The organism is Pseudolabrys sp. (assembly GCF_035943735.1).
In the GTDB taxonomy this organism is placed as follows: Bacteria; Pseudomonadota; Alphaproteobacteria; order Rhizobiales; family Xanthobacteraceae; genus Pseudolabrys.
This window is the reverse complement of the sequence record NZ_DASZBV010000003.1, coordinates 111,688-154,227: the sequence shown is the minus strand read 5'-3', so window position 1 is coordinate 154,227 and position 42,540 is coordinate 111,688. Positions and strand designations below refer to the sequence as shown.

55 protein-coding genes and 2 pseudogenes (1 of these 57 only partly in view) are annotated in these 42,540 nt (G+C 65.2%); 30 read left to right on the top strand and 27 right to left on the bottom strand.

The features are described from left to right. Together VGV41_RS01815 and VGV41_RS01810 are read right to left on the bottom strand one after the other, a co-directional pair. Positions 1-159: pseudogene (locus VGV41_RS01815) on the bottom strand (biotin synthase); the annotation flags it as partial. Between the two features lie 196 nt (positions 160-355). Next, a complete protein-coding gene (locus tag VGV41_RS01810; RefSeq protein ID WP_326861937.1) occupies positions 356-877 on the bottom strand; it encodes a MarR family transcriptional regulator in 522 nt (173 codons plus the stop codon). Positions 878-1,023: 146 nt separating this feature from the next. Between VGV41_RS01810 and VGV41_RS01805 the strand changes: the two genes are divergently transcribed. From VGV41_RS01805 to VGV41_RS01785, 5 genes are all read left to right on the top strand, one after another. After that, on the top strand, positions 1,024-1,413 hold the full coding sequence (locus VGV41_RS01805; protein WP_326861936.1) for a RidA family protein: 390 nt from the start codon (positions 1,024-1,026) through the stop codon (positions 1,411-1,413). A gap of 65 nt (positions 1,414-1,478) precedes the next feature. After that, positions 1,479-2,279 carry an ABC transporter ATP-binding protein gene (locus tag VGV41_RS01800; protein WP_326861935.1) on the top strand — a complete coding sequence of 267 codons (801 nt, stop codon included), beginning with the start codon at positions 1,479-1,481 and terminating at the stop codon, positions 2,277-2,279. Positions 2,280-2,281: 2 nt separating this feature from the next. Beyond that, positions 2,282-3,079: an ABC transporter permease gene (locus tag VGV41_RS01795; protein WP_326861934.1), complete on the top strand. Its 798-nt coding sequence runs from the start codon at positions 2,282-2,284 to the stop codon at positions 3,077-3,079. A gap of 24 nt (positions 3,080-3,103) precedes the next feature. Beyond that, entirely contained in the window at positions 3,104-4,153 is a 1,050-nt protein-coding gene (locus VGV41_RS01790; protein ID WP_326861933.1) for an ABC transporter substrate-binding protein, read from the top strand. Positions 4,154-4,408: 255 nt separating this feature from the next. Further along, positions 4,409-4,672, top strand: coding sequence for a hypothetical protein (locus VGV41_RS01785; protein ID WP_326861932.1), 264 nt, complete (start codon positions 4,409-4,411; stop codon positions 4,670-4,672). A 28-nt stretch (positions 4,673-4,700) separates the two neighbouring features. Here VGV41_RS01785 and VGV41_RS01780 read toward each other — a convergent pair whose 3' ends face one another. Continuing rightward, complete coding sequence (locus VGV41_RS01780) at positions 4,701-5,018, bottom strand: ribbon-helix-helix domain-containing protein (RefSeq protein ID WP_326861940.1); 318 nt, start codon at positions 5,016-5,018, stop codon at positions 4,701-4,703. A gap of 505 nt (positions 5,019-5,523) precedes the next feature. Between VGV41_RS01780 and VGV41_RS01775 the strand changes: the two genes are divergently transcribed. From VGV41_RS01775 to VGV41_RS01745, 7 genes are all read left to right on the top strand, one after another. After that, the gene (locus VGV41_RS01775) at positions 5,524-6,564 is read left to right on the top strand and encodes a GAF domain-containing protein (RefSeq protein ID WP_326861931.1); all 1,041 of its coding nucleotides are present in this window, start codon (positions 5,524-5,526) and stop codon (positions 6,562-6,564) included. Positions 6,565-6,874: 310 nt separating this feature from the next. Further along, entirely contained in the window at positions 6,875-7,069 is a 195-nt protein-coding gene (locus VGV41_RS01770; RefSeq protein ID WP_326861930.1) for a hypothetical protein, read from the top strand. A gap of 84 nt (positions 7,070-7,153) precedes the next feature. Continuing rightward, complete coding sequence (locus VGV41_RS01765; RefSeq protein ID WP_326861929.1) at positions 7,154-7,597, top strand: CHRD domain-containing protein; 444 nt, start codon at positions 7,154-7,156, stop codon at positions 7,595-7,597. A 169-nt stretch (positions 7,598-7,766) separates the two neighbouring features. Continuing rightward, positions 7,767-8,939: a 3-hydroxybenzoate 6-monooxygenase gene (locus VGV41_RS01760; protein ID WP_326861928.1), complete on the top strand. Its 1,173-nt coding sequence runs from the start codon at positions 7,767-7,769 to the stop codon at positions 8,937-8,939. Positions 8,940-9,008: 69 nt separating this feature from the next. Then, on the top strand, positions 9,009-9,206 hold the full coding sequence (locus VGV41_RS01755) for a hypothetical protein (RefSeq protein WP_326861927.1): 198 nt from the start codon (positions 9,009-9,011) through the stop codon (positions 9,204-9,206). A 187-nt stretch (positions 9,207-9,393) separates the two neighbouring features. Next, entirely contained in the window at positions 9,394-9,672 is a 279-nt protein-coding gene (locus VGV41_RS01750; RefSeq protein ID WP_326861926.1) for a DUF4242 domain-containing protein, read from the top strand. Then, positions 9,669-9,857: a hypothetical protein gene (locus VGV41_RS01745; RefSeq protein ID WP_326861925.1), complete on the top strand. Its 189-nt coding sequence runs from the start codon at positions 9,669-9,671 to the stop codon at positions 9,855-9,857. Before VGV41_RS01750 ends, VGV41_RS01745 begins: the two co-directional genes overlap by 4 nt. A 7-nt stretch (positions 9,858-9,864) precedes the next feature. Here the strand turns inward: VGV41_RS01745 and VGV41_RS01740 are convergent, their stop codons facing one another. The 9 genes from VGV41_RS01740 to coaD form a co-directional block, all read right to left on the bottom strand. Further along, positions 9,865-11,022, bottom strand: a complete 1,158-nt coding sequence (locus VGV41_RS01740; protein WP_326861924.1) for an alpha-hydroxy acid oxidase — start codon at positions 11,020-11,022, stop codon at positions 9,865-9,867. A 112-nt stretch (positions 11,023-11,134) separates the two neighbouring features. Then, positions 11,135-12,115 carry a tripartite tricarboxylate transporter substrate binding protein gene (locus VGV41_RS01735; RefSeq protein WP_326861923.1) on the bottom strand — a complete coding sequence of 327 codons (981 nt, stop codon included), beginning with the start codon at positions 12,113-12,115 and terminating at the stop codon, positions 11,135-11,137. A gap of 181 nt (positions 12,116-12,296) precedes the next feature. Then, on the bottom strand, positions 12,297-13,298 hold the full coding sequence (locus tag VGV41_RS01730) for a tripartite tricarboxylate transporter substrate binding protein (protein ID WP_326861922.1): 1,002 nt from the start codon (positions 13,296-13,298) through the stop codon (positions 12,297-12,299). Positions 13,299-13,329: 31 nt separating this feature from the next. Then, complete coding sequence (locus tag VGV41_RS01725; protein WP_326861921.1) at positions 13,330-14,187, bottom strand: amidohydrolase family protein; 858 nt, start codon at positions 14,185-14,187, stop codon at positions 13,330-13,332. A 61-nt stretch (positions 14,188-14,248) separates the two neighbouring features. Continuing rightward, on the bottom strand, positions 14,249-15,385 hold the full coding sequence (tgt, locus tag VGV41_RS01720) for a tRNA guanosine(34) transglycosylase Tgt (RefSeq protein WP_326861939.1): 1,137 nt from the start codon (positions 15,383-15,385) through the stop codon (positions 14,249-14,251). A 117-nt stretch (positions 15,386-15,502) separates the two neighbouring features. Beyond that, on the bottom strand, positions 15,503-16,630 hold the full coding sequence (queA, locus tag VGV41_RS01715) for a tRNA preQ1(34) S-adenosylmethionine ribosyltransferase-isomerase QueA (protein WP_326861920.1): 1,128 nt from the start codon (positions 16,628-16,630) through the stop codon (positions 15,503-15,505). 176 nt (positions 16,631-16,806) lie between these two features. After that, positions 16,807-17,262 (bottom strand): peptidylprolyl isomerase, encoded by a 456-nt coding sequence (locus tag VGV41_RS01710; RefSeq protein ID WP_326861919.1) that lies wholly within the window; start codon positions 17,260-17,262, stop codon positions 16,807-16,809. Positions 17,263-17,428: 166 nt separating this feature from the next. Beyond that, a complete protein-coding gene (locus VGV41_RS01705; protein WP_326861918.1) occupies positions 17,429-18,079 on the bottom strand; it encodes a peptidylprolyl isomerase in 651 nt (216 codons plus the stop codon). 28 nt (positions 18,080-18,107) lie between these two features. After that, positions 18,108-18,617, bottom strand: coding sequence for a pantetheine-phosphate adenylyltransferase (gene coaD / locus VGV41_RS01700; protein WP_326861917.1), 510 nt, complete (start codon positions 18,615-18,617; stop codon positions 18,108-18,110). Positions 18,618-18,774: 157 nt separating this feature from the next. Here coaD and VGV41_RS01695 point away from each other — a divergent pair, with 157 nt between their 5' ends. Together VGV41_RS01695 and VGV41_RS01690 are read left to right on the top strand one after the other, a co-directional pair. After that, complete coding sequence (locus VGV41_RS01695) at positions 18,775-19,011, top strand: hypothetical protein (protein WP_326861916.1); 237 nt, start codon at positions 18,775-18,777, stop codon at positions 19,009-19,011. Positions 19,012-19,101: 90 nt separating this feature from the next. Further along, the gene (locus VGV41_RS01690; protein ID WP_326861915.1) at positions 19,102-20,061 is read left to right on the top strand and encodes a tripartite tricarboxylate transporter substrate binding protein; all 960 of its coding nucleotides are present in this window, start codon (positions 19,102-19,104) and stop codon (positions 20,059-20,061) included. Between the two features lie 6 nt (positions 20,062-20,067). On the opposite strand, the gene VGV41_RS01685 is transcribed toward VGV41_RS01690, so the two are convergent. Beyond that, complete coding sequence (locus tag VGV41_RS01685; RefSeq protein ID WP_326861914.1) at positions 20,068-20,682, bottom strand: LysE family translocator; 615 nt, start codon at positions 20,680-20,682, stop codon at positions 20,068-20,070. A 134-nt stretch (positions 20,683-20,816) separates the two neighbouring features. On the opposite strand from VGV41_RS01685, the gene VGV41_RS01680 reads away from it, so the two are divergent. Beyond that, positions 20,817-21,638 carry a class I SAM-dependent methyltransferase gene (locus tag VGV41_RS01680; RefSeq protein WP_326861913.1) on the top strand — a complete coding sequence of 274 codons (822 nt, stop codon included), beginning with the start codon at positions 20,817-20,819 and terminating at the stop codon, positions 21,636-21,638. Positions 21,639-21,641: 3 nt separating this feature from the next. Here VGV41_RS01680 and gyrA read toward each other — a convergent pair whose 3' ends face one another. Then, entirely contained in the window at positions 21,642-24,365 is a 2,724-nt protein-coding gene (gene gyrA / locus VGV41_RS01675; RefSeq protein WP_326861912.1) for a DNA gyrase subunit A, read from the bottom strand. Positions 24,366-24,568: 203 nt separating this feature from the next. Further along, complete coding sequence (locus VGV41_RS01670) at positions 24,569-25,252, bottom strand: hypothetical protein (protein WP_326861911.1); 684 nt, start codon at positions 25,250-25,252, stop codon at positions 24,569-24,571. Positions 25,253-25,355: 103 nt separating this feature from the next. Between VGV41_RS01670 and VGV41_RS01665 the strand changes: the two genes are divergently transcribed. Both VGV41_RS01665 and VGV41_RS01660 read left to right on the top strand, forming a co-directional pair. After that, a complete protein-coding gene (locus tag VGV41_RS01665; RefSeq protein ID WP_326861910.1) occupies positions 25,356-25,982 on the top strand; it encodes a MarC family protein in 627 nt (208 codons plus the stop codon). 62 nt (positions 25,983-26,044) lie between these two features. Continuing rightward, positions 26,045-26,212, top strand: coding sequence for a hypothetical protein (locus VGV41_RS01660; RefSeq protein ID WP_326861909.1), 168 nt, complete (start codon positions 26,045-26,047; stop codon positions 26,210-26,212). 12 nt (positions 26,213-26,224) lie between these two features. Here the strand turns inward: VGV41_RS01660 and VGV41_RS01655 are convergent, their stop codons facing one another. Next, positions 26,225-26,845, bottom strand: coding sequence for a hypothetical protein (locus tag VGV41_RS01655; protein WP_326861908.1), 621 nt, complete (start codon positions 26,843-26,845; stop codon positions 26,225-26,227). 213 nt (positions 26,846-27,058) lie between these two features. Continuing rightward, positions 27,059-27,553 (bottom strand): single-stranded DNA-binding protein, encoded by a 495-nt coding sequence (locus VGV41_RS01650; protein WP_326861907.1) that lies wholly within the window; start codon positions 27,551-27,553, stop codon positions 27,059-27,061. Between the two features lie 360 nt (positions 27,554-27,913). Between VGV41_RS01650 and VGV41_RS01645 the strand changes: the two genes are divergently transcribed. The 5 genes from VGV41_RS01645 (at position 27,914) to VGV41_RS01625 (ending at position 33,358) form a co-directional block, all read left to right on the top strand. Next, the gene (locus tag VGV41_RS01645) at positions 27,914-28,612 is read left to right on the top strand and encodes an outer membrane protein (RefSeq protein WP_326861906.1); all 699 of its coding nucleotides are present in this window, start codon (positions 27,914-27,916) and stop codon (positions 28,610-28,612) included. A 210-nt stretch (positions 28,613-28,822) separates the two neighbouring features. Next, positions 28,823-31,768 (top strand): excinuclease ABC subunit UvrA, encoded by a 2,946-nt coding sequence (gene uvrA, locus VGV41_RS01640; RefSeq protein ID WP_326861905.1) that lies wholly within the window; start codon positions 28,823-28,825, stop codon positions 31,766-31,768. Positions 31,769-31,781: 13 nt separating this feature from the next. Then, complete coding sequence (locus VGV41_RS01635) at positions 31,782-32,504, top strand: hypothetical protein (protein WP_326861904.1); 723 nt, start codon at positions 31,782-31,784, stop codon at positions 32,502-32,504. Next, the gene (locus VGV41_RS01630) at positions 32,501-33,127 is read left to right on the top strand and encodes a hypothetical protein (protein WP_326861903.1); all 627 of its coding nucleotides are present in this window, start codon (positions 32,501-32,503) and stop codon (positions 33,125-33,127) included. Before VGV41_RS01635 ends, VGV41_RS01630 begins: the two co-directional genes overlap by 4 nt. Before the next feature lie 18 nt (positions 33,128-33,145). Continuing rightward, entirely contained in the window at positions 33,146-33,358 is a 213-nt protein-coding gene (locus tag VGV41_RS01625; protein WP_326861902.1) for a hypothetical protein, read from the top strand. Between the two features lie 97 nt (positions 33,359-33,455). Here the strand turns inward: VGV41_RS01625 and VGV41_RS01620 are convergent, their stop codons facing one another. Continuing rightward, entirely contained in the window at positions 33,456-33,746 is a 291-nt protein-coding gene (locus VGV41_RS01620) for a HigA family addiction module antitoxin (protein WP_326861901.1), read from the bottom strand. Between the two features lie 137 nt (positions 33,747-33,883). On the opposite strand from VGV41_RS01620, the gene VGV41_RS01615 reads away from it, so the two are divergent. Genes VGV41_RS01615 through VGV41_RS01605 form a run of 3 tightly spaced genes read left to right on the top strand, consistent with a single transcriptional unit; the run spans position 33,884 to position 34,502 of the window. Then, complete coding sequence (locus tag VGV41_RS01615; RefSeq protein WP_326861900.1) at positions 33,884-34,054, top strand: type II toxin-antitoxin system HicB family antitoxin; 171 nt, start codon at positions 33,884-33,886, stop codon at positions 34,052-34,054. Then, entirely contained in the window at positions 34,051-34,248 is a 198-nt protein-coding gene (locus VGV41_RS01610) for a hypothetical protein (RefSeq protein WP_326861899.1), read from the top strand. The genes VGV41_RS01615 and VGV41_RS01610 overlap by 4 nt, the downstream gene beginning before the upstream one ends. Next, positions 34,245-34,502 (top strand): hypothetical protein, encoded by a 258-nt coding sequence (locus tag VGV41_RS01605; protein WP_326861898.1) that lies wholly within the window; start codon positions 34,245-34,247, stop codon positions 34,500-34,502. The genes VGV41_RS01610 and VGV41_RS01605 overlap by 4 nt, the downstream gene beginning before the upstream one ends. Positions 34,503-34,638: 136 nt before the next feature. Here VGV41_RS01605 and VGV41_RS01600 read toward each other — a convergent pair whose 3' ends face one another. Continuing rightward, positions 34,639-35,004 carry a hypothetical protein gene (locus tag VGV41_RS01600; protein WP_326861897.1) on the bottom strand — a complete coding sequence of 122 codons (366 nt, stop codon included), beginning with the start codon at positions 35,002-35,004 and terminating at the stop codon, positions 34,639-34,641. Positions 35,005-35,600: 596 nt separating this feature from the next. Between VGV41_RS01600 and VGV41_RS01595 the strand changes: the two genes are divergently transcribed. Next, on the top strand, positions 35,601-35,951 hold the full coding sequence (locus VGV41_RS01595) for a hypothetical protein (RefSeq protein WP_326861896.1): 351 nt from the start codon (positions 35,601-35,603) through the stop codon (positions 35,949-35,951). Positions 35,952-36,024: 73 nt separating this feature from the next. Here VGV41_RS01595 and VGV41_RS01590 read toward each other — a convergent pair whose 3' ends face one another. Further along, positions 36,025-36,369 carry a hypothetical protein gene (locus tag VGV41_RS01590; RefSeq protein WP_326861895.1) on the bottom strand — a complete coding sequence of 115 codons (345 nt, stop codon included), beginning with the start codon at positions 36,367-36,369 and terminating at the stop codon, positions 36,025-36,027. Positions 36,370-36,648: 279 nt separating this feature from the next. Here VGV41_RS01590 and VGV41_RS01585 point away from each other — a divergent pair, with 279 nt between their 5' ends. Then, positions 36,649-36,915 carry a hypothetical protein gene (locus tag VGV41_RS01585; RefSeq protein ID WP_326861894.1) on the top strand — a complete coding sequence of 89 codons (267 nt, stop codon included), beginning with the start codon at positions 36,649-36,651 and terminating at the stop codon, positions 36,913-36,915. Between the two features lie 24 nt (positions 36,916-36,939). Here VGV41_RS01585 and VGV41_RS01580 read toward each other — a convergent pair whose 3' ends face one another. Continuing rightward, positions 36,940-37,140 carry a hypothetical protein gene (locus VGV41_RS01580; protein ID WP_326861893.1) on the bottom strand — a complete coding sequence of 67 codons (201 nt, stop codon included), beginning with the start codon at positions 37,138-37,140 and terminating at the stop codon, positions 36,940-36,942. 154 nt (positions 37,141-37,294) lie between these two features. After that, positions 37,295-37,912: a glutathione S-transferase gene (locus VGV41_RS01575; protein ID WP_326861892.1), complete on the bottom strand. Its 618-nt coding sequence runs from the start codon at positions 37,910-37,912 to the stop codon at positions 37,295-37,297. Positions 37,913-37,989: 77 nt separating this feature from the next. On the opposite strand from VGV41_RS01575, the gene VGV41_RS01570 reads away from it, so the two are divergent. Together VGV41_RS01570 and VGV41_RS01565 are read left to right on the top strand one after the other, a co-directional pair. Beyond that, entirely contained in the window at positions 37,990-38,259 is a 270-nt protein-coding gene (locus VGV41_RS01570; RefSeq protein WP_326861891.1) for a GNAT family N-acetyltransferase, read from the top strand. Positions 38,260-38,661: 402 nt separating this feature from the next. After that, positions 38,662-39,147, top strand: a pseudogene (locus VGV41_RS01565) (sterol desaturase family protein); the annotation flags it as partial. A gap of 126 nt (positions 39,148-39,273) precedes the next feature. On the opposite strand, the gene VGV41_RS01560 reads toward VGV41_RS01565, so the two are convergent. The 4 genes from VGV41_RS01560 to VGV41_RS01545 all read right to left on the bottom strand — a co-directional run bounded on the left by VGV41_RS01560 (position 39,274) and on the right by VGV41_RS01545 (position 41,686). Further along, positions 39,274-39,846: an NAD(P)H-dependent oxidoreductase gene (locus VGV41_RS01560; RefSeq protein WP_326861890.1), complete on the bottom strand. Its 573-nt coding sequence runs from the start codon at positions 39,844-39,846 to the stop codon at positions 39,274-39,276. Positions 39,847-39,887: 41 nt separating this feature from the next. Beyond that, positions 39,888-40,778: a protein-methionine-sulfoxide reductase heme-binding subunit MsrQ gene (locus VGV41_RS01555; protein WP_326861889.1), complete on the bottom strand. Its 891-nt coding sequence runs from the start codon at positions 40,776-40,778 to the stop codon at positions 39,888-39,890. 103 nt (positions 40,779-40,881) lie between these two features. Continuing rightward, positions 40,882-41,115, bottom strand: a complete 234-nt coding sequence (locus VGV41_RS01550; protein ID WP_326861888.1) for a hypothetical protein — start codon at positions 41,113-41,115, stop codon at positions 40,882-40,884. Between the two features lie 112 nt (positions 41,116-41,227). Next, positions 41,228-41,686 carry a MaoC family dehydratase gene (locus VGV41_RS01545; RefSeq protein WP_326861887.1) on the bottom strand — a complete coding sequence of 153 codons (459 nt, stop codon included), beginning with the start codon at positions 41,684-41,686 and terminating at the stop codon, positions 41,228-41,230. A gap of 134 nt (positions 41,687-41,820) precedes the next feature. Between VGV41_RS01545 and VGV41_RS01540 the strand changes: the two genes are divergently transcribed. Then, positions 41,821-41,949, top strand: a complete 129-nt coding sequence (locus VGV41_RS01540) for a hypothetical protein (protein ID WP_326861886.1) — start codon at positions 41,821-41,823, stop codon at positions 41,947-41,949. On the opposite strand, the gene VGV41_RS01535 is transcribed toward VGV41_RS01540, so the two are convergent. Next, positions 41,927-42,540: the 3' portion of an MFS transporter gene (locus tag VGV41_RS01535; protein WP_326861885.1), read on the bottom strand. 592 nt of this gene lie beyond the right edge of the window; the window shows 614 of its 1,206 coding nt (coding positions 593-1,206); the start codon falls outside the window, past its right edge — the gene reads right to left on this strand; it ends in the stop codon at positions 41,927-41,929. The two genes, VGV41_RS01540 and VGV41_RS01535, sit on opposite strands and share 23 nt — an antisense overlap.

Sequence of the window (42,540 nt, the reverse complement as noted above, 5' to 3'; positions counted from 1 at the left end):
CGAGGTCGGCATGGTGATGCGCGCCACCGCGATCGTGCGCACGAAGTCGAAGGCGTCGAGCTTCGCCGCACCCGACAGCGGCGTGCCTTCGACCTGCACCAGCATGTTGATCGGTACGCTCTCCGGGTGCACCGGCAGCGCGGCGAGCGTCGCGATCATGCCGGAGTCGTGGCGTGGCCGTGCGTTGATCCGTGCCTCGTGCGACGAAATCGGCGGCAATATTGCTGCCGATTTCGTCGGCAAGTCCGCCCCCGACGGCTACACCCTGCTCGTCAGTTTCAGCAGCCACATCATCAACGTCTCGCGCTCTACCCTGCCATACGATCCGTCGTACGCCCCCGCCGCAACGTCGCCCTCAAAGCTTCTGGCGCGTCCGCGACGGCGTTTCCCGGCCCTCTACGCTTCGCAACAGGTTGGCAAGCAGTGCCGCGAGTCGCGCCCGGTCCGCGGCAGTCGTCGCGGAGAGACAGTCGGCCAATCGTCGAAAATGGACCTCGATTGCTTTATCGGCGAGCTTTCGTCCTTTCGGCGTGAGCCGCACGATGGTTCCCCGGCGGTCCTCCGGATCGGGAAGCCGCTTCACGAGCCCGAGCGCTTCAACCCGGTCGATCCGGTTCGTGATCGCTCCGGAGGATATGAGGGACTCACGATAGAGCGCAGTCGGGTTGAGTTCGTATGGCGGTCCCGATCGGCGCAGCGTGACGATCAGGCTGAATGATTCGAAATTGAGCCCGAGCGGCGCCAACCAACCGGCACTCTCGTTTGACAGATTGGCACTCAACCGCCAGATCCGCCCAAAGATCGCGAAGGGTGCCGGATCGAGGTCGGGACGCGCGCGCCGCCATTCATCGAGCAGAATCGAAATAGAGTCCGTCACCGGCTCTGCCTCTCGCGGCGATTGCCGCACCGTCGCCTTCCGCCCGCGTGGATGTCTTGACATTAAGATACTCGATGTCATGATTTCTTGTACCAGACCGCTGTGCCCGGTGAAACCGGTTTGCCGGCCTGCCGGAGAGCGAGACCGTGGAAAAGACCTACGTTCGGGGAACCTGGCAGAAGCAGCGGGCGTTTTCGCCGGCCGTCATTATCAGCGGTCCGGCCAAGACCATCTACGTCGCAGGACATACCGGCCAAAAGGCGGACGACGGCCAAATCCTCGCCGGGGATTTCGAGGCCCAGTGCCGGCAGACTTTCCGCAATATCGAGAAAACATTGGCCGAAGCCGGTGCCACGCTGGCCGACCTCGTGACCATGACGGTTTTCTTGATCGATACACGGCACACCACCCGAATGACGGAAATTCGTACCGAGATCTTCCGCAAGGATTTCCCCGCCAGCGCGGCGATCACGGTCGCCGGCTTTGCGGACCCTTCAATCATGATCGAAATCCAGGGGATTGCGGTCATCGCATGATCTCCTTCCCCTCACCGCGCGCGGCCTCTCTTCGACTCCGACGATTTCCGGCGTAAGGTGCGGCCATGGAGATCGTCGTTGAAAACCTCGTACAGGCCTTCGGCGACGCTCCTAACACGATCCTTGCTCTCGACCGCGTCACGCACCGCTTCCCTGCCGAGCGCGTAAGCTGCATCCTCGGTCCGAGCGGCTGCGGCAAAAGCACGATGATCCAGATCATCGGCGGGATCGAACCCTGGACCAGCGGAAACGTGAGGATTGCCGACGGCATCGGCGGCGCCAACCGGCCGCTGGGCTCGCAATCCGTGATGGTCTGGCAGAGCCTGAACCTCTTCCCCTGGCGTACGGTCGTAGACAACGTCGCATTCGGGCTTGAAATGCGCGGCGTCGCGCGAAAGGAGCGTCACGAGAGAGCCCGGGCGATCATTGCCTCCGTCGGGCTCAGGGGGTTCGAACAGCATCGGCCGATGCAACTGTCCGGCGGCATGCGCCAGCGTGTCGCTCTGGCGCGCGCCCTGATTATGGAGCGTCCCATCATGCTCATGGACGAGCCCTTCGCCGCACTGGATGCGCAGACGAAGATCGTCATGCAGGAGGAGCTCATCCGGATCTACGAGCGTTCGAAGAAGACGATCCTTTTCGTCACGCACGCGATCGACGAGGCGATCCTCCTCGGTGACGAAATCGTGGTTATGACGGCGAGGCCGGGGCGCATCAAAGACGTCATCCCAGTCGATCTTCCGCGACCTCGCACCCAGGAGATGGTGAACACACCGGAATTCGGCCGCCTTTACGACCGTGCGCTTCATCTCATACGTGAGGAAGTCCTGCGGGCTATGCGCGACCAAGAACGCGCGGCGAGCTAGCAATGCAGCTTCGAGCCAAGAAGCGAAGTCGTTCTGCTGCGCTGGTGTACGCTACGCTTCCGTACCTGATTATCGTCGTCGTGCTGGTTGCCTGGGAGCTGCTCGTCCGGCTGAACGGCATTCAACCTATCTTTCTCCCCGCGCCGAGTTCCATACTTCGCTATCTCGTGGCCATGCTGCTGGACGGGTCGCTGATCTATCACCTCTCGGTGACCTTCATGCGCATCCTGGGCGGGTTCGTCGTCGCTGCGGTGAGCGGGATATTGGTCGGCGTGGCGATGGGCATGTCGCCGCTGGCGGCGCGCATCATCGATCCGTGGATTGCCGCGCTCTATCCGCTGCCGAAGATCTCGCTCATTCCGCTGCTGATTATCTGGCTCGGCACCGGCGAGACCTACAAGATCGTCATCAGCGCGGTGACGGCCTTCTTTCCGGTCGCCATCAGCACCTTCGCCGCCATCCGGCAGGTCGATCCCGGCCTCATCAAGACGGCCAAGGATCTCGGCGCCACGCCGCACCAGCGGCAGATCAAGGTCGTCATTCCGGCCTCGCTGCCCGGCATCTTTTCTGGCCTGCATCTCGGAATGGGCGTGACGATCATCATGGTCGTTGCGGCGGAGATGATTGGCGGCTCCAGCGACAGCGGCATGGGCTATGTGCTGGTGCATGCCGGCCAGGTGATGGAAACCGAGAAGGTGTTCGCGGCCCTGATCGCGCTTGCGGTATTCGGCGCAGTGATCACTAATCTTCAAAAGTGGCTGGATCGGCTCGTCGCGCCATGGTCCGATACCAAGCAATGAACCGGCGTTTTAGGAGGTGATGTGATGATATTGCGGAACGGCCTGGTCGCGCTGTGTGCGGCCTCCATGCTGGCAGCCACATCTCTTGCGGCACAGGCCGCCGATCTGGTCCGCCTCGGCGAGGGACCATTCATCACCGGCGGCGGCTATTACATCGCCGAGGCGAAGGGATACTTCAAGAAACTCGGCATTGAGGTGCAGCCCAAGATGTACATCGACGGCGCGATGGCCGTGCCATCGTTGATCTCGGGCGAACTCGATGTGTCGTTCATGGCGCCGAATGCAGGCCTGTTCAACAGCATCGCGAAAGGTGCACCGATCGTCCTCATCCTCGATCGAGGTAACAACAAACGTGGATTTGGCTATACCGCCATCAACGTGACCCAGGACCTTCACAACGCCGGGGTAAAATCACTGGCCGATTTCGCCAAACTGAAGGGCAAGCGGATTGGCCTCGGCGCAACCGGCAGCATCAACCAGTATCTTTTCGCTCGCGGACTGCAAAAGGCGGGACTGGATCCGCGCAAGGACGTGCAATGGATCACCAACATTCCGCAACCCGATCTGATGAAGATGCTCGGGCAGAAACAGGTCGACGCGACCGACCTCGCCTACCAGTTCGGCTATTTCGCGCAGAAGAACAATTGGGGCCCGATGGTCGCCGTCGACGACGAGATCGACCCGGACGGCGCGGTTGCTGTCTATGCTACCCGCAAGCAGTTCGTCCAACAGCATCGTGACGTGCTCGTGCGATTTGCCATGGCTTACCTGCAAGGAGTCAAGGAGTTCGACGCTGCAGTCGTGGCGCCCGACAAGCACCCCGATATCGTCGATATCCTCGCTAAGCGCACGGCTTTGCAGAAGCCGGAACTCGTCAGGGCCATCGCTCCTCATTGGTCCTACACCAACGAAGACGGCATCCCGAATGTCAAATCGGTCATGGCCCAGCAAGACTACTGGGCCGACTATTTCCATTTGGTGGAGAAGAAGGTGCCGGAGTCCGCTCTGTTCGATCTCAGCATCGCCCATGAAGCAAAGGCGCGCCTCGATCGCGAAAAGCCGTTCGGCCAGTAGCCGCCGTCCTTCGAACGCGGCCGACGATCGGCGACATCTCGCCGGTCGTGACGGTTGCGGCAGTCCTCGCCGGACGCGACGATCAGGTGCAGCGGGTTCGCTGCGCCTATTGTTCTGCCATCATGGAACTTTTACGATCCTCGGCTTCATCTTTCCGTTGAAAAACAGTGCCCGCTCCTCGCTATCCCGTTTGCGAATCCGCTCGTGCGCGTGGATGATCGGCACGGTCGAAACGCTCGCATGATCGGACTGCCGATGCGCCTTGCATCCCTCGCCGCCCTCGCGTTCCTCATCTCGGCCGCGCTGCCGGCGCACGCCTATACGGCGGCCGACGCCAAGAACTGCATGCAATTCGCCTTCAAGCTCTGCCGCGCGGCGATCCCGCACGTCGACAAGGTCGCGCGCTGCATGCAGGAGAACCGCGGCCGGCTCAGCCCGGCCTGCGCCGAGGCGGTCGACCGCTTCTTCTCAACCGGGTTGGCGGCGAAACGGGGCAAGCCGGTCGTCTACAAGGAATAGCGGTGATCTGCCGACCAGGCTGCCCGGCCTAATGAATCGGCATATGCCGCTTGGCGCCGCTGAGCACGGCCTGCGCCCCCGGACTCATGGGCTCACCGTTGCCGTTGTGGCTGCGAAACTCGAACACGAACAGCCGGATCGCCGATGACAGGTTGCTGTGCTGGCGCTCGGCGTCGATGCTGCCGACCAGCTGCGACAGGTGGATGCCGAGATTGTGCGCGATTGAGCGCAGCTCGACCCAGAAGGTTTCTTCGAGGCTGACACTGGTCTTGTGGCCGCCGACGACGAGCGAGCGCTTGACCACCTGCGAGCGAAGGTGACCGCCCGAGGCCGCCGGCGCGGACACATTCGGTGCTTCCGCCCGGTCGAAAGGTTTGCGCCGATTGCTGAGCTTCGGGTCCTTGATGGTCATGGACTGCCCCGACGATGGCCCACCACGTCCTGTCCAAACGCTTCACATGTCACGCTTTTGACGCGAGCGCGTCGATAATACTACTACTTGCTGCGTTGTTTCGGCCAATGAAATATGCCGCTTTGAATATGACAAATGACAATTTGATGTGTCGGCCAAGTGAATGTGCAGACTAAAAAAACAGGTGTGAGAATACCGTGCCAAAGCAAGTAGTATCATAACGACACCTACCGGCGATCCGCCCTTTTGTACAGCGTATAAACCCTTCCGTACTTCTCTCTATTCCTTCGCCGTCATGTTTATTTGAGCGTCACGCGCGACAATTGCGCTCGATCAAGCCTCCCATTCTGCGATTGCGCCACAAATCAACCGCGCCCACACTCCGGTGAGATTTCGGCGGGAGCCATCACTCCCGCCTCACCCGACGGCGCGCACGAGCATGCGCAAACCGCGGTCGGCACAAGCCCGTCTCACGCACAAGCCGCCTCGCATCGCGGCCGCGCGCACGCGCGCGCAGGCCGAACCGATCCGCCGCGCCGTCACCGCCAGCGCCACCGAGCTGTTGCGCGCGCTCGCCCCCGACGAGTCGATCCCGAAAGTCCTCGAGCGCATCGGGCGCTCGGCCGACGTGAGCCGCGTCGTCGTCTTCAGGAATTCGCCCGCCGCCAACGGCGGCGTCGCCGCGGAGCTCTGCTACGAATGGGACGCCGCGCGCGTCCGCCCGCGTAAGGCCGGCGCGTCAAGCCCGCAACAGATGCCGCTGTGGGATCCGGAGGAGCTGATCCCGCTGCTGACAAAAGGCGAGCCCATCCGTCTCGTCGCCAGACAGGTGCGCAAGCCGCTGCGCGCGATGATGCAATCGGCCGGCGTCAAATCGGCGCTGCTCGTGCCGATCTTCGTCGATACCAAATGGTGGGGGCACATCTGCTTCGACGATTGCCGCCGCGAGCGCCAATGGACCGCGGCCGAGGCCGACACGCTGCGCACCTTGGCCGAGATGATCGGCGCCGCGATTGCTCGAGCGCGCGACCTGCAGCATCTCGCCGACGCCAGCCGCGTCGTCGAGAACAGCCCGGTGATCCTGTTCCGGATCGCGGCGCAGTCGCCTTATCCCTTGCTTTATCTGTCGCAGAACGTCAGCCGCTTCGGGTACAGGGCGGCCGAGCTGATGGCCTCGCCGTGCCGCTATCTCGACCTCTTCCATCCCGACGACGCGCCGGCAATGTCCGCCGACATCCGCCGCATCGTCAACGGCGACGTGCCGGACGTGACGCAGGAACGCCGGCTGCGCCGCGCCGACGGCCGCTACGCCTGGGTCGAAGCGCGCGCACGCCTACTCACCGGCCCGCAACACGAGGCCGAGATCGAAGGCATTCTCATCGATATCGACCTGCGCTGGGTGAATGGGGTCATGGCGTTTCTCGCCGCGGCCAACTTCGTCGTCTCGGCGATTCACACCGTCTTGCTGTTCGGCGGCTGAGCGCGCCCCCGCCCTTACGCACCCCTGCCCCGATCCTGCCTTGATCGATCTTGCTGCCTGCATCGCCAGCCGCGGCGATTTCGCGGCGCAAGCACCTACCTAAGACGATGAAATGACCCGGCGAATGCAGTGCGCACCATGCGTGCTGCACCGCACGCGTTCGGGCGTAGTGTTATCAAACTTTAATGCAGCAGCCATCAAGGTTTCATCGGACGGTCTCGGCCTCGCCAAATTGCCCGGTTACTCATTCGCTCCATCGCAGGAACGAAGCCAGTGACGCGTTGAATCTGCGACGACAAGAGGAGGCCGAATGATGCAGTTCGCTTTCGAGACCGCCAGACTTGCCGCCATCCGCGCGTTCGCCGCGCCGGCCCGCTGTCCCCATTGCGACGACTGGATGGTCGCGCCGGTGTCCTCCGAGTTCGTCGAGGGCGGCGAGATCCGCCATTACTGGGAATGCGAATCCTGCGGCGAGACCTCCTGCACCACCATCGAGCTCGGCTGACGCGCCCTTCGGAATATCGTCCGGACAGCGGTGTTAGCCGGTGGTAAGGTGGAGATGTCCGCTTATTTTCAGGAGGAGCACCCAATGAACACGTCGTTTCTTCGGCCGGCGCTGGCGGCGATCGCCTGCGCGGCCGCTTTCTCGTTTGTCACACCGTCCTTCGCCGAAGTCGTCAACTTCAAGGCGCACATGGACGCGAAGGACGAAGTGCCGCCGAACCAGAGCAAGGGCAAGGGCGATGTCACCGCGACCTATGACACCGCCTCCAAGAAGCTCAGCTACAAGGGCACCTATTCCGACCTGAGTGGCCCGGCGACCGCCGCCCACTTCCACGGGCCCGCCTCGGCCGGCAAGAACGCCGGCGTCGTGATCCCGATCTTCGCCGGCGCCGCCGCCAAGAGCCCGTTCGAGGGTTCGGCCACGCTCACCGATGCTCAGGCGAAGCAGTTGCTGGCCGGCCAGTGGTACGTGAACGTCCACACGGCCGCCAACAAAGGCGGCGAGATCCGCGGCCAGGTAACCAAGTAACCCGACCTGACGGCCCCCCGGCGGGGCCACACCGTCAGCGCGTTCGATCGAGGCCCGCCACCCCACGTGGCGGGCCTTATCGATTCCAGGCCTCCCGCTTTGCCTCGTGCCGCCGAGGCTTTATAGTTGCCCTTGCAACCAACCGAGAAACGGCAAGGGACGAACACCCATGGCGCGCACCGAACCCATCCTCATCTCCGGCGGCGGCATTGGCGGCCTGATCACCGCCTATTGCCTCGCGCACCATGGCTTCCCGGTGCGGCTGTTCGAGCAGTCGGCGGAGTTCAAGGAGGTTGGCGCCGGCATCCAGCTCGGCCCCAATATTTTCCGGGCGCTGGAGAAGGTCGGACTGAAGGACGCCGTGCTCGCCGACGCGCACGTGCCGCCGGCGCAGGAGATGCGCGACGCGCTGACCGGCAAGCTCATCACCCGCATTCCGCTCGGCGACGAGTTCAAGGCGCGCTTCGGCCAGCCTTATGCGGTGACGCACCGCGCCGACATCCACGCCACGTTCCTGAAAGCCTGCGCGAGCAGCAACCTCGTTCAGCTCGAGACCAGCCGCCGCGTCGACGACTTCGCCGACCACGGCGATCACGTCACCGTCACCCTCAACAACGGCGAAAGCGTGCGCGGCCGCGCGTTGATCGCCTGCGACGGCATGTGGTCGAACATCCGCGAGCGCATCGTCGGCGACGGCCAGCCGCGCGTGTCCGGGCACATCGCCTATCGCGGCGTGCTCCAGAAGGCGGACGTGCCGGAGGACCTGTGGCGTCCCGACGTCGTCCTCTGGGCCGGGCCGCGCACGCACTTCGTGCATTATCCGCTGCGTCGCGGCGAGCTCTACAACCTCGTCGCCGTCTTCCACTCCGACCATTACGAGGAAGGCTGGAACGCGGAAGGCTCGAAAGAGGTGATGTGGCAGCACTTCAAGATGCAGGTGCCGCAGGTGCTGCGCATGCTCGAGCGTATCGAGACCTGGCGCATGTGGGTTCTGTGCGACCGCGAACCGGTCAAGGACTGGACCCGCGGCAACGTCACGCTGCTCGGCGACGCCGCGCATCCGATGCTGCAATATCTGGCGCAGGGGGCCTGCATGGCGACGGAGGACGCCGTCGTCCTCGCCGACCAGGTGGCGGCGCAGCCCGACGACCTGCCGGCCGCGTTCAAGGCCTACCAACAGGCGCGCTACCTGCGCACCGGCCGCACGCAGATCATGGCCCGCCTCTACGGCGAGGTCTACCACGCGCGCGGGGTCGCCGCGGAACTGCGCGAGCTGTCGCTGTCCGGCCGCACGCCGCAGCAGAGTTACGACGGCATTTCCTGGCTTTACGGGGAGACGTGAGCCCCGCCCCTTGAGTTTATAAATTCCGGTGCCATGCTTGCCTCCGAAATCAACGCTTGGGGGCCAAACGTGACGGGACTTGGAAGACGCGACATCATCAAGGCGGGCGTGGCATTAGGCGCCGGCGACGCGAACCTGAAGCAGAATTTCGACAAGGGTTCGCTCGAGGCGATCGGCGGCAGCCCCGAGCAGCTCGGCAAGCTGGCGCGTTCGGACTCCGAGAAATACCAGCGGCTCGTCAAGGAGCTGAACATCAGCGCCGGCTAAGGCGATCGCGTACCCGATGATGCACGACCGCGCCCCTTGGGCGCGATCGTTTGCATTTCGGCAATCGGCGCGCGTCGCCGAAGAGCTCCGGCTGCGCTTAGCGCCTAGTCGCGCTGCACGCAGGCCCAAGCCTTTCCGGCGGCGCCCCTCTAGATGAGCGGCCGAACGCATCGGACAGAGGCACGCCATGAAACGCTACGTCATCGAACGCGACATCCCGAACATCGGCCAATTCGACCGCATCCAATTCTGCCAGGCGGCGCTGACGTCGAACGCCGCGCTCGCCCAGCTCGATGGCCAGGTGCAATGGGTCCACTCCTACGTCGCGGCCAACAAGACGTTCTGCGTCTACCTTTCTCCCAGCGAAGCGCTGGTGCACGAGCACGCGCGCCTCTCGGGCTTTCCGGTGACACGGATCACCGAGGCAACGGCGGTGATCGACCCGACCACCGCGAACCGGCCATGACCGCCGCCATAGCGGGCGTACAGGCCCTTTGCTTCGTCGACACCGGCCCGCGTGATGACGACGGCGGCCGCATGCGCTGCCCGATCACCGGCGAAGCCTGCACGGGGGTTCTCGCTTACCTGTGCGAAGACTATGGCTGCGCCCGCAAAGGCGGTCTCTCGCCGCATCCAGACGAGAACCTGTGAGCGGGATTCAGGCGGTGCGCGGGCGGAAGCGCAGGTTCTTGCGCGACAACTGGCCGACATTGGTGCAGCCCATGAGCCGCATGTCGCGTTCAAGCTCGGTGCGCATGAGCAGCAGCGCGCGCTCGACCCCCGCCTCACCGGCTGCTGCGAGCGGAAACAGGTAATAGCGGCCGACGCCGACCGCCTTGGCGCCGAGCGACAGTGCCTTGAGCACGTGCGAGCCGCGCTGCACGCCGCCGTCCATCAGCACGTCGATCCGGTCGCCGACCGCATCGACGATCTCCGCCAACTGGTCGAACGCGCTGCGCGAGCCGTCGAGCTGGCGGCCGCCGTGGTTGGAGACGACGATGCCGGTGCAGCCGATGTCGATGGCGCGCCGCGCATCCTCGACGCTCATCACGCCCTTGAGGCAGAACTGGCCGCCCCACTGCTTCACCATCTCGGCGACGTCGGTCCATGTCATCGACGGGTCGAGCATCTTGGTGAAGTAATCGCCGATCGACATGGCGCCGCCGCCCATGTCGACATGCTCCTCGAGTTGCGGCAGGCGGAAGCGCTCATGCGTAAAATACTCGATCGCCCAGCGCGGCTTGATCGCGAACTGCGCCATGCCGCCGAGTGTCAGCTTGAGCGGGATGGAGAAGCCGGTGCGTAGATCGCGTTCGCGGTTGCCGCCGGTAATGGAATCGACGGTCAGCATCATGATCGGCACGCCGGCCTCTTTGGCACGCTGCATCATCGCGCGGTTCAGGCCGCGGTCCTTGTGGAAATAGAACTGGTAGGCCTGCGGGAACGAAAAATTCTTCGCCAGATCCTCGAGGCTGACCGTGCCGAGCGAGGAGACGCCGAACATGGTGCCGAACTTCTCGACCGCGCGCGCCACTGCACGCTCGCCCTCATAATGGAACAGCCGCTGCAGCGCAGTCGGCGAGCAATAGAACGGCAGCGACAGCCTCTGCCCCATCACCGTGACCGACAGGTCGACGTCGGCGACGCCGGCGAGCACGCTCGGCACGAGGTCGCAGTCCTCGAAGGCTTGCGTGTTGCGCCGGTACGTCGTCTCGTCGTCGGCGGCGCCGTCGATGTAGTTAAAGATCGGCCCCGGCAGGCGCTGGCGCGCCAGCGCCCGGAAGTCGTGGAAATTGAAGCAGCGGTCCAGGCGCATCGTGTCTCTCATACGGCGAACGGGCTGCGCCCGCCGGCCGGCCGCAGTCCGATGCCAGTCATTGCAATGGCGCCGCCCGCCCTCGCCGCGCGTGAGCGAACGGCGGCGCGCGTCACTTCTTCGGGATGCCGGCCTTGTCGATCACCGCCGTCCACTTGGTGATGTCCGATTTCAGGCGCGCCATCAGCTCGTCCGGCGTGCTCGCCTGCGCGATGACGCCGACCTTGGCATAGGCTGCCTTCACGTCCGGCATCGCCACGACCTCGCGGATCGCCGCGTTCATCGCGTCGACGACCGCCTTCGGCGTGCCCTTGGGCGCGAAGATGCCGTTCCACGACGTCACCTCGAAGCCGGGCACGCCGGACTCGGCGACGGTCGGGATGTTCGGCTCGAGCGGCGAGCGCTTGGCGGACGAGATCGCCAGGACGCGCAGCTTGCCGTCCTTCACCTGGCCGGCGACGGCGGGTGGGAATTCGACCAGGATCTGCGCGTCGTTGCGCAGCACCGAGACGACAACGTCCGGCGAGTTCTTGTACGGCACGATCACGACATTGAGGTTTGCCGACGACTTGAACAGCTCGCCGCCGAGGTTCTGCGTGCCGCCGACGCTGATCGTGGCGATGTTGAGCTTGCCGGGGCTGGCCTTGGCCGCGTCGATGAAGTCCTTCAGCGACTTGTAGGGCGAGTCACCCTTCACCGCGAAGACGAGGTCGAACAGGCCGATGGTCGACACCATCTGGAACTGGGTCGGATCGAACGGCAGATGATTGAAGGCGGCGACGCTGATGGCGGTGCCGTTCGTCACGAGACCCATCGTGTAGCCATCCGGCGGCGCCTGCACGACCGCGCGCGCGGCGTTGATGCCACCCGGGCCCGGCATGTTCTCGATCACAACCTGCTGGCCGAATTTCTTGCTCAGCCGGTCGGCGAGGATGCGCGCGGTGACGTCGGCGACGCCGCCGGGGCCGAAGGGCAGCACGATCCTGACCGGCTTCTCCGGCCATTTGGCCTGCGCCGATGACGGCGCGAGCGTCAGCGACAGGAGTGCCGCGCAGGCTGCGCCAGCGAGCGTCCGCACCCATTTCGACGTCATGGAAATCCTGGAAATCACGGTGGAATCCTCCCTACATCCCGATTTGGGCTTGTTCGCTTCAGGCTTGTTATGGCGGGCGGAGCATAGAGGGTCGCGGCCCTACCTGCCAACCGCGCGCCTCACGAAAACGGGGCCGGCGATGTCGCACCGGCCCCGTCCCGCAGGCAGCGTCAAGCGCCACTTATTTCTTCGGGATGCCCGCCTTTTTGATGACGGCGTCCCACTTCGTGATGTCCGCCTTCATGCGGGCCATCAGCTCATCCGGCGTGCTCGCCTCGGCGACGACGCCGAGCGTGGCGAACTTCGCCTTCACATCCGGCATCGCCACGACGTCGGCGATCGCCTTGTTGAGCGTGTCGATCACGTCCTTCGGCGTGCCCGTCGGAGCGAAGATGCCGTTCCACGAGCTCACGTCGTAGCCGGACACGCCGGATTCGGCCACGGTCGGGACGTCCTTGAGGAATGGCGAGCGCTTGAGGCCGGAGCTTGCGAGGATGCGCAGCTTGCCATCCTTCACCTGCCCCTGCACCGCCGGGGTGAATTCCAGCGTCGCATCGACGTCGCCGCGCAGCAGCGCCACGACGATGTCCGGCGAGTTCTTGTACGGCACGATCACCATGTTCGCACCCGACATCGACTTGAACAGCTCGGCGCCGAGGTTCTGCGTCGAGCCGACGGCGATGGTGCCGAGGTTGAGCTTGCCCGGATTGGCTTTGGCCGCGGCAATCAGGTCCTGCAGCGTCTTGTATTTCGACTGCCCGCTGACGGCGACGACGAGATCAAACGAGCCGATCTCGGAGACCATGGCGAACTGCTTCACCGGGTCGAACGGCAGATGCTCGAACATGTCGACGCTGATGGCGGTGCCGTTCGACACGAGGCCGAGCGTGTAGCCGTCGGCCGGCGCGCGCACCACGGTGCGGGCGGCGTTGATGCCGCCGGGGCCGGGCATATTCTCGATCACCACCTGCTCGCCGAGCTTCTGGCTCAGCTTGTCGGCGACGATGCGGGCGGTGACGTCGGCGACGCCGCCGGGACCGAACGGCAGGATCAGCCGGATCGGCTTGTCGGGATATTTGGCCTGTGCCGCCGCGAGCGGCGACAGCGCGAGCAGTGCGGCGGGAAAAAGCATCAGCGCGGCGCGGCGCGCGATGCGCACCGCCCCGAAATCACGGTCACTCATTACAGATGTCCTTGCTTGTCAGTCCCAGAGCTCAGGCGAAGCCGTAGAGCCGCGCCGGATTGTCGACCAGCAGCGCCTGCTGGCGCTTGGGGTCGGGCGCGAACTGCGGCACGAGATCGACCAGGTCGGCCTCGTCGGCTGCGTGTGTCGGATTCGGATGCGGGAAGTCGGTGCCCCACAGCACACGGTCGGGCGCGGTTTCGATGACCGCGTGCGCAATCGGCACGGCCTTGTCGTAGGGCGGCATGTCGATGCGCTCGGAACCGCACACCTTGATCCAGGCATTGTCACGCCTGGCGATCTCGAGCAGGCGCTTGAACGGCGCCTGTTCGACGCCGTCCTTGGCCGGCACGCGGCCCATATGGTCGATGACGAAAGGCAGCGGCAGCGCCTTGATCAGGTCCGACAGCGGCTCGATCGAGCCGGCGTCGAGGTGCAGCACGACGTGCCAGCCGCGGCCCTTGATGCGGTCCATGACGCGGTTGAACACACCCATGTCCGGCGCGCCGCCGAGATGGCGCACGAAATTGAAGCGCACGCCGCGCACGCCGCCCGCGTGAAGCTTGTCGTACTGCTTGTCGCCGAAGCTGTCGTCGACGATTGCGACACCGCGATAGCGCTTCGGATCGGAGGCGAGGCAGTCCATCATCGCGCGGTTGTCGATGCCGTGGCAGCTCGCCTGCACGATCACGGCGCGCGAGACACCGAGATGGTCGTGCAGCGCGCGCAGCATTTCTTTTGGAGCATCGTCCGGCGTGTACTTGCGGTTCGGGGCGTACGGGAACACCGCGCCCGGGCCGAACACGTGGCAGTGTGCGTCGGTGGCGCCGGCCGGCAGATTGAATGTCGGTTTGCGGCGATGCTGAAGGAACTCGGGGCGGACGTTCATCGGCGGGGCCTTTCGTTTGCCGCTGCTTAGCCAAGCCGCCCGCACGGCACAACCCCGCCGTCTACACAGCAGGAATGTCGCCTTGCGCCCAGCCCGCCAGCGTCGCGGCGCGGAAATCGGCGAAGCGCCCCTCTTCGATCGCCGTGCGCATGCCGGCCATCAGCGCCTGGTAATAGGCGATGTTGATCGTCGACAAGAGCACCGCGCCGAGGATCTCGTTGGCCTTCACGAGATGATGCAGGTAGGCGCGCGAATAGGTCCGCGCCGCCGGATGCGGGCTCGCCTCGTCGAGCGGGCGCGGATCGTCCGCGTGGCGCGCGTTTGACAGGTTGATCTGGCCGAACCGCGTGAAGGCCATGCCGTGGCGGCCGTTGCGCGTCGGCATGACGCAGTCGAACATGTCGATGCCGCGCGCCACCGCCTCGATGAGATCGTGCGGCGTGCCGACGCCCATCAGGTAACGCGGCCGGTCCGCCGGCAGCCGCGGCGTCGTCTCCTCGACCACCTTGAGCATCACCTCCTGCGGCTCGCCGACGGCGAGACCGCCGATGGCGTAGCCCTCGAAGCCGATGTTCACGAGCTCGCGCGCACTCTCTTGCCTGAGCGGAATGTCGTCGCCACCCTGCACAATGCCGAACAACGCGTAGCCCGCGCGGATGCGGCTTTCGAAAGCGCGGCGCGAGCGCTCGGCCCAGCGCAGCGACAAGGCCATCGCGCGCTCGATCTCCTCGCGCCTGGCCGGCAGCTTCAGGCATTCGTCGAGCTGCATCGAGATGTCGGCGCCGAGCAGCGCCTGGATCTCGATCGCGCGTTCGGGCGACAGCTCGAACATGGTGCCGTCGAGATGCGAGCGGAACGTCACGGCCTGCTCGGTCAGCTTGCGCAACGACGACAGCGACATGACCTGGAAGCCGCCGCTGTCGGTCAGGATCGGCAGCGGCCAGTTCATGAAGCTGTGCAGGCCGCCAAGCGCGGCGACCCGCTCCGGACCCGGGCGGAGCATCAGATGGTAGGTGTTGCCGAGCACGATCTCCGCGCCCGTTTCCGCCACGTCCTCCGGGTGCAGGCCCTTCACCGTCGCGGCCGTGCCGACCGGCATGAAAGCCGGCGTCTGCACACGCCCGTGCGGCGTGACGAAGTCGCCGCGCCGCGCCATGCCGTCGGTCTTGTGCAGGGTGAAGGTGAAGGGGGTGGTCATCGTTTTGTCGTCAGGCACGGCCTCGTGTCCCGGGCGCGGCGCAGCACGCAGTGATGCGACGCAGACCCGGGACCCCGGCTTCTTCTAAAGCAAGCTGGGCCCAGGATCTGCGGTGCATCACGTCGCCTTCGGCGCGTGCTGCACCGCGTCCGGGGCGCGAAGCTGCGGATGCAGCAAACACGCATCGCCGTACGAATAGAACCGATACCCCGCCTCGATCGCGTGCTTGTACGCCCGCTGCATCGTCTCGAGGCCGGAAAAGGCCGCGACCAGCATGAACAAGGTCGAGCGCGGCAGATGGAAATTGGTCAGCATCAGGTCGATGGCCTTGAAGCGGTAGCCGGGCGTAATGAAGATGTCGGTCTCGCCCGCAAACGGCTTGAGCGCGCCGTCCTCACCCGCCGCGCTCTCCAGCGTGCGCAGCGCTGTCGAGCCGACGGCGACGATACGGCCGCCTTTGGCGCGCGCGGCGTTAAGCGCCGCGGCGGTCTCCGCCGTTAGGATGGCGAACTCGGAATGCATCTTGTGGCCGGACGTATCGTCGGCCTTCACCGGCAGGAAAGTGCCGGGGCCGACGTGCAGCGTCACCTTGTGCAGGGCGACGCCGCGGGCCGCGAGCCGCTCCAAGAGTTCCGGGGTGAAGTGCAGGCCGGCGGTCGGCGCCGCGACCGAGCCCTCGTCATGGGCGAAGACGGTCTGGTAGTCGGCCTTGTCCTGCTCGTCGGGCGCGCGTTTCGAGGCGATATAGGGCGGCAGCGGCGCCTCGCCGCGCTCGGCAATGGCGTCGTCGAGCACGGCCCCGTGGAAGGAAAACGAGAGCGTTACCTCGCCGCCTTCATCTTTATGTGAAACTTGAGCGTCGAGCTGGCCGAGGAAGCAGACCTTGCCCTCGTCGCCGAAGCGCAGCATGTCGCCGACCTGCACCTTCTTGGCGCCGAGAATGAAGGCTTTCCAGGTCGAGCCGTCGACCCGCTTGATCAGCGTCGCCTCGATCGACGGCTCGCTCTCGCCCCGCCCGATCCGCCGCCCCTTCAGCCGCGCCGCGATCACCTTGGAGTCGTTGACCACCAGGCAGTCGCCGGGCACGAGCAGGTCCGGCAGATCACGGATCGCCTTGTCCGCCAGCACATCCCCGTTCTGCGCGCCGGGCTTGACCACCAGCAGCCGCGCGGCGTCGCGCGGCGAAACCGGCCGCAAGGCGATGCGGTCCGCCGGCAGGTCAAAATCGAAGAGGTCGGTGCGCATGGTTTTCTCTCACCTCTCCCCGCTTGCGGGGAGAGGTCGACGTCCGAGCGCAAGCGAGGACGTCGGGTGAGGGGGCGTCAACGTCGGCATTTGGCGGAGAGGCCCCCTCACCCGGCTCGCATGTCGCGGCGCTCAATGCTCGCCACCCTCTCCCCGGGCAGCGGGGAGAGCGAAACTTACGCCCCCATCGTCGCCTTGACGATCTTGTCCGGGTTCTGCACCGGCTCGCCGCGCTTGATCTTGTCGACGTTCTCCATGCCGGAACTCACCTTGCCCCAGACCGTGTACTGCTTGTCGAGGAAGCGGGCGTCGTCAAAGCAGATGAAGAACTGGCTGTCGCCGGAATCCGGGTTGGCGGCGCGCGCCATCGACACGGTGCCGCGCACGTGCGGCTCGGCGTTGAACTCGGCCTTCAGCTTCTTGCCGGAGCCGCCGGTGCCGGTGCCCTGCGGGCAGCCGGTCTGCGCCATGAAGCCGTCGATGACGCGATGGAAGACGATGCCGTCATAGAAGCCGTCCTTCACCAGTTCCTTGATGCGGGCGACGTGGCCGGGCGCGAGCTCCGGACGCATCTCGATCACCACCGGCCCCTGCGTGGTCTCGAGCGTCAGTGTGTCTTCCGGCTTGGCCATTTGAAATCTCCTTTGAATTTAAAACCTATCTGTTGTCATGGCCGGGCCTGACCCGGCCATCTCGCCCAGGGAGGCACGGTGCCCGCCTGATCGGGGCCACCGGAACATAGGCGTCTCGAAGAGACGCCGTTCTTTCGAACGGCTATGCCCGGTGACGACACGATTGTCATTTCTCGATCGTCGCCTTCTTCACGTAATCGAGCTTGGGGAAGCTCTTGGTCAGATAGGCATTGCCCTCGAGCTGGATGCGGCCCTGGTCGGGACCGGCGCCGTTGGGCGCGCCCTCGCCATAGCCGGAATAGAGCTTGTCGACGACATCCATGCCCGAGACGACGCGGCCGAACGGAGCGAAGCCCATGCTGTTCAGATTGCTGTTGTCGCCGAAGTTGATGAACACCTGCGTCGTGCGCGCGTTCGGCCCGGAGGTCGCGAAGGTGATCATGCCGCGCGTATTGCTCTGCGCAACCTTGTCGTCGGGGATCCGGGCGACGCGCCACTTGGCGTTCACCGCTGGATCGCCGTTGAGGCCGAACTGCACCATGAAGCCGGCGATGTCGCGGAAGAAGCGGCCGTTGTCGAAAAAGCCGTTCTTGACGAGATTGTAGAAGCGGTCGGCGCCGACCGGGGCCCAGGCGCGCGTCACCTGGATGACAAACGCGCCCTTGCTGGTGTCGAACTTCACCTTGTAGGTGGCCGGCGCCTGCTCGGTCAGCGCGGCCGGGTTCATCAGCTTCGACGATTGCGCCAGCGCCGGCGAGACGAGGCCGGCGGCAAGCAGGCTCGCGGCGAGCGACAGGACAAAGCGGCGCGTGGTCATGAGGGCTCCCGGAACGGTCGAGTGATGGTCAGGCGCCGGCGCGGCCGGCGAACTTGGTCTTCAGCCGCGCCGCGACCGCGGCCGGCACGAAAGCGGAGACGTCGCCGCCCATGCCGGCGATCTGGCGGACCAATGTGGCGGTGATCGGGCGCACCATCGGCGAGGCCGGCAGGAACACGGTCTGCACCTCCGGCGCCATGGCGCCGTTCATGCCCGCCATCTGCATTTCGTAATCGAGGTCGGTGCCGTCGCGCAGGCCGCGGATCAGCATCGTCGCCTTCTCGCGCTTGGCGCACTGGATGACCAGATCGGCGAAGGTGACGCATGAGATCTCGCAGCCGATCTCGCGCGCGAGCGGCGCGAAGGTCTCGTCCAGCATCTTCAGCCGCTCGTCGGCGGCGAACAGCGGCGCCTTGCCCGGGTGCACGCCGATCGCCAGCACCAGCCGGTCGGCCAGACGCAGCGCCTGGCGCACGACATCGACATGTCCATTGGTGACGGGGTCGAACGACCCCGCGTAGAGAGCGATCCGCGGCATAGCTTGGGTCTAGCCCGCCGATACCGCCGCCGCAAGGCGGGGCCTCTGGTCAAGCGCCTATCACGGTCGCGTCAGCAGGAGAACTTTCCCCGCCTGCGCACGTTGAACCGCCGTCCCGGTCGACGCGACCAAAGAAGAGAGATTGGGGGAGGTCGTCATGCTCAAGCCTGTCGTCAAGCCGGTCCTGATGGTCCTGTCCGCCGCGGCCATCGCCGCCGTGGCGACCTTCGCATCGCTTGGCGCGAGTGGCGGCGTATCGGCCGGCCCGCTCGCGGCGCCGCAGGCGACAGCGATCAAGGCCTGCGCCGACCGGCCGTGGCCGTACCTCGACTGCGTCGGTACACGCTTCGGCAACCCGCACATCCGTCTCGTCACCACCGACCGCCTCCGATAAAGCCGACACATGCATTTACGCGCGCTGCCCGCGCGCGATAACATCCGACTCGACGGGACAGTCAGATCCCGCTCTTCGGGGAGGATGACAATGCGTCGCTTCATCGCCGCGGCCGTGGCCGCTTTTGCGCTGACGGTCTCCGCGCAGGCTGCCGATTATCCGACCCGCCCCGTCCGCGTGATCGTACCGACGCCCCCCGGCGGCCCGGTCGACACGATGGCGCGGCTGCTGACCAACAGCCTGTCCCCGATCCTCGGGCAGAACGTCTACATCGAGAACAAGCCCGGCGCCGGCAACATCATCGGCTCGAAGATCGCGGCCGAGGCCGCACCCGACGGCTACACGCTGCACATTACGGCGGCCAGCGGCCTCATTATGAGCCCGATGATCCACAAGGACGCCGGCTACAGCGCCGCCAATTTCGCGCCGATCGCGCTCATCGCCGAGACGCCGCAGGTGCTGGTGGTCAATCCCAAGCTGCCGATCAAGTCGGTCGCCGACCTCGTCGCCTACGCCAAGGCAAACCCGGGCAAGCTCAACTACTCGACCGGCGGCATCGGCACGCTGCCGCATCTGACCGCCGAGCTGTTCAAGAAGCTCTCCGGCACCAACATCGTGCACGTGCCCTACAAAGGCGGCGGCCTGGCGCTGAGCGCGGTGATGACCGGCGAGACGCAGCTGACTTTCGATGTCATCGGCACGTCGCTGCCGCTGATCAAGGCCGGCAAAGTGCGCGCCATCGCCGTCGGCTCGTCCAAGCGCGCTGCGGCGTTGCCTGACGTGCCGACCATGGTGGAGGCGGGCTTCCCGCAGCTCACCACCGGCGCGTGGACGGCGATCCTGGCGCCGCGCGGCACGCCGGCGGACATCATCGCCAAGGTCAATGCCGCCACCAACAAGGCGGTGACCAGCGACCCGATGAAAGCGACGCTTGCCAAGTTGGGCGCCGAGCCGCGCGGCGGCACGCCGCAGCAACTCGGCGACTTCATCAAATCCGAAACGGCGAAGTGGCAGCCGATCGTGCAGGAACTGAACCTGGCGCAGAAGTAGCGGCCGTCAGCCCGGCCGCCGCGCCAGCGACAACCACACGCCGCCGCCGATCAGTGCCAGCGCCGACAGCCGGCCGAGCAGCCGGTTGTGCTGCGGCTTGACGAAGACGCTGCGCCCGTAGCCGGCGGCGACCGCCCAGCCGCAATCGAGAATGCTGCCGAGCGTCACCGAGCAGATGCACATCACCACGAGTTGGTGCGCGACCGGCAGCGTCGGATCGATGAACTGCGGCAGGAAGGCGGTGAAGAAGGCGATGGTCTTCGGGTTGGTCATGGCGACGACGAAGCCGCGTCGCGCGTGAACGTGCGCCGCCGGCGGCGCCAGCGCGCTCGCCCTCCCCGCGCTGCGCCAGGCCTGGATGCCGAGCCAGATCAGGTAGGCGGCCCCAAGCCAGCGCATCACCTCGAACACCTGCGCCGAGGTCTTCAGGATCCAGCCGAGCCCGAGTGCGATCAGCGCCAGCAGCACCGCGTTGCCGGTCGAGGCGCCGGCGACCGTGACCAGCGCCGCGCGCGTGCCGCTGCGCGCCGCCGTGGCGATGATCAGCGTCACGATCGGCCCCGGCGTGAGGAAGAGCACGACCGTGATCAGCAGGAAGGCGGAGAACAGATGCCAGTTCATCGCGGGCTACTCGCTGCATTGACGGCGCAGCAATAATCTCTCTCTCGGCGGCGATGTCCAGTGTCGCCGATCCTGCATATTGCCGCGACAGCGCGCGTAATTGACTCGTCACCCCAGCGAACTACAGTTTGGTCATGCCGGACACGACCCCCGCGCCTTCCTCCACCTTCATCGCCGCCGACGGCGACGGCTACGAACTGTCGATGGGCCGCTGGAGCCGCCGGCTGGCCACGCTGTTCCTCGATTTTGCCGGCCACGCCAACGACGAAAAGGTGCTCGACGTCGGCTGCGGCACCGGCAGCCTAGCCTTCACGCTCGCCGCCCGCGCGCCGGAAAGCCGGATCACCGGCATCGATTTTTCGCAGGCCTATGTCGATTTCGCCAGGCGCCGGAGCACGCAGGCGCGGGTCACGTTCGAGACCGGCGACGCCTGCGCCATGCCCTATGCCGACAATGCGTTCGACCGCGTGCTGTCGCTTCTGGTGCTGCATTACGTGCGTGAGCCGAAGAAGGCGATCGCCGAGATGCGCCGCGTGGCGCGGCCGGGCGCGACCGTCGCCGCGACCGTGTGGGACGCGCGCGGCGGCTACGTCGGCAACCGCATCTTCTTCGACACGGCGGCGGCGCTCGATCCCGGCGCGGAGACAAACCGCTCGCGCTACTACACCCATCCGATGACGCGGCCCGGCGAACTGGCCGCGGCCTGGCGCGAAGCGGGCTTCGGTGACATCCGCGAGGATTACCTGACCATCCGCATGGAGTACGCGGACTTCGCCGACTATTGGAAGCCGGTGACCGGCAAGGACGGGCCGCTCGCGGCCTACGTCAATTCGCTGAAGCCAGAGCCGCGCGAACGCTTCAGGACCGCGCTCAACGCCGCCTATTGCGGCGGCGAAGCCGACGGTCCGCGCTCCTTCGCCGCCAGCGCCTGGGCCGTCGCCGGCACGGCGCCTTAAGCGTCAGTCGCCGTCGTCCTCCGACAGCAGCCGCTCGACCGAGACGACGCGCTCGTCCTCGTGCGTATCGAGCACGATCACGCCTTGCGTCGAGCGGCCGGCGATGCGGATGCCCGACACCGACGTACGGATGAGCTTGCCCTGGTCGGTAACCAGCATGATCTGGTCGGACTCCTCGATCGGGAACGAGGCCACGATGCGCCCGGTCTTCGGCGTCAGCGACATCGCGACGATGCCTTTGCCGCCGCGGCCGGTGGTGCGGTACTCGAACGACGAGGTGCGCTTGCCGTAGCCGCGATCGGCAACCGTGAGCACGAACTGCTCCGCGGCGGAGAGTTCGACATAGCGCTGCTCGCCGAGTTCGATGCCGTTGGCCGTGGTCTCGGCGCCCTCCTCGGGCTCCGCGGCGACCGGCTCTTCCTCGGCCGCCGTGCCGCGCCGCACCGCATTGGCGCGCTTCAGGTAGGCCATGCGCTCCTCTGCGGTGACGTCGACATGGCGCAGGATGGTCATCGAGATGACCTTGTCGTCCTCGGCCAGGGTGAGGCCGCGCACGCCCATCGAGGTGCGGCCGGCGAAGACGCGCACCTCAGGCACCGCGAAGCGGATGCACTGGCCGCCATTGGCGGTGAGCAGCACGTCGTCCTTCTCGGTGCAGATCTGCACGTCGACGATGGCCTCGCCGTCGGCAATCTTCATGGCGATGATGCCGGAGCGGCGCACGTCGACGAAGTCGGACAGCTTGTTGCGGCGGACCGTGCCTTTGGTCGTGGCGAACATCACGTCGAGCGCGCCCCAGGACTTCTCGTCCTCCGGCAGCGGCATGATCGTGCTGATCGTCTCGCCGGCTTCGAGCGGCAGGATGTTGATCAGCGCCTTGCCGCGCGCCTGCGGCGCCGCGATCGGCAGCCGCCAGACCTTTTCCTTGTAGACCTTGCCGCGCGAGGAGAAGAACAGCACCGGCGCGTGCGTCGAGGCGACGAACAGGCGCGAGACGAAATCCTCCTCGCGCACCTGCATGCCGCCGCGGCCCTTGCCGCCGCGCCGCTGCGCCCGATAGGTCGAGAGCGGCACGCGCTTGATGTAGCCGAGATGCGAGACGGTGACGACCATGTCCTCGCGCTGGATCAGGTCCTCGTCCTCGACCTCCGCCTCTTCCCCGGCGATTTCGGTGCGGCGCGGCGTGGCGAACTTGGCGCGCACGTCGGCGAGCTCGGTCTTGATGATGCCCTGGATGCGGGCGCGCGAGCGCAGGATGGCCAGATAGTCGGCGATCTCGGCAGCGAGCTTGTCCAGCTCTTCCTTGATCTCGTCGCGGCCGAGCGCGGTGAGCCGCTGCAGGCGCAGATCGAGGATCGCCTGCGCCTGTTCGGCCGACAGGCGAGTCGTGCCCTCCGGCGAAACGGTGTGCCGCGGATCGTCGATCAGCAGCACCATGTTGATCATGTCCTTGGCCGGCCAGTCGCGCGCCATCAACGCCTCTCGCGCCTCCCTGGCGTCGCGCGAGGCGCGGATGAGCTTGATCACCTCGTCGATATTGGCGACGGCGATGGCGAGGCCGACCAGCACGTGGGCGCGGTCGCGCGCCTTGTTGAGCAGGAACTTGGTGCGCCGGGACACCACCTCTTCACGGAAGGCGATGAAGGCCTGCAGCATGTCGCGCAGGTTCATCGTCAGCGGCCGGCCGCCGTCGAGCGCGACCATGTTGCAGCCAAACGAGGATTGCAGCGGCGTGAAACGGTAGAGCTGGTTCAGCACCACCTCGCGCTCGGCGTCGCGCTTTAGTTCGATGACGACGCGATAGCCGTCGCGGTCGGATTCGTCGCGCAGGTCGGCGATGCCGTCGATCTTCTTGTCGCGTACCAGGTCGGCGATGCGCTCGACCATCGACGCCTTGTTCACCTGGTATGGGATCTCGGAGACGATGATCGCTTCGCGTTCTTTCCGGATCGTCTCGAAGGCGACCTTGCCGCGCATGACGACCGAGCCGCGGCCGGTGTGATAGGCGCTGCGGATGCCGGCCTTGCCGAGGATGATGCCGCCGGTCGGGAAGTCCGGTCCGGGAATGATGTTGATGAGATCGTCGATCGACAGCGCCGGGTCGTCGATCAGCGCGGAGCAGGCGTCGATCACTTCGCCGAGATTGTGCGGCGGGATGTTGGTGGCCATGCCGACGGCGATGCCGCCGGCGCCGTTGACCAGCAGATTGGGAAACCGCGCCGGCAACACCGCCGGCTCTTTCTCGTTGCCGTCGTAGTTCGGCTGGAAATCAACGGTGTCGAGCTCGATATCGTCGAGCAGCGCCATCGCCGCCTTGTCGAGGCGGCATTCGGTGTAGCGCATCGCCGCGGCCGGATCGCCGTCGACCGAGCCGAAATTGCCCTGCCCGTCGATCAGCTCCAGGCGCATGGAGAAGTCCTGCGCCATGCGCACCAGCGCATCGTAGATCGCGCTGTCGCCGTGCGGGTGATATTTACCCATCACGTCGCCGACGACGCGCGCCGATTTGACGTATTTCTTGTCGGGCGTATGCCCCTGCTCGTGCATCGAATAGAGGATGCGCCGGTGCACGGGCTTCAGGCCGTCGCGCACGTCGGGCAGCGCACGCGACACGATCACGCTCATCGCGTAATCGAGGTACGAACGCTTCATCTCATCGGTGATGGAGACGGGGCGGATGTCGGAAGGACTGCCGTCCCCCGATTTAGGCGTGTCGTTGTCGGGCAAGTAGGGGCTTCCTGGAAGCTTGGAATCAACGGATTTATCTAGCCGATTCAGACGCGCTTGGCTACCGGAACGGCCTCCGGAAATGTGGTAATTATTTCCGTATTTTCAATGCTTTGGACTAGGTTTTTAAGCTGCGGTGGTGGCCGGCGATCCAGGCCCTCGCGCGCCGCGCCGATGCCCTCTGAACGGCTGCGGGCTGGCCTTCAGGCGGGCGCGGTTTCGACGCACCGCAGGCGCGCAAAATGGTAGCCGGCCGCCGCGCCGGCAAAGCTGGCGGGGCGCGCATAGGCGGGCCCCGCCATGACCGGAAGCTCTGCGGCAAAGCCTTCGCCGCCGGTGACGAAGGTGTGGAATTCGCCGTTCTCGCCGCAACAATCGACATTGGCCGGCAGCGCCGCCACGAAGGATGGGTCGAACGGACGGCCGCAGCAGTCGCCATCGACGAAGCGGTCTGCGGTCGTCACCACGATCGCCTTCAAGCGGCGGCCGAACATCTCCGTCACCAATGCGCGGCGGTCCTGCTGCCACAGCGGCAACATCGCCTCGAGGCCGGCCGCCGCACAGACCCGCTCCTCGAAAGCGCGATGGGCGGTGATGTCGATGTCGCCGAACACGACCCGGTCGACGCCGCGCGCGGCGAGCCCCTGCAGCGCAACGATGAGCGCATCCTCATAACCGGCCCAGGAGGCGCGCACGGCGACCGGCGTCAGCCCGAGCGCACGCGCTTGCAGCGCCATCAGATCGGGCGGCACCGCGTGCGAGCGCGAGCGCTCGCCGCTGTCGTCGAACATGGTCAGCGCGTAGCGCACGTCCTGGCCGGCCGCCCGGGCGCGCAGCAGCGCCAGCCAGCCGTCCTTGCCGCCGCTCCATGAAATCGCCGTCGTCACGTCGCGCGCCTCTCCGCAAGCGCGCTCAGTGTAGCGCGGTCCGGCCGAAATCGAAGCCGAGATAGAGGTAGCCCGCGCGCCTGACGCGCGGCATCATGTCGAGATGCCGTACGAGTTTCTCGTCTCCGCCCTGGTCACGCTGGTCGCCGTGGTCGATCCGATCGGCCTGGTGCCGACGTTTCTCGGCATCACCCACGGCATGCCGGCGGCCGCGCGGCTCTCGGTCGCGGTGCGCGCGTCATTGATCGCCGCATCGATCCTCGCCGGCAGCGCGCTGATCGGCGACTGGCTGCTGCGCACCTTGTCGATCACCCTGCCCGCATTCCGGATCGCCGGCGGCCTGCTGCTGTTTTCGATCGCCTCCGAGATGGTGTTCGGCGTACGCATCGGCCGGCAGACGCAGGAGGCCGCGGACGCGCTCGAAGAGCGCGTGCGCAATATCGCCGCCTTCCCGCTCGCGGTCCCGCTGATGGCCGGGCCCGGCGCGATCACCGCATCGGTCCTGCTGTCCGGGCGCACCGCTCACGATCCGATCCGCATCGCGCTGCTGCTCGGCGTCATCGTCGTCGTCTGCTCTGCATGCTTCCTCTGTTTCGTCGCGGCGACGCCGATCGCGAAGCTTCTCGGCACCACCGGTAACAACGTATTGCAGCGACTGATCGGCGTGGTGCTCGCGGCGCTCGCCGTGCAATACGTCATCGACGGCGTGCGCGCCGCGCTCGCGACCTGAGCCGCGGGAACCGCTCCGTGCGGCATCCGTTGTGCTCGCATCACTTCGGAAACGGCGCTGACATGAAGATCGCGCAATTGCTCGCGTTGATGTTGACCGCACTGGCCCTCATCCCGGTCGGCGCGCATTTATTCGCGCTGCCGAACAAGATCCATCTCGACCAGGCCAACTACTTCGTCACGCAGGGCATCTGCGCAACGGCGCTGTCGGCGTTGTTCAGCCGCGGCTGAGACGCCGGGACATCAGCTGCGCGCGAGGAACGGCTTGCTGGCGGCGATCAGATCCTTGCCGGCCGCGAGCGCGTCGACCGTCTCGTCGCCCACGTGCTTGCTGCCGGTCCAGCCGTTCCACACCATCAGGAGACCGACGCCGAGGGTGATCCATCCGTAAGGGAATGGCCACACGAACCCGTCGATCACCAACACCACCGCGAGACCGATGCGCAGGATATTGATCGTGGCGCGGCGGTCGCGCTCGATGAACAGGTCTGGATAGCCATATCGGTAGAAGAGAAGGTCCTTACGAACAGCGGCGGCTTCTTCTTTTTTCTTTTTCTGTTCGTCGTCCGACAGCGGCTTCATGCGACCGCGAACAAAGCGAACAATGTCATAAAGCGTATAGCCGATCGCCACGAGACAATGGCCGGCGACGTAAGCGCCGATGATCAGCGTGATCAGGATTGGCCAGTTCCTGACGGCGTCCGATGCGAGCTTTGCGATCGCCAGCGGCGACTTGTTCGCAAAGTGGTCAGGAAATATGTAGTAGACGACGCTCGCGACGAAGACGAGGCCGGGGATCAGATAGCCGAACAGGTCGCGCAGCAGCAGAAAGCTTCGTACGAGATTGCCAAGAAGGCCCCACATTTTCCCCTCCCCCGCAATGTTGCCGAATGTGAACCTGGCTCCTTCCAATGGCGCCGCAGCCTGACGCGCGACGTAGCGGCACGGCCGCAGCGGCAGCGCGATCAAAGCATACAAGCTGCGGTTGTGGCAATCGGCTGTCGATTGACGACTGCCGACCTACCTGGGCTCAGCTCCGTGCCGCGCCGCGGTTGAAATGACGCGTGCGACGTCCGTTCAGAACGGAATCTCGTCGTCCATGTCGTCGCGCTTGCCGCCGCCGCCAGCGCCGGCCATGGCCGGACGCCGCGCCGCGGTCGGACCGGGCGAGCCGAAATCGCCGCCGCCCATGTCGGAGCCCGCGCCGGCCCCGGCGCCGCCGCGGCCGTCGAGCATGGTCAGGGTCGAATTGAAGCCCTGCAGCACGATCTCGGTCGAGTAGCGGTCCTGCCCGTCCTTGTCCTGCCATTTGCGCGTCTGCAACGCGCCCTCGATGTAAACCTTGGCGCCCTTCTTCAGGTACTGCTCGGCCACCTTGGCGAGGCCTTCGCTGAAGATGACGACGCGATGCCACTCGGTCTTTTCCTTGCGCTCGCCGGTCGCCTTGTCGCGCCAGGTGTCGGATGTCGCGATCCGCAGATTGACGATCGGCCGCCCGTCCTGTGTGCGCCGCACTTCCGGATCGGCCCCGAGATTGCCGACCAGAATGACCTTGTTGACGCTGCCTGCCATGACTCTCTCCACTGCCGGACTGCACCGGCCTCCACATGCCGGACTGCGCCGGCGCTCTAACGACCGTACTTCGCGGCTGATCGAAACGACCGCCCACCCTAGACCCGCCTTCGCGAGCGGCAAGCGCGTTCGCCCCTAATCCACAGCGCTGCGCTTACCGTCGGTGGAACCGCTGTTGCCGCAGCCACAAGCGATGTTCTTTTTTTGTTCTAGTCGGTTCGGCGCCGCTAGGCAACTGATTCGGTGCGGTAATTGAGTAAATGTGTGTTGTAAATGTCACAGTTCGAATCATCCACAACATATAGCGTCCGCCACCAGCGTGAGTTGTTTTCGGCCGAAACACCCCACAGGAGGCAATCGATGAAACGTCTCACTTTGTTCGGGCTCGCTGGCTTGCTGGCTGCTGCCTGGGCTTCGCCCACGCTCGCCGCCGACCTGCCCCGTCCCGCGTACAAGGCGCCCGTCTATATCGCGCCGGCCGTGTTCAGCTGGACCGGCTTCTACCTGGGCCTTAACGGCGGCTACGCCTGGGGCCATAGCGACTGGAACAACCCGGTCGCCGGCAACATCAGCTTCAACACCAAGAAATATCTGCTCGGCGGCACCCTCGGCTACAATTGGCAAACCGGCAACTTCGTCCTCGGCCTGGAAGGCGACGTCGACGCCAGCTGGGTCGACGGATCGACGACCGGCGGCGCTGCCGGCGCCCCCTGCGGCGCCCCGGGCTGCACGACCAAGAACAGTTGGCTGGGCACCGGCCGCGGCCGCGTCGGCTACGCCTTCGACCGCTTCCTGCCCTACATCACCGGTGGCGCCGCATTCGGCAACATCAAGGGCACCGCGGCGAACGGCGGATCGGTCGACAAGACCAACATCGGCTGGACGGCGGGCGCCGGCGTCGAATGGGCCTTCTTCAACAACTGGTCGGCGAAGGTCGAATATCTCTACGTCGACCTCGGCAAGGTCACGTGCGACGCCGCGACCTGCGGCGGCGGCGCGGACAGCGAGATCACGTACAAGACCAACATGGTCCGTCTCGGCGTGAACTACCGCTTCTGAAGCCGGAACCGCGCCCGCGGCGGGGCGCCCTATCGCTAGCTCAAGGCCGGCCTTCGGGCCGGCCTTTTGCTTTGCAGCGGTGGATTGCATGCACAATCCACCGGGCGCACTGGCAAAAGGCCATCGTTCTTCCTACGTTCCGATCAACGTCCGACACATCAAACAGCCGCCGCGCATCGCCCGGGGGCGTGGTTTCGTTTGCAGGTTTTCATGCCCGACCCGAAGAACAGCCCCCGCTCCGCGCGCGAGCACACGATCAGCATCCGCGGCGCGCGCGAGCACAATCTCAAGAACATCGACGTCACCATCCCGCGCGACCAGCTCGTCGTGTTCACCGGCCTGTCCGGCTCGGGCAAGTCGTCGCTCGCCTTCGACACCATCTATGCCGAAGGCCAGCGCCGCTACGTCGAGTCGCTGTCGGCCTACGCGCGCCAGTTCCTCGAGATGATGCAGAAGCCGGACGTCGACCAGATCGACGGCCTGTCGCCGGCCATCTCGATCGAGCAGAAGACCACCTCGAAGAACCCGCGCTCGACCGTCGGCACCGTCACCGAGATCTACGACTACATGCGCTTGTTGTGGGCGCGCGTCGGCGTGCCCTACTCGCCGGCGACCGGCCTGCCGATCGAAAGCCAGACCGTGTCGCAGATGGTCGACCGCGTCCTGGCGCTGCCGGACGGCACGCGCCTCTATGTGCTGGCGCCGGTCGTGCGCGGCCGCAAGGGCGAGTACAAGAAGGAACTGGCCGAGTTCATGCGCAAGGGCTACCAGCGCGTGAAGATCGACGGCGCCTTTCACGAGATCGGCGAGGTCAAGCCGCTCGACAAGAAGTTCACGCACGACATCGACGTCGTCGTCGACCGCCTCGTGGTGCGATCCGACATCGGCACGCGGCTGGCGGACTCGCTCGAGCAGGCCTTGAAGCTCGCCGAGGGCCTCGCGGTGGTCGAACTCGCCGACACGCAGGCGACGCGCGCCAAGGCCAATGCCGGCCGCAACGAGAACGCCGAGCGGCTGATCTTCTCCGAGAAGTTCGCCTGCCCGGTCTCCGGCTTCACCATTCCGGAGATCGAGCCGCGCCTGTTCTCGTTCAACAACCCGTTCGGCGCCTGCCCGGAATGCGGCGGTCTCGGCCTCGAACAGCACATCGACGCCGAGCTGGTCATCCCCGACAAGGACGCCAAGGTCGGCAAGGGCGCCATCGCGCCGTGGGCGAAGTCGTCGTCGCCTTATTACACGCAGACTTTGGAAGCGCTCGGCAAGCACTTCCGCTTCACGCTCGACACCAAATGGAAGGACCTGCCGAAGAAGACGCAGACCGCGATCCTGTACGGCTCGGGCGAAGAGGACATCAAGTTCACCTATGACGACGGCCTGCGCGGCTACACCACCAAGAAGCCGTTCGAAGGCGTCATCACCAATCTCGAGCGCCGCTTCAAGGAGACCGAGAGCGACTGGGCGCGCGAGGAGTTGCAAAAGTATTTCACCGACGTGCCCTGCGCCGCCTGCCACGGCGCGCGGCTCAAGCCCGAGGCGCTGTGCGTCAAGATTGCCGGCAAGACCATCGCCGACATCTCCGACATGTCGGTGCGCAAGGCCGGCGAATGGGCCACCGACCTGCCGAAGGACCTGACGGCGAAACAGATGGAGATCGCCGCGCGCATTTTGAAAGAGATCCGCGAGCGGCTGCGCTTCCTGGTCGACGTCGGCCTCGATTACCTGACGCTCGCGCGCGCCTCCGGCACTTTGTCCGGCGGCGAGAGCCAGCGCATTCGGCTGGCCTCGCAGATCGGCTCCGGCCTGACCGGCGTGCTCTACGTGCTCGACGAACCCTCGATCGGCCTGCACCAGCGCGACAATGCGCGGCTGCTGGAAACCCTCAAGCGCCTGCGCGACCTCGGCAACACCGTCATCGTCGTCGAGCACGACGAGGACGCGATCCGCGTCGCCGACCACGTGCTCGACATCGGCCCCGGCGCCGGCATCCATGGCGGCCATCTGGTCGCCGAGGGCAATGTCGACGACCTCATCGCCGCGCCCAATTCATGGACCGGCAAATATCTCTCCGGCGAGCTCGGCGTGCCGATCCCCGAACGCCGCCGGCCCGATCCGCGCCGCCAACTCAAGGTCGTCAACGCCCGCGGCAACAACTTGAAGAACGTCACCGCCGAGATCCCGCTCGGCCTGTTCACCTGCGTCACCGGCGTCTCCGGCGGCGGCAAGTCGACGCTGCTGATCGACACGCTGTACAACGCCGTCGCGCGCAAGCTCAACGGCGCCTCGCTGGCGCCCGCGCCGCACGACCGCATCGAGGGGCTGGAGCACATCGACAAGATCATCGACATCGACCAGTCGCCGATTGGCCGCACGCCGCGCTCCAACCCGGCGACCTATACCGGCGCCTTCACGCCGATCCGCGAATGGTTCGCGGCGCTGCCCGAGTCGAAGGCGCGCGGCTACGAGCCCGGCCGCTTCTCGTTCAACGTCAAAGGCGGCCGCTGCGAGGCCTGCCAGGGCGACGGCGTCATCAAGATCGAGATGCACTTCCTGCCCGACGTCTACGTCACCTGCGACGTCTGCAAGGGCAAGCGCTACAACCGCGAGACGCTCGAGGTGCTGTTCAAGGGCAAGTCGATCGCCGACGTGCTCGACATGACGGTGGAAGAGGCGCTCGAGTTCTTCAAGGCGGTGCCGCGCGTGCTTGACGTGCTGGCGCTGCTGCACCGCGTCGGCCTCGACTACATCCATGTCGGCCAGCAGGCGACGACGCTGTCCGGCGGCGAGGCGCAGCGCGTCAAGCTGGCCAAGGAGCTGTCGAAGCGCGCCACCGGCCGCACGCTCTATATCCTCGACGAGCCGACGACGGGCCTGCACTTCCACGACGTCGCCAAGCTGCTGGAGGTGCTGCACGAGCTCACCGACACCGGCAACACCGTGGTGGTGATCGAGCACAATCTCGAAGTGATCAAGACGGCGGACTGGGTGATCGACCTCGGCCCCGAGGGCGGCGACGGCGGCGGCGAGATCGTCGCGGCCGGCACGCCGGAGGACATCGTCAAGGCGAAGCGGAGTTATACGGGGCAGTATTTGAAGCCGGTGCTGGAGCGGGAGGCGCCGGGGCGGCGGAAGAAGAAGGGCATGCAGGCGGCGGAGTGAGGGGTGCAAGCCGGTGGCACAGGACCATAAAAGCTCAAATACTTCTCACTTAAACAACACCAATTATATGTATTGCCGGCAGGAGATACTTGGATGGCTTTATCTCAAAGCCCGGCCAACATCCAAGGTTTCCGAACTATTTGTTCATCAGCTTTCCCTGCATGCCTGTCGCATCGGAGACGTGTATGCAGGTCAATGGCATCACTTCCATTCTCATCAGATTTTGGACGCCATCGCCGAACTCGACGGAAAAACTGACACGCACTTTACCAAGCGTGAGACGCCCTACCGTGGAAAGATATTACGGGGCCTCCATCACAAACATTTCTTTTCGCCGATGTTTATTGCGAAAAACATCGAAAACTCCGTCAGACGAAATGCGCCAGAACTGGCAAAGCTGGTGCAAGAGAGGATCGCTACCAGTCCAGCAGGTCGGCCTGTCGATTTAGACGCTCTGATTGCGTACGCGGCGACAATCGATGCATTTAGGCTTCATGCCGCGCGCAAATCAGGCATCGATCCGAAGGTTACCGGCGAGTGCATCGTCTTCAAAGCGACCAATACAGGAAACGTCTTACTCACTTTGGCTACTCACGCTGAAAGCGACGAAGCAATATACGAACGCGTTCTGACAGCCCGTAAGACCCTCTTTAATGTTAGCGAATTATCACTTTACGCAGATCAACAAGCGCAGTTCGATACGCGACACGAAGTGCGCCATGGCAATATAAAATGAATGGCAGCGCCTCTAATATATTGTCGATATTAGCGCTGCTAATCTCAGCATTTGCATTAGCGCTCTCGATCTTGACCGCTTGGCTGACGCTTTTTCGGCGCGGCACGGTCAAGATGACGCGGCCAACACAGATATTTTTCGGATACGACCAGCCCCGCGACGACGATACGGCCGCATGGCCAAAAGTCTTTCTGCGAACCTTACTATTTGCAACCTCCAAACGAGGACGAGTGGTCGAAAACGTTTATGTAAAGCTCACCTGCGAAGACATAACGCAGAGTTTTAATGTCTGGGTATATGGCGAGCGTGACCAGCTTGTAAGAGGCAGCGGTCTCTTTGTCGGGGATACAGGAGTCGAAGCCTACCATCATTTCTTGGCTCCAAAAGGCGACAACCCATTCAACTTTATTTCGGGCACATACCGATTAGACGTTTACGCTCACTTCTTGGGCAGCAAGACTTCAAAGCTTTTGTTTTCATACTCTCTAGACGTGTCTGATGTAGAATCGTCGTCAATCGGAGAACGAAACTCTGGTCTCTATTTTGATTGGGACCCAGATAAGAACCGATACACTCACCACCTAAAGCACGCACCTAAGTCATTTTGGGAAAAACAAACGTAGTGCCCAAATGGGAACCGCATGCTGCAAATCTACATTCGTACTGTCGACCTGAATGGAAAGTTATTGAACACTGCGATTGCCGCCGGTGGGTTCGGCAGCTACGCCGAGGCTAAAAGACATCTGGACAAGACTATCGAAGAAAACAAGCCGGACGCAGGGTATAATGACGAGAATGATTATTGGTGGATTCGCCAAGGTGAGACCATCGATAGATACACAATAGGGCAGTGAGCGTAGCCCGGATGAGCACAGGTAAATCCGGGGTCAGCGTTTACGGTTAGGTGCGCCCCGCTTTCCGCTTCGCTCCATGCGGGCTACTAGCTAAACCTCACGCCGCGTCCGCAGGCCTCACCCGATTCGCGATCTCGCCGCCCTTCTCCCGCTCCACCACAGCAATGTCGTACTGGCTCTGCAAGTCGAGCCAGAACTGCGCGCTGTTGCCGAAGTAGCGGCCGAGCCGTACCGCGGTGTCGGCGGTGATCGAGCGGCGGCCATTCAAGATGTCGGTGATGCGGCCGGACGGCACGCCGATGTCGAGCGACAGCCGGTTGGCGGACAGCCTGCGCGCCATCAGTTCGCGCTTGAGCCAACGGCCGGGATGGAAGATGGCGCGTTTCATGGCGCGACCTTAGCACATTCTCCGTTCATTCCCGCGCAAGCGGGAATCCAGCGCTGGGTCCCCGCTTTCGCGGGGACGAACGGGGGGTGTTGTAGCCCGGCCATGACAAATCAGCGCACAAATGCTATCTACACTTCATGCTCCGCATTGAAACCGAACGTGAAGACGACGGCCGCTGGCTGGCGGAAGTGCCCGCCCTGCCCGGCGTCCTGATCTACGGCACGACCGATATCGAAGCACGCGCGAGGGCCACGGCGCTGGCGCTGCGCGTCATCGCCGAGCGGGTCGAGCATGGGGAATGCGCATGACCATCGAAGACCTCGAAAAGGCCGTCGCCACGCTGCCGCCCGATCAGCTCGCGAAATTCCGCGACTGGTTCGAGGCGTTCGACGCGGCGCGCTTCGATGAGAAGATCGAGCGTGACGCCAAAGGCGGCAGGCTCGATCGCCTCGCCGAACAGGCCCTCGCCGATCACGCTCAAGGCCGCACCCGCAGGCTATGAGGCATTTCGCCAGCCCGGCATTCTGGGAGGCGTATGCGCGGCTACCTGACCCTGTCCGCGCGATTGCGGACAAAAATTATGCGCTGCTCAAGGAAGACCCGCAGCACCCTTCCCTGCATTTCAAGAAGATTGGCCGCTACTGGTCGGTGCGCGTCGGCATGCGGTATCGCGCCTTAGCCGTCGAAACGGACGGAAACCTTGTCTGGTTCTGGATCGGCTCGCACGCCGATTACGACGCGCTCATCAAGGGCTGACCGCCGCTATAACACACTGTGTAGACGCCGCCACTCTTCGCCCCTGACCCGATCGGACCGCCCCAACCAAAAGCGGCTCGACGCTGTCGCGACGAGCCGCCTGAGAACCGGGCGCCTTCCGGAACGAACTGCAAATCTAGCAGCTGCAGCCGAAGCCCTTCTTGACGATGACGTGGCCGGCGATCGACACGGTCACTTCGACGCCGCAGGGAATGCCCCATTTCGTGCAGATATCGAGACAGGCCTGGCCCGCGGTCCCGTTCGGAAAGATGGACGGGATCGGCAGGCAGTGGCTGCCGAGACCGAACGGCAGGTTGAGGCACACCTGGCCGTTCTGGACGGTGACACTGATGCATTGGGCCGACAGCTTCAGCGTGCCGTCGTCGAGCGTCATCTCGGCGGTTGTCGCCGCCGGCATGCGCTCCCGGCTGTGCCTTTGCGCCGCCTCGAGCGCTTGGTTGATCGCCTCGCTGCTGAAGCTCGGATAGTTCGAATTGGCCATGTGGCTCCTCCCGTATTTGGTGTGGAACACAACCTATAGACGCTCTCAATCTAATATACAACTATTCCGTGTCTCTGCGTCGGACTGCACGCCGGCATCCCGCGTTGGCGCATCGATACGAATTTTTCCAATTGCCTGTTGACTTCCATCCCATCCTATATAATCCTATGTCGGTCCGCTCCCGCGAGGGGACGCGAACCGGTTGCGCCGGCTTCGTGGGGAGAGGATCGGCGCCCGCGGGTCCCGTCTCGCAAACGGGGCACCCGGGCGGTGGCGGGGCTCCGCTCCCGGGCACTAAGACCCGGCGCCAGGAGCTGGCTGACAGGCGTGGCTGGTCCACGTTCTCGAAAGCGCGGCCCGCACACCGAAAAGTCGCCGAACGGCGCGCCGGAGGGCGCCACGCGGCCCGGTCGAGGGACGCGTGCGATCAAGGACAGGTTGCGCCATCCGGTGCGCCGTCCCCCTCGCTTCTTTTGCGGGGGTCGACTCCCCCGGGCCCCCTGGGCTCGGGAAGACTTGACAAAACTCGGGCGCACCGCGCCGCGAGAACGAACCGGCATCCCCCACGCAATCGCAAACCACAAGGAGGCTCAACGATGCCCGCGCACACCCCCGTCCCCGCAGCCGACAACGCCCATCACGCGCACCTGCAGGCGCGGCTGCGGGACTTGCAATTGAAAGGCTTCGCTGTCGCCGACCGCATCCTCGACAGCCTGCAGGCCGAGCCGGCCGAGCGCGCGCCGCTGCCGCTCACTGTCGCGCGGCGGCAGATGGCCAACATGCTCGGCGTGCCGCAGCTCTGCCATCGTGCGCGCTGCCGCCGCACGCAAACGTGCGACGGCGAGCCGGCGCATTGCCTCGGCGCCTGCCTGCCGGCGCTGCCGCACGACGTGCTCGCGCGCATTCTGTCGGCGAAGGCGATGCGGCAGCGCCTGCGGCGCCGGTGAGATGGAGGTTTTTGTCATCACCGGGCTTGTCCCGGTGATCCCGCTCAGGACGGCGCTGCGTCCCTTGCTGCGGCTACCGCGCGCCCATGAGCTTGTGCAGAATTTCCTTCACCGGATAGCCGGCGCGCGCCAGGCCCTCGCGGCATGTGAGCGTCGCCGGCAGGCTCTTCACCTTGGCCCAGGCGGAGCCCTGCATCAGCAGCGTCATCGCCTCGAGGCAGCTGCGCTTGTAATTGGCGATGACGTGGTGGTCGTCGACCACGCTGCGGCACAGCGCGCGGTCGCTGCCGCCGAGATGGCCGCAGGTGGACAGCATCGTCTCGCGCTCGTGCGGATCGAGGCTGACCAGCGAATAGGCGGAGGCAGACTGCGCCGCAGCCAGCGCGAAGAACGCGCAGACAAGCAAGGTCCGTTGCAAAGCGGTTCTCCCCCCACACCCCTCAACCGCCAGCATACATGGATTTTCGGCGCAGCAATCCGCGCCGCGGCCGTTATTTGTGAGTTCCGTAAACGGGCCAAGGCGATCGCCTTAAGCCGTTGCACAAGCAACGAGTGCTGCGGCGCAATGACGATTGGCCGGCAAAACCATTGCGGCACAGGCCGCTTTTGCACATCATATGCAAAGCAAAGCATACGAGCGCCGCGCGCGCTCACAGCGCGGAGGACAACTCCGCCGGCAAGGAAACGAAGGCCCTCGATGACGACCGGCGTCCGCCTGCAAATCGCGCTGCTGTTCTATACCAGCGTCAACATCGTCGTGTTCACCGCCGCGGTCTACGCCGCCACGATGCTCCCGCCGCTGCTGCCCGAGGCCGGCTTCTGGATCGCCGTCATGACCGGCTTGAGCCTGTTCGTCACCGCGCCGCTCGCCTGGTGCCTCGGCGCCTGCCTGCCGTCGGCCTGGCACGACCGGCTGATCGCCCGACAGTCGCCTTTGTCGCGCGCGCCGACGCGGCAGACCTGAGATTCTCGGATCGACGGTGGCGTTCTAGCGGCGGCCCATGAACCAGCCGGCCGCCAGCAGCACCACGCCGGCGACGCCGGACACGAGGCCGTGCTTCATGTGCACGCGCGCCACCCCCGCCTCGTGTCCAGGCATGAACGACGGCAACTGGTCCGCCGGCATGACGAAATACACGACGGCAACGACGATCAGCACGAGGCCGATCACGGTGAGAAGGAGCTTCATGGGCACGTCCCTGCGGCTGGCCGAATCTGGCGTTCACCGCACATTAGCAATTGGCAATGCGTCGCGTCCGCGCGCGGCGCGCGGCATCCACGTGAATCTTGGCGTCGACATACTCTGCGTTCGTCCCCGCGAAAGCGGGGACCCGGTGGCGAAATCACCCGCCCGCGAACGTCTTGTCGTTCGCCTCGGCGCGCTGCGCGGCCGGACGCGCGGCGATGCGCGCGATGTAGGCGGCGAACTCCGGCCGCTCCGGCAGCAGCTTGAATTGCGTGCCGAAGCGGATGTTGGCGCCGACCACCACGTCGGCGGCGGTGAACTGCTCGCCCATCAGCCACGGCCCTTTCTCCACCGCCTTGGCGATGACGTCCATCGTCGTATCGAACGAGCCGTAGCCGAGCATGGCGCGCCGCGGCTCCTCCTTGCGTGGAGCCGCGCGGTCGATCATCGCCGCTTCGAGGCAACTCGGCCCGAAGAACAGCCATTTCAGATAGACGCCGCGGCGCGGCGTGCCGGTCGGCACGTTGAGCTTCGCCTGCGGGAATTCGTCGGCGAGATACGTGCAGATCGCCGCCACCTCGGTGATCACCGTGCCCTTGTGATCGAGCGCCGGCACCTTGCCCATCGGGTTGACGGCGAGGTAGTCCGGCTTGAGGTTGTCGCCCTCGCTGAGTTTGATGAGCTTGATATCGTAGGGCTGGCCAAGCTCCTCCAGCATCCACAACACGACGGACGAGCGCGACGGCGAGGCATGATAGAGCGTGAGATCGGCCATGAGATGTCCCTTGTCGAAATCGGAAGCGTGGCTAGCTAGGGTGCATGTTAAGCACACGAGCGCGCCGAGATCATGACATGAGCGTCGTCGACAATCCCGCCCGCAGCCGTTTCGAACTGGCGCTGGAAGGCGGTACCGCCTTCGCCACCTACCGCCGCGCGGGCGACGTGCTGATCATCCCGCATACCGAGGTGCCGCCGGAACTGGAGGGCCACGGCTACGGCTCGGCGCTGGTCAAGGGCGTCTTGGAGCTGGCGCGGGCGCAGGGACTGAAGGTGCGCCCCGCCTGCCCCTTCGTCACGGACTACATGCGACGGCACCCGGAATACGAGGACGTGAGGGGGTGAACCGCAACCCTATCTTTACCTTTCGGTAAGACATTCGGTGGGCCCCACCCCCGGAGCCCGACCTTGCATTTCTCCGCCGGCATCGACTTCTTCCTCGGCCAGTGCGAGCGCCTGCTGTTCTCGCTCGGCTCGCATTTCTCGCTGACCTCGCTCGGCGCGGCGCTACTCCTGGCGACCGCCTTCTATGTCGTGAAGCGGCTCAAGCGCGGGCGCCGTGTGCGCGCCCGCACGTTGGTGCACGCGCTGTTCCCGAAGCGCATCGTGCAGCACCGCTCCAACCAGGCCGACATCGGCTACCTGTTCTTCAACGTCTTCGTCTTCGGCGTCGTGTTCGGCTGGGCGGTGCTGTCCTATCAGTCGTTGTCGAACGGTATTGTCTCATCGTTCGGCGCGCTGTTCGGCATGCCGGCGCCCTCGGCACTGCCGGTCTGGGCAAGCCGCGCGATCATCACGCTGATGATGTTCCTCGCATACGAGCTCGGCTATTGGTTCAACCACTGGCTCAGCCACAAGGTGCCGCTGCTGTGGGAATTCCACAAAGTGCACCACACCGCGGAGGTGCTGACGCCGCTCACCAATTTCCGCGTCCACCCGGTCTACACCTTCGTCTTCGCCAACATCATCGCCTTCTCGACGGCGGTGGCGAGCGGGCTCGGCCATTACCTGTTCGGCGACGCGGCCTATCAATACGCGCTCGCCGACACCAACCTCATCCTGGTGTTTTTCATCCACGCCTACGTGCACCTGCAGCACTCGCATGTGTGGATCGCCTTCACCGGCCGGCTCGGCCGCGTGCTGGTGTCGCCGGCGCACCATCAAGTGCACCATTCGGCCGATCCGAAGCACTTCAACAAGAACTTCGGCAGCTGCCTTGCGCTGTGGGACTGGATGTTCGGCACGCTCTACGTGCCGGCGAAGGAGCGCGAGCCGATCGTGTTCGGCGTGCCCGGCCACGTCGACGCGCACACGGTGAAGGCCGAACTGGTCGAGCCATTCACGAACGCCGGCCGCCGCCTATTCGGCCGCGTGCCCGAGCGCCTCCGTCTCCCGCAGCCACTGCCGCCGGGTGTCGTCGCTCACCGACTCGATGCCGCCGTGGATGGTCGCATGTACCGGCGCGACGCCGGTGAAGTGTAGGATATTGCGCCTGAGCAATTTGAGCGCATAGGCGCCGAACCAGAGCCGGTAGAACCAGCCCGGCATGCCCATCGTCATGATGATGCGGGCCGACTTGCCTTTCAGGATCTTCCAGTGGCCCTGCCCGCCGCGCACCGCCAGCAGGTCGGCCTGCAGCACGCGCTCGAGGAAGCCCTTGAGGATGGCCGGCATGTCGCCCAGCCACAGCGGGAAGATGAACACCAGCCGCGCGCTGGCGCGCAGCACATCACGTGCATGCGCGAGATCCGGCTCGAGCGGCTGCTCGCGGCGATAGCCCTCGCGCAGGATGGCGTCGAAGTTCATTTTCGCCAGCACGAACAGATGCACCTCGTGTCCGCCGCTCTCTGCGCCGCGGCGATAGGCCTCGCCCAGCGCCTCGCAAAACGTGTCGGGCACCGGATGCCCGACGACGATCATGATTTTGGCCATGCACGCTCCCGTCGTCGTTGGGACGGGACGTAGCGCGGCGCTCAGCCTTCGGCTTTGACCTGACGCAAGGACCCTGCGCGCGATGCGCGACTGTTCCAGCGTGCGCGCACCACATCGAGCAGCACGACCGCGAGGCCGGCCGCGAGCACCTGCCAGCCGGGGCGGATGCCGGCGTCGAAATCGAACACGGTGTCGAGCACGCGCATCGGCGAAACATGGAAGGCGATGCCGATGCCGATCGCCTCGCCAGCGAAGGTGAGCAGCGACACCACGATGGTCAGCCCGAGCAGGCTGAGCGTCGTCAACTCGCGCGTGTCCTGCCACCACGCCAGCCCGCGATAGAGCAACAGCCAGCCGAACAGGCTCGCCACGAACACCGGCACGGTGACGTCGGCCTTCGTCTGCTGGAAGTAATGGATGAGCGCGAGCAGCGCGATGCCGTAGACGAGCTGATGCAGCCGCCGCCAGCGCAGCGGCCCCAGCCGGCGCGTCATGCCGTCGGTCGAGGTGATCGCCAGCACGGCGAGCCCGAGCCAGGCGGTGCCGCCGATGATGAGATACCAGCGGTGCGTGAGCTCGTGCACGAACTTGCCGAGGTCGTAGCCCTGATCGGCGAAGTAGAGCGAGACGTGCGCGGCCGCGTAGCAGAAGGTGCCGACGCCCAGCATGCGCCGTATATCGACGAGCTGCCCATAACGGCCCATGCTGCGGAACGGGGTCACGGCCAGCGTCACGCCGAGGAACACCAAGGTCCAAAAGCCGGCGCGGTGGATGAGATCGTTGATCGGCCGTGCGCCATGCGCGATCACGCCCGCCTCGGCGAGTGCCTTGGCCAGCGGGAACAACAGCAGGGTCAACGCTGCGATGCGCAGCCACGACAGGCGGCCGCGCCGGTCGCGCCAGAGTTGCCAGGACGAACTATCGACTTGCATGCACCGCCCGTTCGGATCAGGGCCCGGTGCTAGCATTGAATCGGCGGGACGATTCGTCACGCGCGATCACAATCACGCCAGCAGGCGCCGGACCGGAACGCGGCTATTCGTGCGCGGGCGGTTTGCTGGCCTGCAGCGCCAAGCCGATGATGAGCGCTGCGCCGGCGAGGATGGCCGAAGCGCCGAGCTTGTCGCCGATGGTGAAATAGGCGATGGCCGCAAGCACCATAGAGGCGAACGCAAGCGACATCGCCCACAGCGCCAGCCAGTCGACCGCCTGCTCGGCCTCGACCGCCTTGGTCTTGACACGCGCCTTCATCGGATACCGGGTTGGCATGGAAGTGCCTCCAGACTTTTGGCTGGCGTAGAGGCAAGTTCCGTGCCTCGCATTGACCTAACGCAACAGGGAGAATGTGGTTGGGTCGTGCGGGGTAAAAATTCGAAAGGCGTCAGATGTGTGGCAACGGCCGGCCGCCGCTGTTTCGCGACGGCACCTTCACCCAGGCCTCGCCGTCCAGCACCGTCTCGCCGCCGACCGTGCACGTGCAGGCCAGCCGCGCGCGCGACTTTGCCGCGATCAGCTCGGCCACGGTGACCTTCACCTCGACCGTGTCGCCGATCTTGACCGGCGCGCGGAAATTCAATGTCTGCGAAATGTACACGGCCCCCGGTCCCGGCAGCCGCGTGCCGAGTACGGCCGAGATCAGGCTCGCGGTATAGAGCCCGTGCGCGATGCGCGTGCCGAACGGCGTCTTGGCGGCGAAGTGTTCGGACAGATGGATGGGATTGCGGTCGCCGGTGACCTCGGCGAAGCCGACCACGTCTGACGAATCCACGGTCTTGGTCAGCGTTTCCGACAGACCGACCGAGAGGTCCTCGAAAAAGAGCATCTGCAGCGGCAGAATCATCGCGGACGCCTCCGTACTTTTCCGGAGTGCGCGATTTGATCTGGGTCAGAAAATTTGGAACCCGGCATGCTGGATTGACCGCGCATTAACTACTCTGGCCACACATCGACGGCCTTGAACAAGCGTGTCGTGCCATGATCCTCATCCGCTTCGCCATCAGCATTTTCGCTCTCGCCCTCCTCGGTCTCGCCTTCTCCTACAGCGCGGCGCCGGCCCACGCGGACCGGAATGTCCCGACCGTCAGCGTGGCGGTTTCCGGCTGAGCGCCCATAGCCCGCCGATCAGCCCGACGTTGACGATCGCCAGCGCGGTCAAGACGCCGATCGTCGTCGGAATGCCGCTCGTCTCGATCAGGAACGCGCCTGCCGACGGCGCCAGCGCCTGCACGATCAGGCTCGGGAACGCCAGCTTCCCCATCAGCCGCGGAAAGCGCTCCGGCCCGAACAAGGCCAGCGGCAGCGTGCCGCGGCCGATCCACGATACGCCGTAGCCCGCGCCGTAGACGAGAATGATCAGCGGCAGCACGGGCACGCGCGCCGCCAGCAAGATCAGACCGAGCGCCATCAGAATGCAGGAGCCGATCATCGTCCAGATCGGGTGATAGCGGCCGCCGAACAGCCGTTCGACCACCCGCGCCGCGACCTGCGCCGGCCCGAACAAGGTGCCGAGCGCGACCGCGGACGTGGCCTCGACGCCGCGCGCCTGCAGGAAGATGAGCAGGTGCACGACCACGATGGCGCCGACGCCGGCGCTCAACGACAGGATCAGCGCGAGCAGCGCAAAGATCGCGCCCTCGCGCGGGATGCGTGAAGCGAAGCGCGGATCGAGCGACGGTTCGTCGATGGGTTTCGGCG

Coding starts and splice junctions, on each gene's coding strand:
- VGV41_RS01800 (WP_326861935.1), top strand. CDS start 1,479: ATGGAGATCGTCGTTGAAAACCTCGTACAGGCCTTCGGCGACGCTCCT.
- VGV41_RS01795 (WP_326861934.1), top strand. CDS start 2,282: ATGCAGCTTCGAGCCAAGAAGCGAAGTCGTTCTGCTGCGCTGGTGTAC.
- VGV41_RS01790 (WP_326861933.1), top strand. CDS start 3,104: ATGATATTGCGGAACGGCCTGGTCGCGCTGTGTGCGGCCTCCATGCTG.
- VGV41_RS01785 (WP_326861932.1), top strand. CDS start 4,409: ATGCGCCTTGCATCCCTCGCCGCCCTCGCGTTCCTCATCTCGGCCGCG.
- VGV41_RS01775 (WP_326861931.1), top strand. CDS start 5,524: ATGCGCAAACCGCGGTCGGCACAAGCCCGTCTCACGCACAAGCCGCCT.
- VGV41_RS01770 (WP_326861930.1), top strand. CDS start 6,875: ATGATGCAGTTCGCTTTCGAGACCGCCAGACTTGCCGCCATCCGCGCG.
- VGV41_RS01765 (WP_326861929.1), top strand. CDS start 7,154: ATGAACACGTCGTTTCTTCGGCCGGCGCTGGCGGCGATCGCCTGCGCG.
- VGV41_RS01760 (WP_326861928.1), top strand. CDS start 7,767: ATGGCGCGCACCGAACCCATCCTCATCTCCGGCGGCGGCATTGGCGGC.
- VGV41_RS01750 (WP_326861926.1), top strand. CDS start 9,394: ATGAAACGCTACGTCATCGAACGCGACATCCCGAACATCGGCCAATTC.
- VGV41_RS01745 (WP_326861925.1), top strand. CDS start 9,669: ATGACCGCCGCCATAGCGGGCGTACAGGCCCTTTGCTTCGTCGACACC.
- VGV41_RS01740 (WP_326861924.1), bottom strand. CDS start 11,022: ATGCGCCTGGACCGCTGCTTCAATTTCCACGACTTCCGGGCGCTGGCG.
- VGV41_RS01735 (WP_326861923.1), bottom strand. CDS start 12,115: ATGACGTCGAAATGGGTGCGGACGCTCGCTGGCGCAGCCTGCGCGGCA.
- VGV41_RS01730 (WP_326861922.1), bottom strand. CDS start 13,298: ATGAGTGACCGTGATTTCGGGGCGGTGCGCATCGCGCGCCGCGCCGCG.
- VGV41_RS01725 (WP_326861921.1), bottom strand. CDS start 14,187: ATGAACGTCCGCCCCGAGTTCCTTCAGCATCGCCGCAAACCGACATTC.
- tgt (WP_326861939.1), bottom strand. CDS start 15,385: ATGACCACCCCCTTCACCTTCACCCTGCACAAGACCGACGGCATGGCG.
- queA (WP_326861920.1), bottom strand. CDS start 16,630: ATGCGCACCGACCTCTTCGATTTTGACCTGCCGGCGGACCGCATCGCC.
- VGV41_RS01710 (WP_326861919.1), bottom strand. CDS start 17,262: ATGGCCAAGCCGGAAGACACACTGACGCTCGAGACCACGCAGGGGCCG.
- VGV41_RS01705 (WP_326861918.1), bottom strand. CDS start 18,079: ATGACCACGCGCCGCTTTGTCCTGTCGCTCGCCGCGAGCCTGCTTGCC.
- coaD (WP_326861917.1), bottom strand. CDS start 18,617: ATGCCGCGGATCGCTCTCTACGCGGGGTCGTTCGACCCCGTCACCAAT.
- VGV41_RS01695 (WP_326861916.1), top strand. CDS start 18,775: ATGCTCAAGCCTGTCGTCAAGCCGGTCCTGATGGTCCTGTCCGCCGCG.
- VGV41_RS01690 (WP_326861915.1), top strand. CDS start 19,102: ATGCGTCGCTTCATCGCCGCGGCCGTGGCCGCTTTTGCGCTGACGGTC.
- VGV41_RS01685 (WP_326861914.1), bottom strand. CDS start 20,682: ATGAACTGGCATCTGTTCTCCGCCTTCCTGCTGATCACGGTCGTGCTC.
- VGV41_RS01680 (WP_326861913.1), top strand. CDS start 20,817: ATGCCGGACACGACCCCCGCGCCTTCCTCCACCTTCATCGCCGCCGAC.
- VGV41_RS01665 (WP_326861910.1), top strand. CDS start 25,356: ATGCCGTACGAGTTTCTCGTCTCCGCCCTGGTCACGCTGGTCGCCGTG.
- VGV41_RS01660 (WP_326861909.1), top strand. CDS start 26,045: ATGAAGATCGCGCAATTGCTCGCGTTGATGTTGACCGCACTGGCCCTC.
- VGV41_RS01655 (WP_326861908.1), bottom strand. CDS start 26,845: ATGTGGGGCCTTCTTGGCAATCTCGTACGAAGCTTTCTGCTGCTGCGC.
- VGV41_RS01650 (WP_326861907.1), bottom strand. CDS start 27,553: ATGGCAGGCAGCGTCAACAAGGTCATTCTGGTCGGCAATCTCGGGGCC.
- VGV41_RS01645 (WP_326861906.1), top strand. CDS start 27,914: ATGAAACGTCTCACTTTGTTCGGGCTCGCTGGCTTGCTGGCTGCTGCC.
- uvrA (WP_326861905.1), top strand. CDS start 28,823: ATGCCCGACCCGAAGAACAGCCCCCGCTCCGCGCGCGAGCACACGATC.
- VGV41_RS01630 (WP_326861903.1), top strand. CDS start 32,501: ATGAATGGCAGCGCCTCTAATATATTGTCGATATTAGCGCTGCTAATC.
- VGV41_RS01625 (WP_326861902.1), top strand. CDS start 33,146: ATGCTGCAAATCTACATTCGTACTGTCGACCTGAATGGAAAGTTATTG.
- VGV41_RS01620 (WP_326861901.1), bottom strand. CDS start 33,746: ATGAAACGCGCCATCTTCCATCCCGGCCGTTGGCTCAAGCGCGAACTG.
- VGV41_RS01615 (WP_326861900.1), top strand. CDS start 33,884: ATGCTCCGCATTGAAACCGAACGTGAAGACGACGGCCGCTGGCTGGCG.
- VGV41_RS01610 (WP_326861899.1), top strand. CDS start 34,051: ATGACCATCGAAGACCTCGAAAAGGCCGTCGCCACGCTGCCGCCCGAT.
- VGV41_RS01605 (WP_326861898.1), top strand. CDS start 34,245: ATGAGGCATTTCGCCAGCCCGGCATTCTGGGAGGCGTATGCGCGGCTA.
- VGV41_RS01600 (WP_326861897.1), bottom strand. CDS start 35,004: ATGGCCAATTCGAACTATCCGAGCTTCAGCAGCGAGGCGATCAACCAA.
- VGV41_RS01595 (WP_326861896.1), top strand. CDS start 35,601: ATGCCCGCGCACACCCCCGTCCCCGCAGCCGACAACGCCCATCACGCG.
- VGV41_RS01585 (WP_326861894.1), top strand. CDS start 36,649: ATGACGACCGGCGTCCGCCTGCAAATCGCGCTGCTGTTCTATACCAGC.
- VGV41_RS01580 (WP_326861893.1), bottom strand. CDS start 37,140: ATGAAGCTCCTTCTCACCGTGATCGGCCTCGTGCTGATCGTCGTTGCC.
- VGV41_RS01575 (WP_326861892.1), bottom strand. CDS start 37,912: ATGGCCGATCTCACGCTCTATCATGCCTCGCCGTCGCGCTCGTCCGTC.
- VGV41_RS01570 (WP_326861891.1), top strand. CDS start 37,990: ATGAGCGTCGTCGACAATCCCGCCCGCAGCCGTTTCGAACTGGCGCTG.
- VGV41_RS01560 (WP_326861890.1), bottom strand. CDS start 39,846: ATGGCCAAAATCATGATCGTCGTCGGGCATCCGGTGCCCGACACGTTT.
- VGV41_RS01555 (WP_326861889.1), bottom strand. CDS start 40,778: ATGCAAGTCGATAGTTCGTCCTGGCAACTCTGGCGCGACCGGCGCGGC.
- VGV41_RS01550 (WP_326861888.1), bottom strand. CDS start 41,115: ATGCCAACCCGGTATCCGATGAAGGCGCGTGTCAAGACCAAGGCGGTC.
- VGV41_RS01545 (WP_326861887.1), bottom strand. CDS start 41,686: ATGATTCTGCCGCTGCAGATGCTCTTTTTCGAGGACCTCTCGGTCGGT.
- VGV41_RS01540 (WP_326861886.1), top strand. CDS start 41,821: ATGATCCTCATCCGCTTCGCCATCAGCATTTTCGCTCTCGCCCTCCTC.